The 57,671-nt window shown below is 67.5% G+C and carries 49 protein-coding genes (2 of these 49 running past the window's edge); 22 read left to right on the top strand and 27 right to left on the bottom strand.

Annotated features, from left to right (window positions below; translation table 11 throughout):
* On the top strand, positions 1-495 hold the 3' end of the coding sequence (locus SK571_RS37755) for an alpha/beta hydrolase family protein (RefSeq protein ID WP_319988908.1). The gene continues 2,166 nt to the left of window position 1, outside the view; the window shows 495 of its 2,661 coding nt (coding positions 2,167-2,661); its start codon lies beyond the left edge, outside the window; it ends in the stop codon at positions 493-495.
* Here SK571_RS37755 and SK571_RS46515 read toward each other — a convergent pair.
* From SK571_RS46515 to SK571_RS37775, 5 genes are all read right to left on the bottom strand, one after another.
* The gene (locus tag SK571_RS46515) at positions 419-1,111 is read right to left on the bottom strand and encodes a phosphotransferase (protein ID WP_406602092.1); all 693 of its coding nucleotides are present in this window, start codon (positions 1,109-1,111) and stop codon (positions 419-421) included. The genes SK571_RS37755 and SK571_RS46515 overlap by 77 nt on opposite strands.
* A gap of 217 nt (positions 1,112-1,328) precedes the next feature.
* Positions 1,329-2,180 (bottom strand): helix-turn-helix domain-containing protein, encoded by an 852-nt coding sequence (locus tag SK571_RS37760; protein ID WP_319988909.1) that lies wholly within the window; start codon positions 2,178-2,180, stop codon positions 1,329-1,331.
* 51 nt (positions 2,181-2,231) lie between these two features.
* On the bottom strand, positions 2,232-3,056 hold the full coding sequence (locus SK571_RS37765; protein ID WP_319988910.1) for a Scr1 family TA system antitoxin-like transcriptional regulator: 825 nt from the start codon (positions 3,054-3,056) through the stop codon (positions 2,232-2,234).
* Complete coding sequence (locus SK571_RS37770) at positions 3,053-3,286, bottom strand: hypothetical protein (RefSeq protein WP_319988911.1); 234 nt, start codon at positions 3,284-3,286, stop codon at positions 3,053-3,055. Before SK571_RS37770 ends, SK571_RS37765 begins: the two co-directional genes overlap by 4 nt.
* Before the next feature lie 112 nt (positions 3,287-3,398).
* Positions 3,399-4,604 carry a helix-turn-helix domain-containing protein gene (locus SK571_RS37775; protein WP_319988912.1) on the bottom strand — a complete coding sequence of 402 codons (1,206 nt, stop codon included), beginning with the start codon at positions 4,602-4,604 and terminating at the stop codon, positions 3,399-3,401.
* A 78-nt stretch (positions 4,605-4,682) separates the two neighbouring features.
* Here SK571_RS37775 and SK571_RS37780 point away from each other — a divergent pair, with 78 nt between their 5' ends.
* A complete protein-coding gene (locus SK571_RS37780) occupies positions 4,683-5,390 on the top strand; it encodes an HAD family hydrolase (protein WP_319988913.1) in 708 nt (235 codons plus the stop codon).
* 64 nt (positions 5,391-5,454) lie between these two features.
* On the opposite strand, the gene SK571_RS37785 is transcribed toward SK571_RS37780, so the two are convergent.
* Positions 5,455-6,513, bottom strand: coding sequence for a hypothetical protein (locus SK571_RS37785; protein ID WP_319988914.1), 1,059 nt, complete (start codon positions 6,511-6,513; stop codon positions 5,455-5,457).
* Positions 6,510-7,424: a hypothetical protein gene (locus tag SK571_RS37790; RefSeq protein WP_319988915.1), complete on the bottom strand. Its 915-nt coding sequence runs from the start codon at positions 7,422-7,424 to the stop codon at positions 6,510-6,512. Before SK571_RS37790 ends, SK571_RS37785 begins: the two co-directional genes overlap by 4 nt.
* Before the next feature lie 359 nt (positions 7,425-7,783).
* Between SK571_RS37790 and SK571_RS37795 the strand changes: the two genes are divergently transcribed.
* Positions 7,784-8,644: an AbiTii domain-containing protein gene (locus SK571_RS37795; RefSeq protein WP_319988916.1), complete on the top strand. Its 861-nt coding sequence runs from the start codon at positions 7,784-7,786 to the stop codon at positions 8,642-8,644.
* On the opposite strand, the gene SK571_RS37800 is transcribed toward SK571_RS37795, so the two are convergent.
* Positions 8,641-11,820 (bottom strand): tetratricopeptide repeat protein, encoded by a 3,180-nt coding sequence (locus SK571_RS37800; RefSeq protein ID WP_319988917.1) that lies wholly within the window; start codon positions 11,818-11,820, stop codon positions 8,641-8,643. The two genes, SK571_RS37795 and SK571_RS37800, sit on opposite strands and share 4 nt — an antisense overlap.
* A 1,092-nt stretch (positions 11,821-12,912) precedes the next feature.
* On the bottom strand, positions 12,913-13,509 hold the full coding sequence (locus tag SK571_RS37805) for a hypothetical protein (protein ID WP_319988918.1): 597 nt from the start codon (positions 13,507-13,509) through the stop codon (positions 12,913-12,915).
* 296 nt (positions 13,510-13,805) lie between these two features.
* Here SK571_RS37805 and SK571_RS37810 point away from each other — a divergent pair, with 296 nt between their 5' ends.
* Positions 13,806-14,042: a hypothetical protein gene (locus SK571_RS37810; protein ID WP_319988919.1), complete on the top strand. Its 237-nt coding sequence runs from the start codon at positions 13,806-13,808 to the stop codon at positions 14,040-14,042.
* Between the two features lie 168 nt (positions 14,043-14,210).
* On the opposite strand, the gene sodN is transcribed toward SK571_RS37810, so the two are convergent.
* Positions 14,211-14,618 (bottom strand): superoxide dismutase, Ni, encoded by a 408-nt coding sequence (sodN, locus tag SK571_RS37815; RefSeq protein ID WP_030476597.1) that lies wholly within the window; start codon positions 14,616-14,618, stop codon positions 14,211-14,213.
* 101 nt (positions 14,619-14,719) lie between these two features.
* Here sodN and SK571_RS37820 point away from each other — a divergent pair, with 101 nt between their 5' ends.
* Positions 14,720-14,995, top strand: coding sequence for a S24 family peptidase (locus tag SK571_RS37820; RefSeq protein WP_319988968.1), 276 nt, complete (start codon positions 14,720-14,722; stop codon positions 14,993-14,995).
* Here SK571_RS37820 and SK571_RS37825 read toward each other — a convergent pair.
* Positions 14,985-15,584, bottom strand: a complete 600-nt coding sequence (locus SK571_RS37825) for a dTDP-4-dehydrorhamnose 3,5-epimerase family protein (protein ID WP_319988920.1) — start codon at positions 15,582-15,584, stop codon at positions 14,985-14,987. The genes SK571_RS37820 and SK571_RS37825 overlap by 11 nt on opposite strands.
* Before the next feature lie 332 nt (positions 15,585-15,916).
* On the opposite strand from SK571_RS37825, the gene SK571_RS37830 reads away from it, so the two are divergent.
* Both SK571_RS37830 and SK571_RS37835 read left to right on the top strand, forming a co-directional pair.
* Complete coding sequence (locus SK571_RS37830) at positions 15,917-17,113, top strand: NAD(P)-dependent malic enzyme (protein WP_406602090.1); 1,197 nt, start codon at positions 15,917-15,919, stop codon at positions 17,111-17,113.
* 225 nt (positions 17,114-17,338) lie between these two features.
* The gene (locus tag SK571_RS37835; RefSeq protein ID WP_319988921.1) at positions 17,339-20,515 is read left to right on the top strand and encodes a bifunctional diguanylate cyclase/phosphodiesterase; all 3,177 of its coding nucleotides are present in this window, start codon (positions 17,339-17,341) and stop codon (positions 20,513-20,515) included.
* On the opposite strand, the gene SK571_RS37840 is transcribed toward SK571_RS37835, so the two are convergent.
* Complete coding sequence (locus SK571_RS37840) at positions 20,477-22,021, bottom strand: bis-aminopropyl spermidine synthase family protein (RefSeq protein WP_406602093.1); 1,545 nt, start codon at positions 22,019-22,021, stop codon at positions 20,477-20,479. The two genes, SK571_RS37835 and SK571_RS37840, sit on opposite strands and share 39 nt — an antisense overlap.
* Before the next feature lie 2 nt (positions 22,022-22,023).
* A complete protein-coding gene (locus tag SK571_RS37845) occupies positions 22,024-23,271 on the bottom strand; it encodes an RNA-guided endonuclease InsQ/TnpB family protein (RefSeq protein ID WP_319988923.1) in 1,248 nt (415 codons plus the stop codon).
* A gap of 219 nt (positions 23,272-23,490) precedes the next feature.
* Between SK571_RS37845 and SK571_RS37850 the strand changes: the two genes are divergently transcribed.
* The 4 genes from SK571_RS37850 to SK571_RS37865 are packed head-to-tail and all read left to right on the top strand — an operon-like array spanning position 23,491 to position 26,770.
* Positions 23,491-24,573, top strand: coding sequence for an ABC transporter ATP-binding protein (locus SK571_RS37850; RefSeq protein WP_319988924.1), 1,083 nt, complete (start codon positions 23,491-23,493; stop codon positions 24,571-24,573).
* Positions 24,570-25,208 carry an ABC transporter permease gene (locus tag SK571_RS37855; RefSeq protein ID WP_319988925.1) on the top strand — a complete coding sequence of 213 codons (639 nt, stop codon included), beginning with the start codon at positions 24,570-24,572 and terminating at the stop codon, positions 25,206-25,208. Before SK571_RS37850 ends, SK571_RS37855 begins: the two co-directional genes overlap by 4 nt.
* Positions 25,209-25,214: 6 nt before the next feature.
* Entirely contained in the window at positions 25,215-25,877 is a 663-nt protein-coding gene (locus SK571_RS37860; RefSeq protein WP_319988926.1) for an ABC transporter permease, read from the top strand.
* Positions 25,874-26,770: an ABC transporter substrate-binding protein gene (locus tag SK571_RS37865; RefSeq protein ID WP_319988927.1), complete on the top strand. Its 897-nt coding sequence runs from the start codon at positions 25,874-25,876 to the stop codon at positions 26,768-26,770. The genes SK571_RS37860 and SK571_RS37865 overlap by 4 nt, the downstream gene beginning before the upstream one ends.
* A 30-nt stretch (positions 26,771-26,800) precedes the next feature.
* Here SK571_RS37865 and SK571_RS37870 read toward each other — a convergent pair whose 3' ends face one another.
* From SK571_RS37870 to SK571_RS37885, 4 genes are read right to left on the bottom strand one after another with little or no spacing between them, the layout of a single operon-like run.
* Positions 26,801-27,775: a GNAT family N-acetyltransferase gene (locus SK571_RS37870; RefSeq protein ID WP_319988928.1), complete on the bottom strand. Its 975-nt coding sequence runs from the start codon at positions 27,773-27,775 to the stop codon at positions 26,801-26,803.
* Between the two features lie 5 nt (positions 27,776-27,780).
* The gene (locus SK571_RS37875; RefSeq protein WP_319988929.1) at positions 27,781-28,626 is read right to left on the bottom strand and encodes a haloalkane dehalogenase; all 846 of its coding nucleotides are present in this window, start codon (positions 28,624-28,626) and stop codon (positions 27,781-27,783) included.
* Positions 28,627-28,636: 10 nt separating this feature from the next.
* The gene (locus SK571_RS37880) at positions 28,637-29,059 is read right to left on the bottom strand and encodes a MarR family winged helix-turn-helix transcriptional regulator (protein ID WP_319988930.1); all 423 of its coding nucleotides are present in this window, start codon (positions 29,057-29,059) and stop codon (positions 28,637-28,639) included.
* A 36-nt stretch (positions 29,060-29,095) separates the two neighbouring features.
* Complete coding sequence (locus tag SK571_RS37885; RefSeq protein WP_319988931.1) at positions 29,096-29,881, bottom strand: IclR family transcriptional regulator; 786 nt, start codon at positions 29,879-29,881, stop codon at positions 29,096-29,098.
* A 113-nt stretch (positions 29,882-29,994) separates the two neighbouring features.
* On the opposite strand from SK571_RS37885, the gene SK571_RS37890 reads away from it, so the two are divergent.
* The 8 genes from SK571_RS37890 to SK571_RS37925 all read left to right on the top strand — a co-directional run bounded on the left by SK571_RS37890 (position 29,995) and on the right by SK571_RS37925 (position 39,621).
* Complete coding sequence (locus SK571_RS37890; protein ID WP_319988932.1) at positions 29,995-30,522, top strand: SigE family RNA polymerase sigma factor; 528 nt, start codon at positions 29,995-29,997, stop codon at positions 30,520-30,522.
* Positions 30,519-31,454, top strand: a complete 936-nt coding sequence (locus SK571_RS37895) for a hypothetical protein (RefSeq protein WP_319988933.1) — start codon at positions 30,519-30,521, stop codon at positions 31,452-31,454. The genes SK571_RS37890 and SK571_RS37895 overlap by 4 nt, the downstream gene beginning before the upstream one ends.
* 73 nt (positions 31,455-31,527) lie before the next feature.
* Entirely contained in the window at positions 31,528-33,033 is a 1,506-nt protein-coding gene (gene hutH, locus SK571_RS37900; protein ID WP_319988934.1) for a histidine ammonia-lyase, read from the top strand.
* Positions 33,033-34,673, top strand: a complete 1,641-nt coding sequence (hutU, locus tag SK571_RS37905; protein ID WP_319988935.1) for a urocanate hydratase — start codon at positions 33,033-33,035, stop codon at positions 34,671-34,673. The genes hutH and hutU overlap by 1 nt, the downstream gene beginning before the upstream one ends.
* Positions 34,674-34,756: 83 nt before the next feature.
* The gene (locus SK571_RS37910) at positions 34,757-35,926 is read left to right on the top strand and encodes an allantoate amidohydrolase (RefSeq protein ID WP_319988936.1); all 1,170 of its coding nucleotides are present in this window, start codon (positions 34,757-34,759) and stop codon (positions 35,924-35,926) included.
* Positions 35,927-36,268: 342 nt separating this feature from the next.
* The gene (locus SK571_RS37915) at positions 36,269-37,543 is read left to right on the top strand and encodes a formimidoylglutamate deiminase (RefSeq protein ID WP_319988937.1); all 1,275 of its coding nucleotides are present in this window, start codon (positions 36,269-36,271) and stop codon (positions 37,541-37,543) included.
* Positions 37,540-38,673 carry an imidazolonepropionase gene (gene hutI, locus SK571_RS37920; protein WP_319988938.1) on the top strand — a complete coding sequence of 378 codons (1,134 nt, stop codon included), beginning with the start codon at positions 37,540-37,542 and terminating at the stop codon, positions 38,671-38,673. The genes SK571_RS37915 and hutI overlap by 4 nt, the downstream gene beginning before the upstream one ends.
* A 66-nt stretch (positions 38,674-38,739) precedes the next feature.
* Positions 38,740-39,621 (top strand): hypothetical protein, encoded by an 882-nt coding sequence (locus SK571_RS37925; protein WP_319988939.1) that lies wholly within the window; start codon positions 38,740-38,742, stop codon positions 39,619-39,621.
* A gap of 128 nt (positions 39,622-39,749) precedes the next feature.
* Here SK571_RS37925 and SK571_RS37930 read toward each other — a convergent pair whose 3' ends face one another.
* Positions 39,750-40,922: a S8 family peptidase gene (locus tag SK571_RS37930; RefSeq protein WP_319988940.1), complete on the bottom strand. Its 1,173-nt coding sequence runs from the start codon at positions 40,920-40,922 to the stop codon at positions 39,750-39,752.
* Positions 40,923-41,099: 177 nt separating this feature from the next.
* Here SK571_RS37930 and SK571_RS37935 point away from each other — a divergent pair, with 177 nt between their 5' ends.
* The gene (locus tag SK571_RS37935; protein ID WP_319988941.1) at positions 41,100-41,984 is read left to right on the top strand and encodes a hypothetical protein; all 885 of its coding nucleotides are present in this window, start codon (positions 41,100-41,102) and stop codon (positions 41,982-41,984) included.
* A gap of 43 nt (positions 41,985-42,027) precedes the next feature.
* On the opposite strand, the gene SK571_RS37940 is transcribed toward SK571_RS37935, so the two are convergent.
* The gene (locus SK571_RS37940) at positions 42,028-43,200 is read right to left on the bottom strand and encodes a S8 family peptidase (RefSeq protein ID WP_319988942.1); all 1,173 of its coding nucleotides are present in this window, start codon (positions 43,198-43,200) and stop codon (positions 42,028-42,030) included.
* Positions 43,201-43,355: 155 nt separating this feature from the next.
* Here SK571_RS37940 and SK571_RS37945 point away from each other — a divergent pair, with 155 nt between their 5' ends.
* Positions 43,356-44,348 carry an aldo/keto reductase gene (locus SK571_RS37945; RefSeq protein ID WP_319988943.1) on the top strand — a complete coding sequence of 331 codons (993 nt, stop codon included), beginning with the start codon at positions 43,356-43,358 and terminating at the stop codon, positions 44,346-44,348.
* Position 44,349: 1 nt separating this feature from the next.
* Here the strand turns inward: SK571_RS37945 and SK571_RS37950 are convergent, their stop codons facing one another.
* The 8 genes from SK571_RS37950 to SK571_RS37985 all read right to left on the bottom strand — a co-directional run bounded on the left by SK571_RS37950 (position 44,350) and on the right by SK571_RS37985 (position 56,797).
* Positions 44,350-44,529 (bottom strand): DUF6104 family protein, encoded by a 180-nt coding sequence (locus tag SK571_RS37950; RefSeq protein WP_030471325.1) that lies wholly within the window; start codon positions 44,527-44,529, stop codon positions 44,350-44,352.
* Positions 44,530-44,610: 81 nt separating this feature from the next.
* On the bottom strand, positions 44,611-48,303 hold the full coding sequence (locus tag SK571_RS37955) for a multifunctional oxoglutarate decarboxylase/oxoglutarate dehydrogenase thiamine pyrophosphate-binding subunit/dihydrolipoyllysine-residue succinyltransferase subunit (protein ID WP_319988944.1): 3,693 nt from the start codon (positions 48,301-48,303) through the stop codon (positions 44,611-44,613).
* A gap of 307 nt (positions 48,304-48,610) precedes the next feature.
* Entirely contained in the window at positions 48,611-49,483 is an 873-nt protein-coding gene (locus SK571_RS37960) for a hypothetical protein (protein WP_319988945.1), read from the bottom strand.
* A gap of 1,064 nt (positions 49,484-50,547) precedes the next feature.
* Positions 50,548-54,288, bottom strand: a complete 3,741-nt coding sequence (locus SK571_RS37965; RefSeq protein WP_319988946.1) for an ABC transporter ATP-binding protein — start codon at positions 54,286-54,288, stop codon at positions 50,548-50,550.
* Between the two features lie 26 nt (positions 54,289-54,314).
* Positions 54,315-55,190, bottom strand: coding sequence for a hypothetical protein (locus SK571_RS37970; protein ID WP_319988947.1), 876 nt, complete (start codon positions 55,188-55,190; stop codon positions 54,315-54,317).
* On the bottom strand, positions 55,190-56,155 hold the full coding sequence (locus SK571_RS37975) for an ABC transporter ATP-binding protein (RefSeq protein ID WP_319988948.1): 966 nt from the start codon (positions 56,153-56,155) through the stop codon (positions 55,190-55,192). Before SK571_RS37975 ends, SK571_RS37970 begins: the two co-directional genes overlap by 1 nt.
* Positions 56,156-56,177: 22 nt before the next feature.
* On the bottom strand, positions 56,178-56,615 hold the full coding sequence (locus tag SK571_RS37980; protein ID WP_319988949.1) for a hypothetical protein: 438 nt from the start codon (positions 56,613-56,615) through the stop codon (positions 56,178-56,180).
* Positions 56,615-56,797 (bottom strand): hypothetical protein, encoded by a 183-nt coding sequence (locus tag SK571_RS37985; RefSeq protein ID WP_045312139.1) that lies wholly within the window; start codon positions 56,795-56,797, stop codon positions 56,615-56,617. Before SK571_RS37985 ends, SK571_RS37980 begins: the two co-directional genes overlap by 1 nt.
* Before the next feature lie 447 nt (positions 56,798-57,244).
* Here SK571_RS37985 and SK571_RS37990 point away from each other — a divergent pair, with 447 nt between their 5' ends.
* Positions 57,245-57,671 carry the 5' end (the start) of an MFS transporter gene (locus tag SK571_RS37990; RefSeq protein WP_319988950.1) on the top strand. It continues 1,022 nt past the right edge of the window, so 427 of the gene's 1,449 nt are visible here — the first part of the coding sequence; it begins with the start codon at positions 57,245-57,247; the stop codon falls past the right edge of the window.

Consider the following 57,671-nt stretch of genomic DNA (forward strand, 5'->3'; position numbering starts at 1 on the left):
GGCAGCGACGTCCGCCACCCCGTGTCGGTGCAGGCGATCTCGAACGCGGTCGTCGGCTCCGCGCTCGGCGGCCTGCTGGTGCGCAACGACGACCCCGCCCCGAAGGTGGCGGTCACCCCCGTCGCCGACAGCGTGGTGGAGGGCGGCGCCCTGAAGTGGAGGCTGACCCTCTCCGAGCCGGTCGACTCGCCGGTCTCGCTCGGCGGAGTGCCGGTGGCACCCGCCTCCGGCACCGAACTGTCCACAACGGACGTCGACCCCGAGTGGCTCCTGCTGAACTCGGGTGAGGCGGCGCTGCCTTCGCGGCCGTTGTCCGCCACTCAGCTCGGGTTCTACGCCTTCATCCCGACGGGCGCGACGTCGTTCGAGTTCGAGGTGCCGACCGTGGCCGACACCGAGACCGAGACCGAGGAGCAGGTCAGGCTGAAGTTCGAGGGCCTCTCGCCCACCGGCACGGACTTCGAGGTGATCGGCAAGGTGAGGGACGCGGCGTAACCGCGCCTGCCCGCAACGACGAACGGCGCCGCCCCCTGTCCGGGGAGCGGCGCCGTTCGGTGAAACCGCAGCGGGGCTCAGCCCTGCTTGGTCTCCCAGAAGATCTTGTCGATTTGTCCGGGAACATGCCCTGAGCTGCGCTAACGGGTCTCGGCGGGGACTTGGGCCGTCTCCGGGCCGTCACTGTGGAGCTGAGCGCGTTGATCTCCTCCCGGAGTTCGGCGACCCTGTTCAGCAGGAAGCGCTTGTCAGCATCTGGCACACCCGCGGATCCGATCCGAGGCTGGACGCGCGCGAGGATGTCTTGCTCCGGCAGCTCGAACGTCGTTGGGCGAGGTGTTTTGTGCAGCTTCAGCAGCAGGCGGCCCAAGGCGCCGACATCACCGCGACCCCCGTTGCGACCGTCGATGTAGCGCCAGAACGTCACGGGGTACCCAGAGACCGAGATCGGCTGATCGAGGTCGTACAGCCGCGCGGCGGGCAAGCCGCTCTCGTGGAGCCAGCTCGCAACCGCCACTTCCTTGACTGCGTCGTCCCAGTGATCGCGACTCCGGGCGATGCGCACAACGGCGGACGAATCCGGGAGATGGAACAAGGCGTTCTCGCCGAGCCGCATCAAGCGCGCATCGGTCGAGTCGATCCCCGTGTGGGCGGAAGCCGCCTTCAGCACAGCAGACACGAGACCAGAGCTGAAAGGCCCATCTGGGATGCCCGCTTCAAGCACGTTGTGCACCTTGCCCACGCTAGAGGTTCGGTTTTTGGCCTGCCAGCTCTTGTAGATGCCCGAAGAGGTCGAGGTTGAACCTCGGGCACCGCCAAACCCCAGCTCAGCGTTACGACATGTCTGGACGCTCACCCGACGCGGCCGCGATAGCAGCCACGTACTCCTCCGTGAGCAACTGGCTGAAGAGGTCTCTCGACTCGGAGTGACTCAAGGCCACGTGGTCCAGGCTCGCCAAGACCCTCCGGCATCGAGACGTGGCCGCATCGTTCTGTGCGAAAACTCTCGCGACATCGCAATCGACGACGGCCGTGGCAGGCATCTTCTCGTATTCGTAGAGCGTGAAGCCGGATGAGGAAGGCAGCTCCTTGCCCGCAGGAACGACGCGAAGTGCCCACGACATGCGCTTGAGCAGCTCCAGTTGATCCATCCGCGTGCGGTCGTCATCGAGCTGCGCTCTGACTGCCGTTTCGTTCACGTAGAACATGCACGTCGGCCGCCTGGGCGCTCGCAGAATGCAACAGCGCTCCTGTTGGGACTGGACGGCAGACCGGATCTGCTCCGGGGTCGCCCCGCACTGCTGGAGCGTGTGCTCCGTGTAGGCGTCAGTCCGAACCAGGTCCGGGATCATCGTCCCGCCATAGCCGGTGATGGTGGTTGCCGTGCGTTCCGCGAACAGGATCGTCGTGGAGTTCGTCGGCTGCTGGGCGAAGTACGGTTCGAAGGCCTGCCGGTAGTGGCCGATGAACTCGGTGATCCAACGTCGATCTTTGCCGCACGCAGTCAGGAACTGAGCGAGGTCGATGTCGGTCGGGTGTACCTTCCCGCGTTCGATGTTGGACACTTTGCTCGGGTCCCAGTCGAGTGACTTGGCGAACTCGGACCCTCTGGCGAACCGCTCCCGCAGGGTTCGGAGTTCGTCGCCGAGCTCGCGGCTCCGCGGCGTGGGTGATACCCGATCCATGCGCTCAGTTGCCTCCGTCTGTCATGGTGCTGGCCGTCTCGGCTATCACCTCTATGGACTGAATCGGACTGAGGGCGACTGTTGCAGTGCTCGGAAGCTCTGGCCGACCAGTTCGCACACAGCCGAGTCTTCGATGTACCGCGCATTGCCGTTGCCCTCCACATACACCGCGTCGCCGTGTTGTCGGTGTGGGAAAGAGAGGTGGATGTACGAGTTTTCTGGCAGAGGCTCGCTTTCGGTCACCTGGACCGTGAAGGACTCGATTTCTGAGAGCCGTATCAGCTGGAGGAGAGCGGCGTTCGTGATCGTCGGGTTGCCGACTACTCGGCGAATCGCATTCCTGCTGATCAAGGCCTTCACGGTAGGGCCGCGCCCTGCCGTTGCAGTCAGGCTGTCCGTCCAGCGAGCCTGCTGCGCTGCCGTGCGTTCCGGGCAGTCAGCCGGATAGGTAGGGCATCCCAGAGCAGTGGCAGAGATCCTGTATTCAGGGGTCTGGAGGAAGCGCGGGATCACGTCCACACCGAAAGCGCAGATCGTCACAGCCTCTAGGTAAGCGTCATCCACATCTCTGGCTGCGTTTAGCTCAACCGAACTGTGCGGCACGTTCGCGTTCCGGGTACGTCCGCTCGCGGCAGTCTCAGCGCGCTTGACCGTCTGCTTCCAGACATGGTTCGGAAGCTCGTAGATGCGCCCGAGAAGCATGATGTCCAGCGGGTCGAACGGCTTCAGAGCGTTCTCGGTCAGGCTGAGCGTCGCAGCCGAGAACCCCGCCCGCTTACAGGCGACAGAGAGACTCAAACCAGCGTCGTTCCGCCACCTTCGCAGCTCGCGGCCGATCGCTCTCTCGGCCATCGACGGATGGAAGATCGTCGTCACCGCGGCCCCAAGCTGTCAGTGGTCCCGTGGCCGCCTATCGCCTGCTCAGGTGGACCTCGCCTTTCGGCACGGTCGGACAAGGTTTCGCCGAGCGCGATAAGGATTCGGCCGAACTCACGCTCGCTTTCCGGCGGCAGGGTCTCCATGACGATGTCGAACGCGATGCCGGGCATCAGCTCCGAGACCTTGCGGAGTCCCGCGACCAGATCGACATCCTCGGGCGACAACACGGTGAGTACTCCTCGACGCGACAGCTGTAGGGCGCCTGACAGCAGCGACGCTAGATCGACTACTGATCAGTAACCCGAGCTGGCGGCTAGGCCTGGCTGGGAGCGCTGCTGCTCAGAGAGGTGCGCCAACACGCGTGGCGAGCCGCGCGGCTTCCGTCGCGACCGAACGCCGAGCCCGCTGTACGAGCGTTCCCAGCAGCTTGTGCGCAGCCGGCCGATGCCTCAGATCCTCGGGTGCTTCCCGTTCAGTGGCGGACAGCATGACCAACGCGCTGCCGTAGTCGCGGCGCTGTACCTGACCCTTGGCCTGGTCAAGGAGGAACGCCACACGACGTTCGATAGAGGGGGAGCGGTCGTGATCGATCCGTTCGGCCAGCCGCAGCCCTTCCGCAGCCGAGCCAGTTTCGACCTCAACGCTGACTGCGTGCATCGCTACGTTCGTTGGACCGAAAACCGTCCACAACGTGTTGCGTTCGCCTGTCTGCTGCGCCAACGGCTCAACTGCCTGCACGCGCTCCCGTGCCCGCCGGACGTCTCCTCGACGTGCGGCCGCAATGGAGCCGACGAGCAGGAGCGCACCGCGGAGCGCGACGGCGTCGAGGTCGTGATCCGTCCAGGCCGTCAGGGCCTCAGCCGCCTGCATCGCGACGTCTTCGGCGCCCTCAGCTTCGCCATCGGCAAGCAAGACCTGAGCCAGGTTCCATTGGGCCATCGCCAACCGCAGCGGGTCGTCTGCGTTCTCGCCGGCACGGATCGCACGATCGGCTGCGAGCAGCGAGACGTCCACCCTGCCCAGCCTCTTGGCAACGCTGCGCAGCAACGCGTATAGATCGGCGGCGCAGCACTGAACCTCTCGCTGATCAACCGCTGAGCTGTTGGCGCGGTCACGCAACGCTTGCTCGGCCTTGATCACGAGTGCCGGAAGCTCCGGGGCGAGTTGGCTGTATCGGGTGGCCGACGTCTGCCAGGTCTGCCAGGCGTCTAAAACGTTGCGGCGCAACGCCTTTACGTCGATGGCTATTGCATCGGACTCCGCAGGCCTGGTGAACGCTCGATACAACGCGTCGCCCGCTGGCTCCCGTCTGGTCGACGTCTTCCGCTTCGAAGTGGAGCTCAACAACTCGTCAGCCGACACGTTCAGCACCTCGGCCAGTTGCTTCAGCACCGTGACCGTGGGGAGCTTGAGCCCGCGTTCAATCTGATAGAGGTAGTCGGGCGTAATGCCCGCCAGTCCTGCGATCACGGTCTTCGGCAGGCGCGACGCGAGACAGCGCAGACGCACTCGGTCGCCGATCATGGCTGCGAGCTGATCGTCCATCCCCACCCCTGCGAAGCGTTGACCTGCACTGACGCTACACCCCAGCGCGAGACCCCAACCGAGTGACAGACTCGAAGCATGATCGCGCCGAACGAGCTGCGACGGCTCGTGCTCTGGGACATCGACCACACGTTGCTTCAGTCTCGCGGCATGGGCCGGGAGATGTACGAGCGAGCGATCCCGAGAGCGTTCGGCCAACCCTTTCAGCAGCTTGCAGACGTGAGCGGTAGGACAGAGGTGGACATCATCGTGGAGACCTTGAAGTTGCACGGGATCGAACCGACCGACGCGGCAACACGCAAGCTCGTGGACGCACTCGTCGACAGCTATGAGGCTGGCCGCGATGAGTTCGCGTTGCGAGCCCGCGTGTTGTCAGGTGCGCGGGAAGCTCTGGCGGCTTTGGAGTCTGAACCGACCGTCCACCAAGGGGTGTTGACCGGGAACCTCCGGGCCGTCGCGCGCATCAAGCTGGTTGCGCTCGGGCTGGAACAGTTTCTCGACCTGGAGACGAGTTCGTACGGAGACGACCACTCGGACCGAGCGGAGCTTGTGACAATCGCCAGGGAACGCGCAGCCCAGCAACTCGACACGCAGTTCGGTCCAAGCGACACGGTGCTCATCGGTGACACACCACGAGACGTGGCCGCCGCTCTGACCGCAGGGGTCCAGATCATCGCCGTGGCGAGTGGGCAAAGCGATGTTGAGGAGCTGCGAGCCGCTGGAGCGATCAATGTGCTCGAAAATCTATCGGACACAGTCCGACTTCAACAGCTGGTCAAATCCTAGGGCGTACAGCTTTCTTCCAAGCGTCGTGACTTGCTGCCCGCTATAGGCTTCGCAGCTAGCCGGACTAGTTCGCCCCGCCTTGAAGCGCTGAGAAGTTGCCGTTGAGTGCGTCCTGAAGCTCGGGATCGTCGAGCCGTAGCGCACCGTCGAAGGTGTGCTGGAGGTTCGCGACGAGCCTAGCCACGGAGTTGCCGCAACAGCCCTGGGTCAGGTAAATGCGCAGCCAGTCGCTACCGATGTCAAGCCTTACCCTGCTGCCGATATGAAGATCTACCGCGTCTACTGTCGCGTAACCATCGTGAATCTCAGGGATTCCCCAGAGCCTGTATGGGTGCCTTGATGAGAACAGCTCTGCAAGGAACCCCGACAGATCCTCAATCTGACGACTAAAGCGCACGCCTATAGGGCCGCCAGTGAGACTTCCTCCGCCGTCGCTGTAGGCGCTATAGCCAATTGACTTCGACTCGCAAAGTAGGACAAACGCCTTGTACCGTTCAACTACGGCGCGAACGAACTGTAGATGGAACTCAAAGCTATTGCCTGTGGCGGCAAAACGGCCCATTCTACTGACGCCCTCTTCGAGGATCCCAAAATCTGGGTCCACCACAGTGTTCTGGACACTGTCGAAGGAGACCGCAGATCGGTACTGCTCGTCTTGGGAAATGTAGTCCAGCAGGCGGTCGGCGCCGTCTCCGTACAGCTGCACCTTTAGGTTGCGGGCGGGCGAACCTGGCCCAAGAAGATTCTGGCCATTGAAGGATGTGCGCACCCGCTTTGGGATGGCGTTCGGCCACATGTTTCGAAGATGGTTCGAAGGTAGCCAGATCCAGTCAAGCTCTCGATACCGCTCGACCTGCTTCTTCAGGAAGCTGTTCGCGGTGCGCATCGAGATGCCGGTATGGACGCTCCAAAAGCGTTCGTCCAGCTGATCTACCCAGACGATGCCATCTGGCAGATGGAGGCGGTACAGATAGGCGTCTGCCGTCTTCTCAAGAGCGTCCTTGCCGACCATGTGAGCAAGGAAGTCTTCCGGCTCTTCCGTGTGGGCCTCGATGATGAACGTCTTCGTGGGCGAGCTAGGGCTGGGATCCAACTCGCGCGACATGTCAGCTCTGGTGATCACAGCTCCTCCTCCCCGGTCTCGCCACTGTCATCATCCACCTGGTCGAGCACCGTCAACAGGTCGAGTTGGTTGGGGTCCACCTTCTGGACGGCCCTGCGGCGGTTTCTGTCACGGGCCAGTGCTTGGTACGCCTGTGTGCGACCGCGAGGGTCGTTGTCTTCAGGTGTCTTGAGCAGGAGCACCGTACCTGGATCGTTCGATGCTGTCCGCCTGATCTCGAACGTTGAAGGATCTTCGCGAGCTACTTCCTCCGCAGCTTGCCGGACCTTCTTGATGATCGTGTTCTTGGTAGTGAGCGGGTACCACGCGAGGTAAGGGACGACGTCCTCCGCGAGATGCGGTACGCCGACTCGGTCCTTCCGGCGTGCCAGAGCAGCGACGAGTTCGGCCTTGACCGGGCTTGTGTACGCCTCGACGGGAGACTCGTGATCAAGTTCGATCAGACGTGGCAAAGGTCCGTTCAGTGTCACGCGTGTCCGGGGGAACATGCTCAGCAGAAGTGGTGACGCGACGTCGGGAAGATCGAACCCGATCGTGTGACCGCCAACTGCGATGACCGGGAAGAAGAGCTTCTCAGCGTCCAGGCCCTGGCGGATGCGATGAAGATGCTCCTCTAGGCAGGCGTAGACGGGCTGCACCGTCGGTTCGATCCGATGGCGCATCGTCACGTTGCTGGCGGTCACCAGTGCCCTGGGATCCAAGACCGCATACCGCTGAGCTTGGGACACCTCAATGTTGCTACCCGACTTGCTCTCAACAGGGACTAGCAACGCGCTGTCAGGATGATGTAGGAGAGCGTCGACGACGACGTTTCCCTTGGGCGTCCTTACGGGGATCTCTAGACCTTCGAGGACGAAGCCGGCCTCATGGAGGGCTGCGTGGTTGATGTCGTGAGGCTTGAGCAGCCCCAAGACACCGTTCAGCGGACGCAACCGAGGTTCCAAAACCAATGCTCCAAGTCTCTCCGTGATCAGAACCACGGTACTTGGCAGAGATGGACTCGTGCGCATCTGACCATCTGTGTGCGTCGGAGCGGCACCGGCGTTCAAAGTTTCTTTCCTTCATCAAGGCGGCCCCCTGCGGGGGCCGCTGGTCGCTCGTGCCTGCATCCGTCGCGGAGTTCAGCCCCGAAAGGTGTTGTTCGGCGCCTCCAAGCGGGCCTGGCGGCCCGCGTCGGCGCCGACGCGGCAACCGGGGCTGTCCGCGACGGACGAGATCACGACCAGCGGCCCCCGCAGGCGACCGCAACACGCGAACTCGATGCAGGGTCTTGCCGCTGCTGATGCTGGAGACTGCACGGATGTCGACGAAGCCGGACGGGCTCCTAGTCAAGATTCAGGCGGGCGTCCTGGATGAGCAGACGTCCCTCTCATCGTTGCTGCAAATGTGCATCGTCCTCGGAGGTCACACGGGGTCTGACAAGTTGCGTGCGTGGGCCCGCGAGGAGATCAACGGCTACGCCTCAGTGGACGGGATGCCGGAGTATTGGAAGGTCTCGGCAGCCCTATACATCAAGGTCGTGAGCAGGTTCAACGAGTTCGATCAGATGATCCCGCCCGCTCAGATGCCTCTTAAGGTCCGGCAAGCTGGCTGTGGCAGCGCAGCGCCTGTAGCCGCTGGCGTCGGCGAGCTCGAAGCGTTCGTACAAGGTGGCGACGAGAAGATCTCGATCATCGACACCGACAATCAGTCGCGCCTCGTGGCCGAGTTCAATGCAGAGGCCGAAGCTCAAGGTGCCCTGCACCGTGCGCAGCGAGTCACAGTGGTCTATTGGATCGTTCCAGCTGTTGTCATCAAGGGACTGCTGGTGCGTGTTCGAACGACGCTTGCGGAGCTGGTTGCTGACCTGGTGAACGCGCTTCCGGCCGGCCAGGCGTTGCCAGACAAAGCCAGCACAGACCGTGCAATCCATTTGGCGATCGAAGGCAGCGGCAACTTTGTTACGGTGGTTGGGAGCCAGCGTTCGGAGGGGAACTCGACGGTAACGACCACCGCTCCGCAGCCACCGCCTCTCGCAGAAAACTGGTGGAAGCGTCTGCGAAAGCGCGGATGGATCGTTGCGTTGTCGACGTTCGTCGCTGCCGCTGTCGGAGTGTTCGCATGGCTGGGATGGAAGCCCTGGGAGGGCTAATCGGCGGGACCGGTTGATCTGCCTGCTGGGCGAGCGCCTAAGCGCTGTCGGACTGCGTTGGCTTCATCGCCACGGTCAAGCCCATCAAGCACCGTCACTACGGTCCGATAGGCTGCGGCCAGGTGTTCATTGAAGATCTGTGGCCATTTCGCGGCAAGTCGGCTGTAGATGTCGATCGCCTCGTTCACCGCCAGCAGTGCCTCGGATAGCGCTGTTGATGAGGGCTCTGATTTATTGATCTGACTCTGAGCCAACGCTAAGCAGGATAATGCGAGGTTAGGCATGTGGGCGGCGGGATCTGCCGCGGCAAGCGGGCGGTACAAGTCGACAGCTTCACGGGCCGGTTCTAAAGCAGCCTCTTTCTCGCCGGTCGCAGCCAAATGCACTCCGAGGTTGATTAGACTCGAGGCAAGGTCGGGCAGGTAAGCTGCAGGATATAGCTCGGCGAGTGCTCGACGGATGGTGACAGCCTCCTGAGTCGCGTTCAAAGCGTCCTGGTGCTTACCGGCTCCCGTCAATCGAGTACCCAAGTTATTCAGGCTGCCGGCGAGGTTGGGCATGTGGGCGGCGGGATCTGCCGCGGCAAGCGGGCGGTACAAGTCGACAGCTTCACGGGCGGGTTCCAAGGCGCCCTGTCTGTCACCTGCTTCGGCCAGCCGGTTGCTGAGGTTGGTCAGGCTCCCGGCGAGCTTGGGGAGGTGTCCGCTCGGGTCTGCCTCGACGAGTTGCCGGTACAGCGCGACTGCTTCCTGGCTGGGTTTCAAGGCAGCCTGTTTCTCGCCAGCGCCGGCCAAGTGGTTGCTGAGGTTGTTCAGGCTCATGGCAAGGTTGGGCATGTTGGCGGCGGGGTCTGCCTCGACGAGTTGCCGGTACAGCGCGACTGCTTCCTGGCTGGGTTTCAAGGCAGCCTGTTTCTCGCCAGCGCCGGCCAAGTGGTTGCCGAGGTTGTTCAGGCTCATCGCAAGGTTGGGCATGTGGGCGATGGGGTCTGCCTCGACGAGTTGCCGGTACAGCAGAACGGCTTCGCGAGCAGGCTCCAACGCGGCCTGCCTCTCACCTGCTTCGGCCAACCGGCTACCGAGGTTGTTCAGGCTCATCGCAAGGTTGGGCACGTAGGCGATGGGGTCTGCCTCGACGAGTTGCCGGTACAGCAGAACGGCTTCGCGAGCAGGCTCCAACGCGGCCTGCCTCTCACCTGCTTCGGCCAACCGGCTACCGAGGTTGTTCAAGCTCAACGCAAGGTCGGGCAGGTACGCCGCGTGATCGACCGCAGCGAGCTGCCGATGCAACACCACGGCTGCCCGGCTGGGTTCCAAGGCGGCCTGTCTGTCACCTGCTTCGGCCAGCCGGTTGCCGAGGTTGCTTAGGCTTGTGGCGAGGTCGTGCAGATGGGCGACGGGGTCCATCTCGGCGAGTTTGTGACGGATAGTGACGGCTTCCTGAGTGGGATTCAAGGCAGCCAAGGTATGACCCGCCTCGCTCAACCGGCTGCCGAGGTTGTGCAAGCTTGCTCCGAGGCTAGGCAAGTGGGCGGTGGGGTCTGCCTCGGCCAGCCGGCGGTACAAGAGGACGGCCTCGCTAGCGGGCTCTAGAGCGGCCTGTTTGTGACCCGCCAAACCTAAGTGGTTACCGAAGTTAGTCAGGCTCAACGCAAGGTTGGACAGGAAGGCGGGGTCCTCCTCAGCGAGCTTGCGGTACGAGAGGACGGCTTCACGAGCGGGCCCTAATGCGGCTTGTTTGTGACCTGCCGAACTCAATTGGTTGCCGAGGTTAATCAGGCTTCCGGCGAGATCGGGCAAGTGCTCGCCGGAGTCCGTCTCAGCGAGCTGCCGGTACAAGAAGACAGCTTCTCGGCTGGGTTCCAAGGCGGCCTGTTTCTCACCAGCTGCAGCCATTTGGCTGCCGAGATTGGTCAGACTCATGGCAAGGTCAGGCATATAAATGGCGCGATCGACTGCTGTGAGCTGGCGGTACAACACAACGGCCTTACGAGTGTGCTCCAACGCCGCTTGTCTCTCACCCGTCGCCGCCAACCGAATACCGAGGTTGTTCAACAGACCGGCCTGCTCGCTCTTAGCTGCATGACGAGGAAGCGTGTCTAGCAGATGTTGGGTTAGGTGCAGCATTGGCCGAAGCAGATCCGTGCGATACGAGTGCAGCTCGTTCATAACGGTCATGCACACATGACGCGGGGCATGTCGGATCAAGGTCTCAATCAGGGGATCGCTGGCGTGACTAGCCAACGCAGGCTGCTCAAGTAGAACAGACCACATGACCTGCCTGGCGTGCTCATGCCGATCGGCTGTGGCGGCTAGCACGATGAGGCATCGACGCACCGAGGCCGGATCTGGCACAGATGCTTGCGGATGCGGCGTCAGCACCTGGGCCAGCATGGTTGCAGCGCGGGGCTGTTCGACGAGGTAGCCAGCGATGAAATCCTCACCAAACCGGTCAGGGCGAAGGGGAGTCAGCGCGGGTTGCTGAATCGTCGGTTGACGACCGGCCACGGTTGGCCCTTCTGGGTAAAGCCGGTCATGCCAGGCCAGCACAGCGCGGGCAGTCAGCCCCGACGCTACTTGAGCATGGCTGAGCAACGCGTACGCACTATCGGCGTTGCTCAGCGGCCCGAACAAGGTCGCCAGGAAGACACTGGCGGTTGCTTGTGCGCGCGTGATACCGGAGTCCGGGTCGGGCGCGTGTCCAGGCCAAAACCGTCCCTCATGCCGCAGCAAGTAGCTTGAGAGTTCGTTCAACCCTGGGCGGCGCTCATGGTCGCGCGCAGCACATACCGCAGCCAATGCGCTCATGTGCAGAATTAGCGGAGATCCATAGTCTGGATCAGACAGATCCGGCGGAACCAACTCCTCGACGTCAAGCTCCAGCCGGGTTTGGAATGCCATCGTCGCATCGTTGAAGGCCTCAAGCCGCTCTGCGGCGGTGGTGGTCAGATCCTTCAGCTCAATGGGAACCCACAGTTCGGTAGGTGCCCGATCCAACTGCGCCTCCAGGTGAGACCACAGATCTATCCGCGATCGCGCTAGCAACAGCACGCGAACCACCCTGCCGGGGAAGTCGACCGGCAAACTCGTGAGAAGGCGCACCAGAGCGTCAGCATCCCACCGCTCGGCGTAGTCGATAGCCACCAGCACACAACTGAGCTCCTCGGCGCCGTCCACTGTGGCTGGTGTAGGGGCGGGGGATGGCGTCGTGGGTTCGGCTAACAGAGCGCGTGGTGCGGTGGCCCGGTGTATCGCGTGAGCCACCGCCCAGCCAGCGAGGTAAGCCTGACCAGCAAATGCATTCACGAGTCGGGTTTTGCCCAAGCCACCCGGTCCGTGCACGAGCAGGACCGACATCGGCACGCCGGGCTCATCTCGCCATTCCAGCAGCTGTTCCTGTACTGCCGCCCTAGGCCGATATGGCACTACCTCCTCGCGCGCATCCAGCAGATAGCTTGGTGTACGTCGGCGCCGAGGGACCCAGGTGTCACGGACAGCTGGCTCCAGCCATTGGAGCTGATAGTCCGGCCGGTCTAGCGCTAAGGCGACGCTGCCGCTGACTGAGCCGATCTGGATGTTGGGCCCGTTGATCCACGAGTTGGTCACCGAATGGTCAGGGTGTCCCATCGTCACTCCGGCTGATTTCCACGTTCCCACCAGCCGAACCGATCTGGATGTTGGGCCCGTTGATCCACGAGTTGGTCACGGACTGTCCCGGCGGCGGGGTATCCGAACCCGTTGTCGCACCCTGCGACCGGAGCATCCACCACGAGACTCCGGCGGCAGCGAGGGTCAAACCAACGACGCTGATCCACGCCCATGGATTCGTCTTCCACTCGGTGGCCAGATTGATCACCACCGCCAAGGCCGACATGACAACCGCAACCGCGATCGTTGGCGCAACCACCCGCACAACCACCGAACGCCCAGCCACAACCCCTCCTACGCTCCGATGCTCTACGGCCACATAGGCTGCAGTCGTACCCGCACTACCTCATCGCGTCGTAACCGTCTCGTATAACGCTGCTGAGCGTGCGGTCATCGCTGGCACCCATGTGGTCCCACAACCTCGCTGATTACGGAAAGTGGAAAGGTGTGGAACACCGACAGGTTCTTGGCATCGAGACCGCTCGTTCGCGCAGGTCAACCACACGGCAGCGTTCAATCGACACCTCCGCGCGATCGAACTGCGTGACCGGACTCAGTCCGCATAGGTTCGTCTCTTGCGTCTGAACACGGGGCACGACACGCGAGCTCCAGTCTGTTGCCTTACCGGTCCCAGTCACGAGGTTGGTACTCCCGGCGTCGGGAGTACCAACGAACACGCTTTGAGCGCTTGCCGCGGGACGGTGAGACTTCCCATCGTCGACCAGCGTTGTCGATCAAGAGTGCCCACTTGACCCGGCAGTCAAGGCCGCGGAACCACTCGGGTTGCACGGCTGAATCGGGAGCCAGATGCGCGAAGTTGAAGTCCTGGGACCACGTCTTGGTATCACCGGGTGGGATGCGCATCCGCTCGATGAAGATCTTCAAGACATCTGTTCCAGGCTCGAAAGACCACACCGGCAGATCGGGATAAGACTGCTCATGATCGGTGACCATCCACCTGTTGTGCAGTTCGTAGGCAACCTGGATCACGTCGACTGGTAGGTCAGTCGAGTTCCGGATGAAGAAGTTGACCTTGCAATTCTCAACCCTGTCTTGGTCGGTTGGTGCCTTGCGCTCCCACTCGGTGGTGGCCCAGATGCCGATGCGATCGACCTGGGCGCGTTCTCGTTCGTTGCGGTCACGTATGAAGACCGAGAACGCGACGAGGAGGGAACCCGCTCCGAGCCATGCCGGAACGTTGCCCCAGTCCACTGACATGGGCCGGACCGTAACAGCGTCGCCAGCCTGAATCTTGGCGCTGAGTGGTACGAGCGCGCGTGTCGAGACTTGCTACGTGGTGAGGGCGCTCGGCTGCCGCGCCCATGGACAGCTCAACGCCTTGACGGCGTCGACCAGCCCACAGGCTTGCCCTCGAAGCATGCCGGCTCAGTGAGTTGGAGGCGGCTGCAACGGGTCCTGGTCGAGCTTGAGGCGCTTGAGGAGTTCGACCGCGTTCGATTGCGCATTGGTTCCTCGGGCAGCTTCGAGTAGCCGACCAAGGACAGGAGCGCGTAGTGGTTGAGGTGGAACAGGTGTCGCATCAGATCCGAGGCTGCCGGACCGTCCACCCGCACGCATTCACCGCTCGGCAGGCGATCGTCAACGAGAGCGGGTTGGCCGTCTACCTCACGGACGTTGAACCGCGTCGAGGTGTTGGCCAGCTTGCGCAGCAGACCAACCTGAGCGTCGTACTGCTCTGCCTGCTGCCACGTCATCCGCACCCGGACATGATCGCACAGGTGTTCGAATGAAGGTCAAGCTTCATTCAAGCGCGAATTGTTTCGGCGGCTCGATAAGGCCGTCCAATGTGGACTGACTTGGGCCGTCTGGGGGCCGTCGAACAACCCTCAAGGACGACAAACGACGCTGACCAACGAACAAGGTTCTCGCTGGTCAGCGTCGTTGTCGGGGTTTTGACCTCAGCCTTGCTTGGTCTCCCAGAAGATCTTGTCGATCTGCGCGATCAGGTCGAGCAGGGCCTGGCCAGAAGCCGGGTCCATGGACCCCTTCGTGCCGCTCGCGCCCGCGGCCTTGGTGGCGCGGTTGAACAGGTCGTGCAGCTCGGGGTACTTCTCGAAGTGCGGCGGCTTGAAGTAGTCCGTCCACAGCACCCACAGGTGGTGCTTGACGAGCTCGCTGCGCTGCTCCTTGATCAGGACAGCGCGCTCCCGGAACTCCGGGTCCTCGTTGGCCTGGTACTTCTCCTGGACCGCCTTGACCGACTCGGCCTCGATGCGGGCCTGCGCCGGGTCGTAGACACCGCACGGCAGGTCGCAGTGCGCGGTGGCTTCGACGCGCGGGCGGAGAATGCGCGACACGAGTCGCATCGTTCCTCCCAGAGTGAAAACAGTGGATGCTCCGACAGGTAGGAACCCTACTCCGGCTGATCGAAGGGTGATCGTTGAGACCGCGCCTCTCCACCGTGCTCGTGCGGGGTCCGTCGATGGCCCCTGCCCTGCGCAACGACGACATCGTGCTGGTCAAGTGGGGTGCGAGGCCCAAGCCGGGGCAGATCGTGCTGGTCAAATGGGCCAGCAGACCCGATCAGCTGTCGGTGAAACGCGCCTCCCACGAAGTGGACGGGGGGTGGCACGTGGTGGGAGACAACCCCTTCGCGAGCACCGACTCCGAACACCTCGGACCTGCGGAGGTGCTCGGAGTCGTCAAAGCTCGACTATGGCCGAGGCCCGGTTTCAGGCTTTGAGGGACGCGTACAGGGCCAGGCAGTCCTCGTAGCGCGGCAGCACGCCGGCTTCGTAGGCCTCGGAGAGCGTGGGGGCCGAGGTGTCCTTCTCCGACAGCTGGAACTCGAGCTCGCGCGGCCACGGCAGGTCGAGCGCCGGGTCGAGCGGCGTCAGGCCGTGTTCGCCGGACGGGGTGTAGACGGTGGAGCAGAGGTAGTTCATCGTCGTGTCGTCTTCGAGGGCGATCATCGCGTGGCCGAGGCCCTCGGCGAGGTAGACCGCGTTGCACTTCTCGGAGTTCACCAGCACGGCGTCCCACTGGCCGAACGTGGGCGAGCCGACGCGGATGTCCACGATCACGTCGATGAACGAGCCGCGCGGGCAGAAGACGTACTTCGCCTGGGACGGCGGCACGTCCGCGTAGTGGATGCCGCGGATCGTCCCCGCACGGGAGACGCTGTGGTTGGTCTGGGCGACCCGGAACGGGTGCCCGACCGCCTCCACGAAGGCGGCCTCCTGGTACGGCGAGACGAACACACCGCGGTCGTCGGGAAATGTCCGAGGGGTGAACTCGAAAGCGCCGTCAATTTTCAGCGAACTCGCCTGCATGCCGTCACTCTAAGGCGTCAATCTTTCTTGACCGATCGGGTGCTTCCTGCCTGCAGAAACTGACCGGTCGGTGCAGAAAACCGGACGGACGTCTTGCTACATGCCCTCTGACCTGCGGAAAAAGTGTGATCCCCACCGCAGACAGCAACGCGCGACCCTGCCACACTTCCGTCACCCGCATCACTCGGGCGCTTCTCCGACGCAACTCGTCGGAGGGCATCGACCGAGTTTCCAGGCCCCGTGTACCCGGCGTGACAACGCTGGGCCGGTGCGCCGTCTGGTGATGAGCCCATGTTGGGCCACTACGCCGCCCGCACCGCAGGAGGGACGCCGTGACAGCAGTGAACGAAGCCCGCACCGAGAACTCCGATCCGACGCAGCTGACGGACGAGGAGATCTTCAACGCGCACCTGGGCGGGAAGCTCGAGGTCGGCGCGACCGCCTCGCTGGCTGACCCGAAGGCGCTGTCCATCGCGTACACACCTGGTGTCGCACGAGTGAGCAAGGCCATCGCGGAGGACCCCTCGCTCGCCGCGAAGTACACGTGGGCGCACCGCCTGGTCGCCGTCGTCAGCGACGGCACCGCGGTGCTCGGTCTCGGCGACATCGGCCCGAGCGCGTCGCTGCCCGTCATGGAGGGCAAGTCCGCGCTGTTCAAGACGTTCGGCGGCCTCGACTCCATCCCGCTCGTGCTCAACACGACGGACGTGGACGAGATCGTCGAGACGCTCGTGCGGCTGCGCCCGTCGTTCGGCGCGGTCAACCTGGAGGACGTCTCCGCCCCGCGCTGCTTCGAGCTGGAGCGGAAGCTGATCGAGGCGCTCGACTGCCCGGTCATGCACGACGACCAGCACGGCACGGCCGTCGTGTCGCTGGCAGCGCTGAACGGCGCGAACACCGTCCTCGGCAAGAACATCGGTGACCAGCGGGTGGTCATCTCCGGTGCGGGCGCCGCGGGCATCGCGATCGCCAAGATCCTCATAGCCGCCGGCGCCGGCGACATCACGCTGCTCGACTCGCGCGGCATCGTCCGCACGGGCCGGGCCGGTCTCAACCCGGTCAAGGAGGAGATCGCGAAGGTCACGAACTCCAGCAACCTCGACGGTGGCATCGACGTGGCGCTGCGGGGCGCGGACGTCTTCATCGGCGTCTCGTCGTCCAAGGTGTCCGAGGACCTGATCGCGAGCATGGCGAGCGGCTCGATCGTCTTCGCGCTGTCGAACCCCGACCCCGAGGTGCACCCGGAGGTCGCCGCCCGGCACGCCGCGATCGTGGCCACCGGCCGCAGCGACTTCCCGAACCAGATCAACAACGTGCTCGCGTTCCCCGGCATTTTCCGCGGGGCTCTCGACGCGGGTGCGCGACGGATCACGGAAGGCATGAAACTCGCCGCCGCGGATGCCATTCTCGCGGTCGCGAAGGATGATTTGGGCCCAGACCGAATTGTGCCCTCGGCATTGGACCCGCGCGTCGGACCCGAGGTCGCGGCGGCTGTGGCCGTGGCCGCGAAGGCCGACGGAGTCGCCTGATCCAGCCCGTTCATTTGCCACCTTTTTGCATCTGCACGAGTACCGGAACCACGAACGTGGCTTTTCGTTAACCCGTGCAGGGGTGGGCGATGACGCTCTGAAGCGCTACCGTCCCTCTCCTCGGGTGTTCACCCGAGGAGAGGGTTCGTGTTTGCCGCCGTTCGGGTGCCGTTGTCGTGCCCACCCGAATTGCCGCGGGCGGTGGATGCGGGAGAGGGTGGGCCGGTGCCCAAGTGGGTGGGACGCGCGACGGTGGTGAACGGCCGTGCACGGACGGCTGTCCCGGAGAACGGGAAACCTCCGATCACGTTGGACGGGTTGACCCTGCCCGACGCGCCGTCGTTGCTCGTCGACGCCAAGGGTGTCGTCATGCAGGCGAACCCCGCAGCTGTGGAGCTCGCGGTCGCGCAGGGTGCCGACGACCTCGTCGGGCACCCGCTCGGTGACCTGCTCCTCGGCAACTCCGCCGACCTGAGGCTGCTGCGCGCGGACGGCACCGAACTGCCGGTGCGCGTCGCCCGGCACGCCGTTCCCGGCACGGGCCTGCAGGCCGTCCTGCTGATCGACGTCTCCGACCTCGCCTCCGCCGCGGACGCGCTGCGCGACGAACAGCGCCGGCTCCGCAAGGTGCAGAAGGTCGCGAACCTGGGCTCGTGGGAGTTCGACCCCCGGACCGGCCTGACCGTCTGGTCGGACACGCACTACGAGCTCCTCGGCCTCGAACGCGGCGCCGTCGTGCCGGGCGCGCAGGCCGTTCTCGACGTCGTGCACCCGGACGACCACCAGATGGTCGAGACGTACTGGCACGGTCGCGAGATCACCGGCGACCCGATCGACATCGAGTACCGGATCGTCCGCCCGGACGGCCAGCTGCGGTGGATCCGCGGTGTCGCCGAGGCGAGGCTGGACGACGTCGGCGGCCTGGACAAGATCACCGGCTACATCCGGGACATCACCGAGACCAAGCGCGCGGCCACCGACCTCGCCCAGGAACGGGCGCGGCTGCTGGAGGCGCAGCGCATCGCCCGCATCGGCAGCTGGGCCTACGAGACCGGCACGCGTGCCGTGCACCGCAGCGAAGTGCTGCTGGAGATGTACGCCGAGCTCGGCATGACGCCGGACGACGACCTGCTCAGCGGCGTGCACCCGGACGACCGGGAGGCCGTCAAGGCGCTTCGCCACTCGTTGCTGCACGCGAGCGACGGGGAACCGGTCGAGGTCGAGGTCCGCAGCGAGGTCGGCGAGCGCGTCTACATGTGCCGCGCCCGCGCGGAGATCGCGCCGTCGGGCCGCGTCGAGCGCTACCACGGCACGATCCAGGACGTCACCGAAGCGCGTGCGCTGGAACGCCAGATGCGCGAGGACCGCCGGAGACTGGCCGACGCGCAGCAGGCCGCCCGCCTCGGCATGTGGGAGTGGAACCCGGTCAGCGGCGAGGTCGTGTGGTCGGACATGCTGCGCGACCTCTACGACATCCCCGCCGAGGTCGACGGCAACTACCAGTACTACCTCGACCTGGTGCACCCCGAGGACCGGGGCTGGGTCGACGACCTGTGGCGCCAGCTCGCGGTCGACGAGATCGCGGTGCAGTGCGAACACCGCGTGATCCGCCGCGACGGATCGACGCGCATCTTCCGCTGCCACGGCATGATCGTCCACGACCCGCGCGGCAAGCAGCTCGCCGTCGGCACCGCTCAGGACGTAACCGAGCAGCGCGCCGCCGAAGCGCGCATGAAGCGTTCCTCGCAGCGCTTCACCGACCTCGTGTCCGTGACACCGGTGGGCATCGGCCTGTTCGACGAGGGCGAGCGCCTGGTCGACGCCAACGACGCGTTGTGCGACCTGCTCGGCATGGAACTGGAACAGCTGCGCGGCATGACCGCCGAGCAGCTCACCCATCCCGAGGACACCTCGCCCGGCCTGCAGTGGGCCGCCGAGCGCACGCAGAAGATCCCGCAGCGCATCCTCGTCCGCCCGGACGGCGAGAAGGTCTACTGCGAACTGCACATCGCGCTGTCCGTGCAGGACGACGGCCGCCGCTTCTGGCTGATCGTGTTCCTGGACATCACCGAACGCCGCCGCGCCGCCGAGGCGTTGCGCCACCAGGCCACCCACGACGAGCTGACCGGCCTGCCGAACCGCGCGCTGGTGAAGGAGATCCTCGGCAAGCTGCTGGAGGGCCCCGGCCGGTCCAAGGTCGCCGTCCTCTTCTGCGACATCGACAACTTCAAGCGCGTCAACGACTCCCTCGGCCACGACGCGGGCGACGAGCTCCTGGTCGCCCTGGCGCGACGCCTGGAAGGCGGCCTGCCGGACGGCTGCACCGCCGCCCGGCTGTCCGGCGACGAGTACGTGATCATCGCCGAGGACCTCGACGCCGTGGGCGGCGTCGACGCCCTGGCGACACGGGTCGCGTCACTGCTGAGGACCGCGGTCCCGGTGCACGGCCAGCTGGTCAGGGTCTCGGCCTCGATCGGCGCGGCCGTGCCGAACGGCTCGCGCGCCAACGGTGCCGACCTGCTCAGGTTCGCCGACGCCGCGATGTTCGAGGCGAAGCGCGCCGGCGCCGGACGGGTCTCGCTGGCCTCGGCCGCGTTGATCGCGTCCGCGGACCGCCAGGTGCACCTCGAAGGCCAGCTGCGCGAGGCCCTGCAGAACGACGGACTGGCGCTGCACTACCAGCCCGTCGTGGGCGTCGACGGCGCCGTCCTGACCGCCGAGGCACTGGTGCGCTGGCCGCACCCCGATCGCGGACTGCTGCCGCCGGACGTGTTCCTGCCGGTCGCCGAGCAGGGCGACCTGATGCGCGAACTCGACCGCTGGGTGCTGCGGACGGCGTTGAAGGAGGCCGCGACCTGGCCCGCGCCCGACGGCCGCCCGGTGTCGGTCGCCGTGAACCTCGCCGGCCTGGTGCCGGGCGATCCGGAGTTCGTCGACATCGTGTCGACCGCGATCATGGAGTCCGGCGTCCCGTGGGAACGCGTGGTGCTGGAACTGGTCGAGACCGCGTTCGTCGACCTGCCGTCCCGGGTCCGCCAGTCGATGGACGAACTGGTGAAGCGCGGCGTGCAGTTCGCCGTCGACGACTTCGGCACCGGCTACTCGTCGCTGGCCCGCCTGAAGGACCTGCCTGCCCAGATCATCAAGGTGGACCGGCGCTTCGTTTCGGGTGTGGGCAACGACTCCTCGGACTTCGCCGTCGCCCGCGCCGTGGTGGACATGGCCCGCGCGATGGGACGCAAGTGCGTCGCGGAGGGCGTGGAGACCGCTACCCAGTTCCACGTCCTGCGCGGTGTCGGCGTGGACGCGTACCAGGGCTGGTTGTTCTCGCGTCCGGTGCCGCCCAAGGAGTTCCGCGCGGTGCTAGCTCTCGGGCCGCTCCACATACCCCGCGCTGGCTGAGATCTCCGGCAGCAGTGCCGCGATCCGGTGCCTGGGCAGGTCGACCAACCGCAGTTCGAGGTCGTCCTGCCGCACCGGGGCGTTGTCGATGATCTCCGCGGCCTGCCTCTTGGTCAGCACGCCCTGCGACGCGGTGATCAACGCCTCGCGCCAGCTGTTGCGCAGCTTGCCGTGCGCCTTCATCAGGACCTCGCGGACCGCGCGCTCACCCAGTGACAGCGTGCCGGTCAGCACCTGATCGGCGACGACGATCGTCGTCCTGGCATCCGGGTTGTTGCGCAGGAACTTCAACTTGAACCGGGTCGCCACCAGCTCCTGCAGCTCCGTCTGCCCGGCCTCCGACGACACCGCCGGGTGGTTGTTCGGCACCAGGCAGGCCAGCCGCGCGGGCGACGAGGCGAGGAGCGTGCGCAGCAACCACGGGCCGGGGTCCGCGGACAGGTCGACGGCCAGGGAGGCCGCACCCTTGCCGACGGGCTCGGCCCAGCCGGCCGGACGGGGCTTCGGCGGCGGGGAGGACTCCGGGCGGGGAGCGAGATCCGACAACGCGGACAGAGCTTCCGGCGACGGGCCGGACGACTCCACGGACTGCGCGCCGTGCGTGTAGATCCGCGTGCCACCGGACACCGCGCGGCGTCCCGTGGGACGGCACACGTAGAGGTCGGCGGCCGAGCCGATGGCCTGCGCGCCGTCGAAGCGGTGGAACGCGGGCAGGATCGCCTCGAACACCAGGCCGAGCTTCTGCAGTTCCTGCTGCACCTTCAGGCCGAGGGCCGGCGTGCGGTCCGAGAAGCCGTACGCGAGCAGCAGGCGCCCCGAAGCGATGTCCTCCAACGCCTCGATGCCGCGGCCGGCGAACAGGCCCATGCCCTCCGGCGAGTAGGGCGGGTCGCTGAAGACGAGGTCGAAGGACTCGAGAACCGAGGCGGGCAAGCCGAAACGCATGTCGCAGTGCAACGTTCGGATGTCGAGCCTGCGCGCGGCGGCCCGCGAGTCGATGAACTCCAGCAGGCGCTCGTCCAGGTCCACCACAGTGATCGACACGTGCGGGTTGACCGCGGCGACGGCCAGCGAGGTCAGGTCGTGGTCGCCCAGGCACAGCAGGCGCCTGCCCGTCAGGTCGTACGCCGAGTCCAGCCACACCGCGCGGTTCAGCGCCGTCTCGGCCGTCGCCTGCACGTGGTCCAACGAGGACAACGGCGGCGGGACGTCGGCGATGTCCACGAGGATCTGGCGCAACACGTCCGTGTGGTCGCGGACACCCGAGACGCCGAAGGCGGACCGGTACGAGGCCACCAGACCGGGAGCGATGCGGTAACGATCGCCTGAAGATTCGGCGTCCTCACCGAGGGCCTTGAGCAGGTCCTGCACGGTGCGGCGGGGCACAGCGGGCAGGCGCACGAGTTCGGCCAGCGGGTGCCAGTCCTCACTGAGCAGGGACAACACCTCGCGGAGCTTGCGGGCGTGCACGCCGCGCTCTGCTACCAACTGCCGAACCTGATCGATCGTCACAAGCGGTAAACCATACGGGCCTTGACGTGCTCCGCTGCCCGAAGGCCTGGGGAGCTTCCTGCTTCCTCGCCCTGGGCCTCTCCATGGAGAGGGCTTACCTGGGCTCCACAGGCATTTCGCTTCTCCGCCCGCCCGGCGGTGAGGATGTTGAGCGCCGCATTGCGGTCACGATCGTGCGCCGCCCCGCATCCAGGGCAGGTCCACGATCTGATTCCCAGCGGCATCGCGTCCATGAGGTGACCGCAGCTTGAACAGGTCTTCGAGCTGGGCAGCCAACGGGACACAGCCCGCACTGTTCGGCCATACCGCTCGGCCTTTTCGTGCAGGAGCCGGATGAACTGTGCCCATCCGGCGTCGGAGATGGCCCTGGCCAGGCGGCGGTTCGCGACCATGCCCACGATGTTCAGGTCCTCCACGTAGACCGCTTGGTTCTCGCGGATCAGGATGAGGGCCTGTTTGTGGTGATGGTCCCGCCGGGTGCGGGCGATCTTGGCGTGTTGCGCTGCCAGCTTTCGTCGCGTCTTCTCTCGATTGGCGCTGCCTTTGACTCGGCGGTGCTTCTCACGTTCAAGCCGGGCCAGCCTGCACAGCTTGCCTGCCAGGTGTCTGGGGTTGGCGATGGTCAGGCACTGCCCGTCCGTGTCGGCGACGACGGCCAGACGGGAGATCCCGAGGTCGACTCCGGCTTCCCCGTCGATCTGCGGTAGCGGTGTCGGATCGACGTCCACGACGAACGAGGCGTAGTAGTGGCCGTCCGGTTCGAGGATGATCGTGAGCGAGCTCGGATCGGAGGGCAAAGGCCGAGACCAGCGCACGCGCACATCGCCGATCTTGGCCAGGTAGAGCTGGCCTCCAGCGCGTAGAACGAACCCGTTGCGTGTTAGCCGGAACGTCTGCCGGGAGTCCTTGCGGGACTTCAGCCTCGGCCGTCCCATTCGGCGGCCTCTGCGCCGCTTCGTCAGAGAATCGAAGAAGTTTCGGTACGCCTGATCCGCGTCGCGTACCGATTGCACCAATGCCACCGACGCCACCTCGCGCAACCACACGCGATTCACGGTTGCCTTCGCCTCAGTGATCACACGGCGCTGCACGTCAGTCGGGGTGAGCTTCTCGCCGGCCAGGTGCGCGGCTTCCCGGCAGCGGATCGCGTCGTTGAAGACCACTCGTGCGCACCCGAACGTACGTGCCAGCATGCCGCGCTGAACCTCGGTCGGTTCGATCCGGTAGCGATACCGCGCCAGCACGTCTGTCACCTTAGCCGTGAGAGTCTCGGCAGTTCGCTACGGTCTGCATCGGCTCCAGCACTCGTTGTTGATCTTTCCCCTGGCTGCGCCGGATGAAACGCTCGGGCCGTCACATAGTGGAACGCTGTGCCGGGGTACGCCGAACGAGTTAAGGTCTTTGGGATCTACATCCAGGGCGGCCCAATCGGGGTGGTCGTCACGACCGGAGGGATCCGAAGGGTGATCGAGTTCCGGGCCGTAACCAAGCGGTTCGAGGACGGGACCATCGCTGTCGACGAGCTCGACCTCACGGTCGAGGCGGGCACCATCACGGTGTTCGTCGGTCCTTCCGGCTGTGGCAAGACGACGTCCCTGCGCATGGTCAACCGCATGATCGACCCCACGTCGGGCACGATCCTGGTGGACGGCAAGGACGTCCTGACCGTCGACCCGCCCACCCTCAGGCGCGGCATCGGCTACGTGATCCAGCAGGCGGGCCTCTTCCCTCACCGCACGGTGCTGGACAACGTCGCGACCGTGCCTCTTCTGTCCGGTTGGGACAAACGCAAGGCGCGCACGCGTGCGGCCGAACTGCTGGAGATCGTCGGGCTGGACCCGGCGTTCGGCAAGCGCTACCCGGCCCAGCTCTCCGGAGGCCAGCAGCAACGCGTGGGTGTCGCCCGCGCGCTCGCGGCCGATCCGCCGGTGCTGTTGATGGACGAGCCGTTCAGCGCCGTCGACCCGGTGGTCCGCGAGGACCTGCAGAACGAACTCCTTCGCCTGCAAGCGGAACTGGACAAGACGATCGTGTTCGTCACGCACGACATCGACGAGGCGCTCAAGCTCGGCGAGCGCGTCGCGGTGTTCCAGACGGGCGGGCACCTCGCTCAGTACGCGAAGCCGACCGAGCTGCTGGCCGCGCCCGCCAACGACTTCGTGGCCTCGTTCGTCGGACGCGACCGCGGCTACCGCACCCTCACGTTCCTGCACGCGGACGTGCCCGTGCATCCCGTCGCGACCGCCAAGCTCGGTGAGCGCGTCACCGTAACCGACTGGACGCTCGTCGTCGACGAGGAGAACCGGCCGAAGGGCTGGCTGTCCGGTGTGGACGGTGAGGTCGAGGTCGCCGAGAAGGACCTGATCTCCGGCGGCTCGCTCTACGACGGCACGACGTTGCGCGGTGCGCTCGACGCGGCGCTCAGTTCGCCGTCCGCGCTCGGCGTGGTCGTCGACGGTGCCGGTGCGGTCACGGGCGTGGTCCACGCCGGCGACGTGATCAAGGCGCTCGCGAAGGCCCGCGCGGCGGGTGAGGTCCCGAAGTGACCTGGATTTTCGAGAACTGGGAAAGGTTCTGGGAAGTCACCGAGGTGCACCTCCGGCTCTCCGTCGTGCCGGTGCTGGTCGGTTTCGTGCTCTCCATCCCCCTCGGGTGGTGGGCGAGCCGGTCGCAGACGGCGCGCGCGATCCTCTTCCCGTTCGCCAACGTCCTGTTCACGATCCCGTCCATCGCGCTCATCGTGATCACGCCGGTGCTGCTCGGCGTGAAGATCCTCGACGAGATCAACGTCATCGTGCCGCTGGTGGTCTACACGGTCGCGCTGATGGTGCGCGCGGTCGCGGACGCGCTGGCCGCGGTGCCGGGCAACGTCGTCGCCGCGGCGAACGCGATGGGGTTCCGTCCTCTGCGGCGCTTCCTCACCGTCGACTTCCCGCTGGCCCTGCCGGTCACGATCGCGGGCCTGCGGGTCGCGACCGTGTCGAACATCAGCATGGTCAGCGTGGGCGCGCTCGTCGGGCTCGGCGGCTACGGCCAGCTCTTCACCGAGGGCTACCAGACCGACAACACCAACAAGGTCCTCGCGGGCCTGATCGGCACGGTCGTGCTGGCGGTGCTCGCGGACGGACTGCTGTTGCTGATCGGACGGCTGCTCACGCCGTGGGCACGGGCGGGGAGGTGAGCTGAGATGGGCTGGCTCTTCGATCCCGCGCACTGGTCCGGCTCGACCGGGATTCCGGTGCGGTTGCTGGAGCACTTCGGCTACACGCTGCTGACCCTGGTGATCGCGGCGCTGATCGCGGTCCCGCTCGGCGCGTTCGTCGGGCACACCGGCAAGGGCGGGTTCGTGATCGTCGGACTCTCCAACGCGCTGAGGGCGCTGCCGACCACGGCGGTGCTGATCCTCGTCGTGCTGTGGGCGGGCCTGGGTGACTTCCCGGTGTACGTCGCGCTGGTGCTGCTGGCGATCCCGCCGATCATGGCGGGCACGTACGCGGGCGTCCGCGCGGTCGACCCGGTGACGGTCGACGCCGCGAGGGGCGTCGGGATGCGCGAGTCGGGCGTGCTGCTCCAGGTGGAGATCCCGAACGCGCTTCCGCTGATCTTCGGCGGTTTCCGCGGCGCCGCGTTGCAGGTGGTCGCGACCGCCACCATCGCCGCCTACACCGGCGCCGGTGGACTCGGCAGGTTCGTCTTCGACGGCCTCGCCCTGCAGGATTTCGGACAGATGCTCGCCGGCGCGGTGCTCGTGGCACTGCTCGCCGTTCTCGTCGACCTGGGGTTCGCCGGCCTGCAACGGCTGACGGTCTCGCCAGGATTGCGTCCAGTGGGAACCGGAGGAAACAGATGAAGCGCATCGCCACGGCTGTCGCTGCCGTGATGCTTCTGTCGGCGTGCGGTGGTGACCCGCTGACGGGCGGCGCCAACAACCCGGCCCCGACGGACACCATCGTCGTGGGTTCGGGCAACTTCCCGGAGTCGCGCCTGCTCGCGGAGATCTACGCGGAAGCGTTGGCCGCCAAGGGCGTCAAGGTGTCCAAGAAGCTGAACATCGGTAACCGGGAGCTGTACTACAAGGGCGTGCAGGACGGCTCGATCGACCTGATCCCGGAGTACTCCGGTGTACTTCTCAAGTACATCAACAAGGAAGCGCAGGAAGTCGGCTCCGACGAGGTGTACGCGGCGCTGAAGAAGGCGCTGCCGCAGAACCTCATCGTGCTCGACAAGTCGTCCGCGGAGGACAAGGACGCCGTTGTCGTCACGAAGCAGATCGCGGCCCAGTACAGCCTCAAGTCGATCGACGACCTCGTGCCGTACTGCAAGGACATGGTCTTCGGCGGCCCGACGGAGTTCCAGAGCCGCGCGGACGGCCTGCCGGGCCTGAAGGCCAAGTACGCCTGTGAGTTCAAGGAGTTCAAGGCCCTCGACGTCGGCGGCCCGCTGACCGTCGCCGGCCTGAAGGACAACACGGTGCAGGCGGCCGACCTGTTCACGACGGACGCGGCCATCAAGGCCAACGAGTTCGTGGTGCTGGAAGACCCGAAGAACGTCTTCGCCGCGCAGAACGTGTTGCCGCTCATCAACGAGAAGAAGGCGTCGCAGCAGGTCCGCGACACCCTCAACGCCATCTCGAAGAAGCTCGACACGAAGGTCCTGCTGGAGCTGAACCAGAAGCTCTCGGCGCCGGACAAGCCGGAGCCGGAGAAGGTCGCCAAGGAGTGGCTCGCCTCCGCGGGCATCTGATCGCGTTCTGACGACCGCCGGCCCGCAGGCTTACACCTGCAGGTCGGCGGTTTTCGCTTGTACGCCCATGTAGATGAACGTGTCTTCGTAGCCCAGCGAGTGGTTCACGCGGAGCATGTGCTCGTTCTCGCTGCTGACGCGCGTGTAGATGGTCTTGACGCCGTGCAGGTTGTGCAGCATGTGCGCCTTGATCAGCCTGCCGAGTCCTCGGCCGCGATGGCCCGGCAGCACGACGGTGCTCAGCTGCTCGGCCACCGCGGGCACGGTCAGGTCCAGCTCGACGACCGTGACGCCGGCCGCCGCGCCCTCGTGCAGCAGCAGGACGATCCAGCGGTCCGCGACGGTGACGGCCTCGTCCTTCCGGACGCTCTCGATGGTGTTGCCCGCCAGATCGAGCATCGTCTCGCCCTGCGGTGCGTCGCTGATCCCGTTGAGCGCCAGGACGTACGCCTCGACGAACTCCTCCGGCGCCACGTTCTTCCACGAGACCAGCTCGTAGCCTGCCGGAAGCTCACCGGCCTCCGGCAGGTCGATCAGGTCGAGTCGTTGCCGGGTCATGGAGGAGATGACCCGGAATCCGTGCGCGGCGGCGAACGGCTCCGCCGGGCTGTCCTTGAACACGCTCCACGACTCGATGACGGTGCGCCCGCTCAACAGGGAGCGCATGGCGCGAAGCAACGCTGTACCGATGCCACGGCGGCGGTACGCGGGAAGCACGACAACGTTGGCATTGGCGAGGTCCGCGTGCGCCTCTGCCTCGGAGATCCGCACCTCGGCGTAGCCGACGATCTTTCCTTCTTCTCGCGCCACGACGAAGCGCGCAGGTTCGAATCCGATGTCGTCGCGGTGCTCCCACAGGGCGACGACGGACTCGTAGAGCGGCCGTTCCTTGCCGGGCGAGCCCTCAACCGACCAGGTCGCCACGACCTCGTGGAGGCCGCGCCGGTCCTCCTCGGACGCGGAGGAGAAATCCAGTTCCTCGATCTGTTCGGTTATAGCCCCCATGCACGCTATGCAACCAGACCGTTGCTCTCCGTCCAAGCCCTGATGGCGGCCGCGATCTCCTTCGGCCGGTCCTCCTGCGCGTGGTGCCCGGCCTCACCGGCCGCCACCACCTCCAGTGCCGCGATGTTCTCGGAGCACCATGCGGCCAGCTCAGGGGTGATGAGCAGCGTCGGCGCGTTCTCGAAGGTCAGCAACAACTTCGGTACCTCCGAGGTCGCGAGCCACCTGCCGTAGGCCTCCTTGCGCGGCACCAGGGCAGGCGGGTCACCGTCGACCGGCAGTTGCTGCGCCCACGCCAGCACCGGGCGCCGGCTCTCCCGGTCGGGGAACGGTGCCAGGTACGCGGCCATGTCCTCGTCCGAGACCGGTGTGCGCACGCCGCCGGTGAACGCCTGACGAATGACGGTGTCCTGGTCCAGCACCAGTTCCTCGGCCAGGCCGGGGGTCCGCAGCCTGCGCATCCGCTCCTGCGCGGCGGGCTGCAGGTCGGCGGACCTCAGGGGCTTCACCATCGTCTCGAAGAACGCGATGCCGGCCACGCGCGAGGGATGCCGGGCGGCCCAGTCGAACGCGAGCGCGCCGCCCCAGTCGTGGCCGACCAGGACCACCTGGTCCAGTTCGAGGGCGTCGAACCACGCGTCGAGGTACCGGGAGTGGTCGTCGAACGAGTAGCCGATGGCCGGCTTGCCCGATCTGCCCATGCCGATGAGATCGGGGGCGAGCCCGCCCAGTTCGGGCAGGACGTTGCGCCAGGTGTGCGACGAGGCGGGATTGCCGTGCAGGAACACGAACGGCGCGGAGCCGTGTTCTTCGTGGTGCATGGTCGAGTCGAGGACGGGAACGACGGGCATCGAAGGCTCCTCAGTCGAGGGGAACGGCGAGCAGTGCGAGCAGTTCGCCGGAGAAGGCGGAGGTGCGGTCGCCCAGCGGCGCGAGCAGCCGATCCAGCAACGAGCGGACCAGTGCCACGGCGGGCTCGACCGTCTCAAGGCCCTGAGGGGTCAGGGACAGCCGCACGGTCCGTGTGTCGACGGCGTCCCGTGTGCGCGAGATGAATCCCGATGCTTCCAACGAACGCGCCAGCTTCGAGACGTACAGCGCTTCCAGGCCCGTGTGATCGGCCAGTTCGCGTTGGGAGGGCCGGTCCAGCGCCAACAGCGATGACAGGACGACGTACTGCGCGTGCGTCAGCCCAAGGGGGTCCAACGCACGGTCAACGGCCGTCCGCCACTTCATCGCCAGACGCCACACGAGGTGTCCAGGCGTCGGTTCAGCACTGCTCATGGCAGATACGGTACATGGCTACTATGTACATGGCTACTATCCGGAGGCCGCGTGACCGCCGATCCGGAGCGTCAGTTCCTCGGCCGCCTTGTGCACCTCTTTGGCCAGGTCGGGCCACGTCTGGCCGCACGGTGTGTCGCAGACGTGCCGGAACGTCAGCGTGATGGCCGCGATCGGCCGCTCGCCGTGGTCGAACACCGGCGCCGCCACCGAGGCGAACCCGGCCGTCACGAACCCGTCCTCGACCGACCAGCCCTGCCGCCGTTCCAGCGTCAGCAGCCGCCGCAACGCGGGCAGGTTGTGCGGGCCGCGTCCGGTGCGGTCGACGAACGAGGCCACCGACGGCAGCAGCGCCCTGACCTGCGCCGGAGGCAGGTGCGCCAGCATCGCGCGGCCCGAGGCCGTCAGGTGGGCGGGCAGCCGGACGCCGACGTCGGACACGATCGACTGCGGCTGCCGGGGCTGCTCGCGCACGAGGTACAGGGCCTCGGCGCCGTGCAGGACGCCCAGATGCGCGACCTTCTCCATCCGATCGGCGAGCTTGCGCAGCAACGGGCGGGCCAGGCGCTCCAGCGGATCGTGCCGCAGGTAGGCGGAGCCGAGTTCGAACGCCGCGACGCCCAGGCCGTAGCGCTTCTCCTCGGGGAAGTGCGTCGCGAAGCCGGCCTCGGTCAGCTCCGACAGCAGGTGGTAGGTCGTGGACCTGGGCAGATTGAGCTCGCGCGCCACCGACGCCGCGGAGACGGGTCCCGGTCTGCCCGCCAGCAGCCGGAGGACTGCCAACCCTCGCCGCAGCGCGGGAACGTCACTGCTGCTGCCCACGTCAGTGATTTTCCCATGTGATGCACCCCACGCCGTTACGACATCAGGGCACACTCAACAGAACACGCCCGGGGAGCGTTGGAGGGGCGTGACGGTTTTGAAGGGGGTCGGGATTGACACCGAGTTTCGATGACTTCGTGGCAGCACAGGTGACCCCGTTGCTGCGCTATGCCACCGTGCTCACGTGCGACCCGCACCTGGCCCAGGACGTGGTCCAGGAAGTGCTGCTGCGCGCGCAGCAGAAGTGGGACCGCATCGGATCAGTCGACCTCCCTCACGCCTACGTCAAGCGCATGGTGACCAACGAGTACCTCTCGTGGCGCAGACGCAGGGCCGCCAAGGACGTCGCTCTCTGCATGACGACGCTCGAGTCCGTCACCCCGCCCGTCGGCGACAAGACGCACCACTACGACGAGCGGGAAGCAATGTTGCAGCGGATCGCGAAGCTGCCCCGCAAACAGCGGGCCGCCGTCGTGCTCCGCTACTACGAGAACTACGAGGACTCGGAGATCGCACAGATGCTCGGTTGTGCCGAGGGAACCGTGCGCAGCCACATCTCGCGTGCGCTGGCCACACTCCGCCTGGACCACACGCCGGAACCCGCTGGAGTCGGGTTGCGGCTCGGGGAGGGCCTGTCGTGAACGACACCGAACAGCTCATCAAGGAGGCACTCGGTCAACTGGCCGAGCGCACCCCGCATCCGGGCCCGACGCTGAACGCCCTGCGGCGCAAGCGGAAGAGGCAGCGGAACAACATCTTCCTGATCGCCACGGCCGGCATGGCCGCGGTCGTCGTCCTGATCTTCGCGGGCGTCATCGCCAGCGACAGGTACACGCCGCCGAACCCGAACGACGCCGCTGCCGCGCTCGTGCCGGACAACGCGACCGGGGCGCTCAAGTACCAGCCGCACTGGCTGCCGACGGGCTTCACCGAGACCCTCCGTGCCGCGCACGACGGCAAGACCACGCGTGTCTGGGTGCCGTCGGACGCCCCTGCGGACGCCCCGCAGATCGACGGACCGAACATCCAGCTCTCGAGCGGTCAGGGCTACGGGGGCCGTGCAGATGGATGGCAGAACACGACCGTGCGCGGGCTCAATGCCCGTGTGCAGGTGAACGGCAGCACGGCGATCGTCGAGTGGAAGGCGCAGGAGACGCTGGTCGTCCAAGTCCAGGACGTGGGCGACTCGAGGGACACGGCACTGCGCGTCGCCGACTCCGTGCGTGCGGACTCGAACGCGACCTTCCAGGCGCCGTTCAAGCTGAAGGACAGGCAGGCGGACGTGTTCAGCGGGTCGAGTCCTGGTGACTGGCGCGCCAAGATCTCCGCCGAGCCGATCGAGGTGACGGTGACCTCGCGCGCACCGTTCGCCTTCGGCACGCAGACCTCTCCGGTGGCGGTGCGCGGCAAGACCGGGACCGTCGACGGCTCGACCGTGTGGGTGCAGGAGGGCGATCTTTGGATCAGGGCGACGAGCCTTGAACCCGGGAAGTCGGTGGACGAGCTGGTCGCGGCGGTCAACGACGTCGAACTCGCCTCGAACGTCGACACCGGCTGGATCCGCAAGAAGTAGTCCGTCTGGCATCTCAGACACGATCGGGCGCTCCGGGGTCGCTGACTCGGCCCCGGAGCGCTGTGATGTCTCCATGCGACAACCGGTGGAGCTGGGTCCGAAGCCTCTGACCCTCGAGGACGTTCATGCCGTCGCCCGCGACGGCGCCCCGGTGGAGATCACCGCGGCGGCCCGCGAGGCGGTCACCACCGCCCGTGGCCACATCGACCAGCTCGCCACGGCCGAACGCCCCACCTACGGCGTCTCGACCGGGTTCGGCGCGCTCGCCGTCCGGCACATCCCGCCGGACCGCCGTGCCCAGCTGCAGCGGTCGCTGATCCGCTCGCACGCCGCCGGTTCCGGTCCCGAGGTCGAACGCGAGGTCGTGCGGGCGCTGATGTTGCTGCGCCTGCGCACGCTCTCGACCGGCCACACCGGCGTCCGCTTGTCCACTGTGGACGCGATGGCCGGGATGCTGAACGCGGGCATCACCCCGATCGTGCACGAGTACGGCTCGCTGGGCTGCTCGGGCGACCTCGCGCCGTTGTCGGCGAGTGCGCTCGCGCTGATGGGCGAGGGCATGGTCCGCAACTCCCGCGACGAGCTCGTGCCCGCGGCCGAAGCCCTCGCCGAAGCCGGCATCGAACCCGTGCAGCTGGCCGAGAAGGAAGGCCTCGCGCTGATCAACGGCACGGACGGCATGCTCGGCATGCTGTCGCTGGCGATCGCCGACTTCACGAGGCTGCTCGACATCGCCGACCTCACGGCCGCGATGAGCGTCGAGGCCCTGCTGGGCACCGACCGGGTCTTCGAGCCGGAGCTGCACGCGCTGCGCCCGCACCCCGGCCAGAACCTGTCGGCCGCCAGGATGCTCGCGTTCCTCAAGAACTCCGAGATCGTCGCCTCCCACCGCGGCCCGGACTGCACCCGCGTGCAGGACGCGTACTCGCTGCGCTGCTCCCCGCAGGTGCACGGCGCGGCGCGCGACACCGTGGCGTACGCGGCGACGGTGGCCGACCGCGAGCTGGCGTCCGTGATCGACAACCCGGTCGTGCTGGCCGACGGCCGCGTCGAGTCCAACGGCAACTTCCACGGTGCCCCGGTCGCCTACGTGCTGGACTTCCTGGCCATCCCGCTCGCGGACGTGGCCTCGATCGCCGAGCGCCGCACCGACCGCATGCTCGACGTCTCCCGCTCGCACGGCCTGCCGCCGTTCCTCGCCGACGACCCCGGCGTCGACTCCGGCCACATGATCGCCCAGTACACCCAGGCGGCGATCGTGTCCGAGCTCAAGCGCCTGGCCGTGCCGGCGTCCGTCGACTCGATCCCGTCCTCCGCGATGCAGGAGGACCACGTGTCGATGGGCTGGTCCGCCGCCCGCAAGCTGCGCAAGGCCGTCGACGGGCTCACCACCGTGCTGGCCGTCGAACTGCTCACCGCCGCGCGGGCGCTCGACCTGCGCGCGCCCCTCAAGCCCGCCCCCGCGACGGCCGCCGCCGTGGCGAAGTTGCGCGAGACGGTCCCCGGCCCCGGCCCCGACCGCCACCTCGCCCCCGAGATCGCCGCCGCCGAGGCCCTGATCCGAAGTGGAGCCCTGTAATGGCTGTTCGCGCTGACCGCGGCACCGAACTGACCGCGAAGAACTGGTCGACCGAGGCCGCTCTGCGGATGTTCCACAACAACCTCGACCCGGACGTCGCCGAACGCCCGGAGGACCTCGTCGTCTACGGCGGCACCGGCAAGGCCGCGCGCGACTGGCCGTCGTTCGACGCGATCACCCGCGAGCTCAAGAACCTCGAAGCCGACGAGACGTTGCTCGTGCAGTCCGGACGCCCGGTCGGCGTCATGCGCACGAACGAGTGGGCACCGCGCGTGCTCATCGCGAACTCGAACCTCGTGCCGGACTGGGCGAACTGGCCCGAGTTCCGCCGCCTGGAGGCCGAGGGCCTCACGATGTACGGGCAGATGACCGCCGGTTCGTGGATCTACATCGGCACCCAGGGCATCCTGCAGGGCACGTTCGAGACGTTCGCCGCCGTCGCCACCAAGCGCTTCAACGGCACGCTGCGCGGCACGCTCACGGTCACCGCGGGCCTGGGTGGCATGGGTGGCGCGCAGCCGCTGGCCGTGACGATGAACGAGGGCGTCGCGCTGTGCATCGAGGTCGACCCGCACCGCGCCCAGCGTCGCCTGGAGACCCGCTACCTCGACGAGATCGCGGACGACCTGGACTCGGCGATCGAGCGCGTGCTGGCCGCCAAGGCCGCCGGTGAGGCCGTGTCCGTCGGTGTCGTGGGCAACGCGGCGGAAATCCTGCCGGAGCTGCTGCGCCGCGAGGTCGCCGTCGACATCGTCACGGACCAGACCTCGGCGCACGACCCGTTGGCGTACCTGCCCGTCGGTGTCCCGCTGGAGGAGTGGCAGGACTACGCCGCCGCGAAGCCCGAGGAGTTCACCGACCGCGCCCGCAAGTCGATGGCCGAGCACGTCGAGGCCATGGTCGGGTTCATGGACCGCGGCGCCGAGGTGTTCGACTACGGCAACTCGATCCGGGGTGAGGCGCAGCTCGGCGGCTACGACCGCGCGTTCGCGTTCCCCGGTTTCGTGCCCGCCTACATCCGGCCGCTGTTCTGCGAGGGCAAGGGCCCGTTCCGCTGGGCCGCGCTGTCCGGCGACCCCGAGGACATCGCCAAGACCGACAAGGCGATCCTGGAGCTGTTCCCGGAGAACGAGCAGCTCCACCGGTGGATCAAGATGGCCGGCGAGCGCGTCGAGTTCCAGGGCCTGCCCGCCCGCATCTGCTGGCTCGGCTACGGCGAACGGCACCTCGCGGGCCTCAAGTTCAACGAGATGGTGGCGTCCGGCGAGCTGTCCGCGCCGATCGTCATCGGCCGCGACCACCTCGACTGCGGCTCGGTGGCCTCCCCCTACCGCGAGACCGAGGCGATGGCCGACGGCTCTGACGCGATCGCGGACTGGCCGCTGCTCAACGCCCTGGTCAACACGGCCTCCGGCGCCACCTGGGTGTCGATCCACCACGGCGGCGGCGTCGGCATCGGCCGTTCGATCCACGCCGGCCAGGTCACGGTCGCGGACGGCACCGAGCTCGCCGCGCAGAAGATCGAGCGCGTGCTGACCAACGACCCCGGCATGGGCGTCATCCGGCACGTCGACGCCGGGTACGACGAGGCGAAGTCGGTGGCTTCGGACAAGGGCGTCCGCATCCCGATGGAGGGCTGAGAATTGTCAGACCTCGCTGGGACAATTGAAATTGGGGGACCCCCTGGAGGGGACCCCTGCGTAAGCCTGCCGATGGAGGCGTGATGCTCGACCAGATCGCGGACGTCGGGCGTGACACCAAGCGTGGCGGCTACTCCCGGCACGGCTACGACAAGCCGGAGCTGGAGCTGCGGCACTGGTTCGTCGAGCAGGCCGTCAAGCGCGGCCTGAACGTCGAGACCGACCAGAACGGCAACCTCTGGGCGTGGTGGGGCGAGCGCGGCGACAACGCGCTCGTCACCGGCAGCCACCTGGACTCGGTGCCCGGTGGCGGCGCGTTCGACGGTCCGCTCGGGGTGACCAGCTCCCTGCAGGCCGTGGACCTCCTGCAGGCCAAGGGGTTCAAGCCCGCGCGGCCGTTCGCGATCACCGTCTTCGCCGAGGAGGAAGGCGGCCGGTTCGGTGTCGCGTGCCTCGGTTCGCGGCTGCTGACCGGCGCCATCTCCCCGGAGAAGGCGTTGGCGCTCAAGGACCCGGACGGCATCACGCTGGCCGAGGCCATGAAGGCGGCCGGGTACGACCCGGACCTCGTCGGTCGTGACGAACGCGCGTTGAGGCGCATCGGCCAGTTCGTCGAGCTGCACGTCGAACAGGGCCGCGGCCTGACCGTTCCGGTCGGTGTCGCGAGCAGCATCCTCGCGCACGGCCGGTGGCGCTTCACGTTCTCCGGCGAGGGGAACCACGCCGGAGCGACGTTGATCGAAGACCGCCGCGACCCGATGCTCCCGGCCTCACAACTCGTCCTCGCCGCTAGGAAGGCGGCCAGGGGTGGCGGGCGTGCCACCGTGGGAAGGCTCGTCCCCAACCCCGGTGGCACGAACGTCGTCGCGTCCACAGTGGACGTCTGGCTGGACGCCCGGGACAGCGACGACGCGCGCACCCGTGCGATGGTCGCGGAGATCTCCGAGGCGGCTCACCAGGCCGCCGAGGAAGAGGGCTGTGAGGTCACCATCACCGAGGAGTCGTACGGCGACACGGTGCACTTCGACTCCGCGCTGCGCGACGACATCGCCGGGGCGCTCGGTGACGTTCCGGCGTTGCCGACCGGTGCGGGCCACGACGCGGGCATCCTCGCCGCGCACGTGCCCACCGCGATGCTCTTCGTGCGCAACCCCACCGGCGTGAGCCACGCGCCGGAGGAGTTCGCCGAGCAGGCCGACGTCGATCGTGGCGTCAAGGCTCTAGCCGCCACGATCGAACACCTCGGCTCTTGACTTCTCTCCCAGGTGAATCAGGGAGATTCTTCCCTCGCGGGTCGAGTTTTCTGCTTCGCAGCCCGTTGCCGCCTGGGTTACCAGCAAGGGACGGTGTACCGCCCACGGTCTTACACAAGCTCCACAGACCTGACATCCCACCAGCCCGGCGGTAGACCCTGCCGACTTGGTTATCGCCGACCGGGCGCCACAACTCTACAAGCCGCTCCACCAACCGCCCGACCTAGGGGTCAGAGCACGATCTTTCGCCCTGGGGCGAAACCTCGTCCTTGTCCTGCCCCGCAGGGGTCCCATTTCCTTTCCTCCCCGGCCTGAAGGCCGGGGTGTCCACGGAGGAATCAGATGAACTTCTGGTGCGAGCGAGCCTGGTTGCCCGCCGGGCTCGCCGAGCGCGTCCTGATCAGGGTCGAGAACGGCGTGATCTCCAACGTGTCCACAGTGGACACCATTCCGCTCGGTGTGCGCCGTCTGCACGGCATCGTGGTGCCGGGCTTCGCGAACGCGCACTCGCACGCGTTCCACCGCGCGCTCAGGGGCCGGACGCACGACGGTGGCGGCACGTTCTGGACGTGGCGCGAGGGCATGTACGCGCTGGCGTCGAAGCTGACCCCGCAGTCGTACTACCGCCTGGCCCGCGCGGTCTACGGCGAGATGGCGCTCGCCGGGGTGTCCGCCGTGGGCGAGTTCCACTACGTCCACGACGGGTCGAACGAGTTCGGGTACGCCCTGCGCGAGGCGGCGAAGGACGCCGGCATCCGCCTGACCCTCCTCGACACCTGCTACCTCGCGGGCGGCATCGACCAGCCCGTGAACGAGGTGCAGCGGCGCTTCTCCGACGGCACCGCTGAGGCGTGGGCGTCCAGGGTCGCGGAACTCCGATCCGACGACGTGATGCGCGTCGGTGCCGCGATCCACTCGGTCCGCGCCGTCCCGCGGGCCGAGCTCTCCGTGGTGGCGCAGGCGTTCCCGGACGCCCCGCTGCACGTCCACCTCTCCGAGCAGCCCGCTGAGAACGAGGCCTGCCTCGCCGCGTACGGCCTCACGCCGACCGGACTCCTGCACGAAGCCGGTGCGCTTTCACCTCGGACAACGGCCGTGCACGCCACGCACCTGACGCCCGAGGACATCGCGCTGCTGGGCGGCTCCGGCACGGGCGCGTGCTTCTGCCCGACGACCGAGGCGGACCTGGCCGACGGCATCGGGCCGGCTCGCGAACTGGCCGACGCCGGCAGTCCCCTCTCGCTGGGCAGCGACCAGCACGCGGTGATCGACCCGCTGCTGGAAACCCGCGCCCTGGAACACAACGAGCGGCTCCGCACCGGTCAGCGCGGCCGGTTCTCGCCGGCCGAACTGCTCGGCGCGGCCACCCGTCACTCGGCGCTCGGCTGGGACGGCGGGCGGATCGAGCCGGGTGCGCCGTGCGACCTCGTGGCGGTCAGCTGCTCGACGCCGCGCACCGCGGGTTCGTTGCCGCAGCAGGTTCTCCTGTCGGCGACGGCGTCCGATGTGGACACCGTGGTCGTCGGCGGCAGGGTGGTCGCCGCAGGGGGAGTGCACGAGACCCTGGGTGACGTCGGCAGGCTGCTGGCGGACGCGATCGAGGAGCTGTGGGCATGAGCGTGCTGATCACCGGCATCGGTGAGCTGACCACGAACAGCGAGGTCACCGGTGACGCGCTGGTGATCGACGGCGCGGAGATCGCCTGGGTCGGCAACGCGGACAAGGCCCCCGCCGCCGACGAACGGGTCGACGTCGAGGGCCGCGCGGTGCTGCCCGGCTGGGTCGACAGCCACACCCACCTGGTGTTCGCGGGCGACCGGACCGCCGAGTTCGGCGCGCGCATGGCCGGCAAGCCCTACACCGCGGGCGGCATCGCCGTGACCGTCAACGCGACCCGTGCCGCGACCGACGAGGAACTGGCCGCGGTCGTGCGCAAGCACGTCGCCGAAGCCCTTAGCCAAGGAACGACGTTCATCGAGACGAAGACCGGTTACGGCCTGAACGTGGCCGACGAGGTGCGGTCGGCCCGCATCGCCGCCGGGCAGGCCGACGAGGTCACGTTCCTGGGTGCCCACCTCGTGCCGCCGGGCGAGGACGCGGACACGTACGTCGACCTGGTCCGCGGCGAGATGCTCGACGCCGTCGCGCCCCTGGTGCGCTGGGCGGACGTGTTCTGCGAGAAGGGCGCGTTCGACCACGACCAGTCGAAGGCCGTGCTCCAGGCGGCCGCGGCGAAGGGCCTCGGCCTGCGCGTCCACGGCAACCAGCTCGGCGAGGGTCCCGGCGTGCGGCTGGCCGTGGAACTCGGCGCCGCCTCCGTCGACCATTGCACGTACCTGTCCTCAGCGGACATCGACGCGCTGGCGTCGTCCGACACCGTCGCCACGCTGCTCCCGGCGTGCGACCTCTCGACCCGCCAGTCGCTGCCGCCCGCCCGCGCCCTGCTCGACGCCGGTGCGACAGTGGCGCTCGCCAGCAACTGCAACCCCGGCTCGTCGTACACCTCGTCGATGGCGTTCTGCGTGACGACAGCGGTCCTGCAGATGCGGATGAGCGTCGAGGAAGCGGTCTGGGCGGCGACGGCGGGCGGCGCGCAGGCGTTGCGGCGCACCGATGTCGGTGTCATCAGGCCTGGTGCGCGGGCGGACCTCCACGTGCTGGACGCACCCTCGATCACGCATCTGGCCTACCGTCCGGGCGTCCCGTTGACGCACTCGGTGTGGCGTCGGGGGGAACGCGCCAATTGAGACAGGCGTCTCATCACCCTTCGTGTGGGCCTACTGGCGGAAGGTGCGGGGCCGTACGGTGTCCCCGTGGTGGATTTCGCGGAGGCCTTGACGAAAGCCGTCGACAACAGCGGCCTCAGCCTCGAACGCATCCAGCACCACCTGGCCGCCAGGGGCATGCAGGTCAGCATCTCGACGCTCAGCTACTGGCGCCGCGGCCGCAGCCGTCCGGAGCGCCCGGAGTCGCTGAAGGTCGTCGCCGCCCTGGAGGAGCTGCTCGACCTCGGTGAGGGCTTCCTGACCGACCGGCTGGGTGACAAGCGGCCGCGCGGGCGCTGGGTGGACCAGTCGCTGTCCCTGGAGGACATGTGGGACTCGCGGGCCACCGACCTCGGCGAGGTCATGTCGCGGATCGACCGGCTGCAGCCGACGGCGACGACGTATCTGAGCGTGCAGGACCGGCAGGTGATCGGGCCGGACCGCCGTGAGGTCTCGAACCACTGCACCGGCGTCATCCAGGCGCTGGAGGACGGCGTCGACAGGTTCCTCGCGATCCAGCTGGCCGACGCCACGGACCTCGGCGTGCCGTCCATCGAGGCGGGGCCGCCGTGCCGGCTCGGCAGGGTGCGCAGCGAGGACTCCACCGGGTTCCTCGTCGCGGAGATCCTCTTCGACCGGATGCTCAGAGCGGGCGAGACGGCACTCGTCGACTACACGGTCCGGATGAGACCCGGCGCGGACAGCGAGGTCTGCGACCGGCGGTTTCTGCGGCCGGTGAACGACTACACGTTGCAGATCGACTTCCACCCGGACGCGGTGCCGGCGCGATGTTTCCAGTTCGCGCGGCCTTCGTTGCACGAACCGGAAACCGCTCTGAACGACCTGTGGATCGGGACGACGGCGTCGACGCACATCCACGTGCGGAACTCGAAGCCCGGAATCTACGGAGTGCGGTGGGAGTGGGAGTAGCCGCTACTCCCACTCCCACCGCAAGCGCCCCCAGTCGAGACGATGCGCTCGGCCGCCGCATTCGGCCTGCTCATCAAGGGCGCCCAGGATGGCCGTCACCGCTGCAGGTAGGCGGCGACAGCGAGTTCCTAGACCTTCAGCAACAGGTTCGGTGAACCCGTCCTGATGTCGGTCAGCTTGTTCGGCGTGGCCGCGCCGACCAGGGCGTTGCGCACCTGGGCGGGCGTCGCGGACGGGTTCGCGCTCAGGTAGAGCGCGGCCGCTCCGGCGACGTGCGGGGAGGCCATCGACGTGCCGCCCATGGACCGCGTGCCGGTGTCGGTGCTGTGCGAGGCGCTCACGATGTCGCTACCGGGTGCCCAGATGTCGAGGCACGTGCCGTAGTTGGACGAGCCTGCCGTCCAGATCGAACGCCTGTCGGCTCGGTCCGACGCACCGACGGTGATCGCCTCCGGCGTGCGGGCCGGGGTGAAGTTGCACGCGTCCTGGCCGCTGTTGCCGCCCGCCAGCACGTAGGTGAAGCCCGCGCCGATCGAGCGCCTGACGGCGTTCTCCAGCGAGGCGTTCGTGCCGCTGCCACCGAGGCTCATGTTGACGACGCCGGGCTTCTTGCCGTTGGCCGTCACCCAGTCGATGCCGCGGATGATGCCGTCCCACGCGCCGCTGCCGTTGCAGTCGAGGACGCGGACGCCGACGAGCCTGGCTTTCTTCGCGACGCCGTAGGTCTTGCCCGCGACCGTGCCGGCGACGTGCGTGCCGTGGCCCTGGCAGTCCTGCGCGACGGCATCGTTGTCGATGAAGTCGTAACCGTCGGAAGCACGGCCCTCGAATTCGGAATGCGTTTTCCTGATTCCGGTGTCGAGAACGTACGCCGTCACGTTCGACGCGGTGTTCGGGTAGGTGTAGGACTGGTTGAGCGGCAGGTTCGCCTGATCGATCCGGTCGAGACCCCAGACCGGGTTCGACTGCGTCCCCTGGATCGTGGCGAACGTGTTCCGCTCGACGAATTGCACGTCCGGGTCGGCCGCGAGCCTCCGCGCCTGACGATCGGACATTCCGGTGACCGAGAACCCGTTCAGCGCGGCGCTGTAGGTGTGCTTGACGTTGCCCTGGTAGCGGGACGCCAACGCGCTGGTAGGGGTGCGCGCGCCGTCCTTCAGCACCACGATGTAGCTGCCCTCGACCGCCTGTGTGCCCGCACCGGGCAGCACTGCTCCTTCAGCGATCGCGGTGGGCGTCCACATCGCTGTGGAAGCGATGCCCAATGCCGCCGCGATGGCGACATGACGCCGAAGTGCCATGGGTTCCTCCTGGCAGGGAATGAACTGGGGAACACCAAGAAACTAACGCGAGTTGTGCTCTGGATAACAGGTTCGAAACTTCAGATCTCAATACTGTCAAAACTGTGGCGGTCCTCGGTTTTGTGCACTCGCAGTGCTGGACGAGCCAGTTCTGATCACTGCCCGTAGCATTCCTCCATGCGGGATTTCGCTGAGGCGCTGGCGAAGGCGGTGGAGGCGAGCGGGCTCAGTCTGGAGCGGATCCAGCGCCACCTCGAGTTGCGCGGCGTGCAGGTGAGCCTGTCGACGCTGAGCTACTGGCGCCGCGGCCGCAGCCGCCCGGAGCGGCCGGAGTCGTTGCACGCCGTCGCGGTCCTCGAAGAGGTGCTGCGGCTGGCGCCGGGGGACCTGACCGGGCAACTCGGGGACAAACGGCCGCGCGGCCGCTGGATCGAACGGGCCGCGGCGCTGGAGGGGATCTGGCAGGAGGCCGCCATCGACCTCGGCCGCGCCATCGCCAGGGTCGACCGCCTCACGGCGGCGCCGGCGAAGTACCTCGTCGTGCGGGACCTGACGGTGATCGGTCCCGATCGCAGGGAGGTCGAGATGCGGACCAGTTCGGTGATCGAGGCGTTCGAGGACGGCGTCGACCGGATCCTCGTCGCGAAGACCGCCGACGAGACCGACCGCTCTCCCGGCGACATCGTCGCGCAGAAGTCGTGCCGGGTCGGCCGGGTGCGCCGGGACTCCGAACACAAGCTGATCGTCGCCGAGGTCATCCTCGACCGGGTGCTGCGGGCGGGGGACACCGCGCTCGTGGACGTCCGGATGATCTCCGACCCCGGTGCGGACAGCGTCTCGGCGGACCGCACGTTCGTCCGCGCGCTGCGCGAGTACGTGCTGGAGGTCGAGTTCCACCCCGACGCGGTGCCCGTGCGGTGTCACGGCTTCAGCCGGTCCGAGCCGGGCGCACCCGATGTCGACACCGGAGAGCTGTGGATCGGCACCACGGCCTCCACCCATCTCGTCGTGCGCGAAGCCCAGGCGGGTTACGTCTACGGCATCAAGTGGGAGTGGGAGTAGCGGCCCTCGCTCGCTACTCCCACGACTGTGCATCGAGGCTCTTCTAGTTCCCGATGCGCAGCAGCCTGTCGGGCGATCCGACGCGGAGGTCGCGCAGGTTCGCCGTCGTCGTCGCGCCGTTCACGAGTGCGTCGCGCACCTGCTGGTTCGTCGCGTTCGGGTTCGCGCTCAGGAAGAGCGCCGCCGCACCGGCCACGCTCGGCGCCGCCATGGACGTACCGCTGTCGAGTCGGGTGGCGAAGTCGTTCGCGCTCGAGGTGGAACGGACGTCCGTGCCCGGTGCCCAGATGTCGACGCAACGGCCCCAGTTCGACTCCTTCGCCCACTGCGGCCAGAGCGACCGGTTGTCGTTGCGGTCGGTGGCGCCGACCGTGATCGCCTCAGGCAGCCGGGCCGGGGTGTAACCGCAGGCGTCGCGGCCGTCGTTGCCCGCCGCGAGCACGTAGGTGAACCCGGCCGCGATCGACCGCCTGATGGCGTTCTCCATGAGGTCGTTCTGGCCCGGTCCGCCCAGACTCATGTTGACCACCGCGGGACGCCGACCGTTGAGGGTGACCCACTCGATGCCGGAGACCACGCTGTCCTGGTCGGACATGTTGTTGCACCCGAGCACCCGCACGCTGACGACCTGCGCCCGCTTGGCGACACCGGACGTCCGGCCCGCGATCGTGCCGGCGACATGGGTGCCGTGGCCGGCGCAGTCGCTCGCGTTCGCGTCGTCATCGATGAAGTCGAAACCGTGCGACGCGCGACCTTCGAATTCGTTGTGCGTGATTCGCACGCCGCTGTCGAGAACGTAAGCGCGAACACCTGCCGCCGCATTGTCCGGATACGTGTACTGGGCGTTGAGAGGCAGGGCTCGCTGGTCGATCCGGTCCAGGTTCCACGGCGCGTTCCACTGGGTGGTCTGCCCGGAGAGGATCAGGTTGCGCTGGACGTAGGAGACCTTCGGGTCCGCGGCGAGCCGCCTGGCCTGCTGCTCGGACATGTCCCGCACGGAGAAGCCGTTGAGCACGGCCTTGTACGTGCGCTTGAGCTTGCCGCGGTACTTGCTCAGCAGGCTCTGCGGAGACGCGCTGACGCCGTCCCTGAGGACGACGATGTAACTGCCGGGAACAGCCTCACCCTCACCCCGCAGTGCTTGCTGCGCATTTGCGGTGGGGGTGCAGAGAACGGTCGCGAACAATGCCGCAACCATGCACGTGTTGATTCTCATCGCATCCTCCAGGCAGGCTTGATGCGATGAAACGTAACTTCACGAGTGGGTGAAATGACAGTGGAGAAAATTTGGTCGCCAACACTGTCAAGACTGTGGCGAGCTGGAGCAGCTCCACGTGGCACAATGCCGCGCCGCGAGGCAGGCTGGAAGTCATGGAGTACACCAACCTCGGTCGCAGCGGCCTGTCCGTCTCCCGCCTGTGCCTCGGCACGATGAACTTCGGTCCCGAGACGTCCGAGGCCGACAGTCACGCGATCATGGATCGCGCCCACGAGCACGGCCTGAACTTCTTCGACACGGCCAACGTCTACGGCTGGAAGAAGGGCGAGGGCGTCACCGAGAACATCATCGGCAACTGGTTCGCGAAGGGCGGCACCCGCCGCGAGCGGACCGTCATCGCCACCAAGCTCTACGGCAGCATGGGCGACTGGCCGAACGAGACCAAGCTGTCGGCGCTGAACATCCGCCGTGCCGCGGACGCGTCGCTCAAGCGCCTGCAGACCGACTACATCGACCTGTACCAGATGCACCACGTCGACCGGGACACGCCGTGGGACGAGATCTGGGAAGCCTTCTCCGTGCTGCGCCAGCAGGGCAAGGTCATCTACTTCGGCTCGTCCAACTTCGCCGGCTGGCACATTGCCCAGGCCCAGGAAGCGGCCCGCACGCGCGGGTTCCTCGGGCTGGTGTCCGAGCAGTCGATCTACAACCTGATGACCCGCTGGGTCGAACTGGAGGTCCTGCCGGCGGCCAAGCACTACGGCCTCGGCGTGATCCCCTGGTCGCCGCTGCACGGCGGCCTTCTGGGCGGTGTGCTGCGCAAGCAGCGCGAGGGCGGCACGTCCCGCAGCGCGTCCGGGCGGTCCGCGGACGCGCTGGAGAAGTACCGCGACACGATCGACGCCTACGAGAAGCTGTGCGCGGAGATCGGCGAGGACCCGGCCAACGTCGGTCTTGCCTGGCTGCTGCACCAGGACGGCGTGACCGCGCCGATCATCGGGCCGCGCACGGCCGAGCAGCTCGACAACTCGTTGCGTGCCGCGGAGTTGAAGCTCGACGCGGACGTGCTGGCGAAGCTCGACGAGCTGTTCCCGGCACCGGCTCCGAACGGGTCGAAGCCGGCCCCGGAGGCCTACGCCTGGTAGCTCAGTCCTCGAAGTCGTCGTCGTCGCGCGCCAGGAAGGTGGCGAAGCGCTCGATCGGCGTCTCGAAGTCGGGGTTGGCGTCGACGAACTCCCGCAGCTTGTCGGCGAGCCACGCGAAGGTGACCTCCTCCTCGCCGCGCCGCTTCTCGAGCTCCTCGATGCCGCGATCGGTGTGGTACATGGCGGAAACTCCTGTGAGGTCTGTAGAAAACGAGCCGCCGGACCCCAAGGGATCCGGCGGCTCGTTCGCGTCGTGCGGGGTTTACTCGAACGCGCGGGTGATGATCTCGCGCTGCTCGACCTCGTGCACCTTGCTCGAACCGGCCGACGGGGCGGCCATCGGGCGGCGCGACACGCGGCGGACGGTGCCCAGGTGCTCGGGCAGCAGTTCCGGCAGGGCCAGACCGTAGAACGGCCAGGCACCCTGGTTCGCCGGCTCCTCCTGCACCCAGCGGACGTCCTTCGCGTTCGGGTAGCGCTCCAGGGTCTCGGTCAGCTTGCGGGCCGGGACCGGGTAGAGCTGCTCGACGCGCACGATCGCCACGTCGCCGCCGCCGCGCTTCTCACGCTCGGCGTGCAGCTCGTAGGAGATCTTGCCGCTGCACAGCAGGACCTTCGTGACCGCGTTCGGGTCCTTGATGGTCGGGTCGTCCATCACCGAGTGGAAGCGGTCGTTGATGAACTCGTCCGTGCCGCTGACCGCTGCCTTGAGACGCAGCATCGACTTCGGCGTGAACACCACGAGCGGGCGGTCGACGCCGTCGAGGGCGTGGCGGCGCAGCAGGTGGAAGTAGTTCGCCGGGGTCGACGGCACCGCGACGGTCATGGAGCCCTCGGCGCACAGCTGCAGCCAGCGCTCGATGCGGCCCGACGTGTGGTCGGGGCCCTGGCCCTCGTGGCCGTGCGGCAGCAGGATCACGACGTCGGAACGCTGACCCCACTTGGCCTCACCGGACGAGATGAACTCGTCGATGATCGGCTGCGCGCCGTTGACGAAGTCACCGAACTGCGCCTCCCACAGGACCAGTGCCTGCGGGTTCGCGACCGAGTAGCCGTACTCGAAGCCGAGCGCGGCGAACTCCGACAGCACCGAGTCGTAGACCATGAACTTGCCCTGGTCCGGCGACAGGTTCTGCAGCGGCGTGTAGTCCTCGCCCGTCTTGCGGTCGATCAGGGTCGCGTGGCGCTGCACGAACGTGCCGCGGCGCGAGTCCTGGCCGGCCAGGCGGATGTTGCGGCCCTCGATCGCGAGCGAACCGAAGGCGAGCAGCTCGGCGAACGCCCAGTCGATGCCGCCCTCGCGCGCCATCTTGGCGCGGCGGTCGAGCACCGGCTTGACGCGCGCGTGCGGCGTGAAGCCCTCCGGCAGGTTCACGTGGGCGTCCGCGATGTGCTCCAGCACCTCGCGGGAGATGCCCGTGGGCAGCTTCGCCGGGATCTGCTGCTCGGCCTCCACCGACGGGCTGACCGTCACCGGGTGCTTCTCGAGCTCGCGGACCTCGTTGAAGACGTGCTCCAGCTGGCTGGAGAAGTCCTGCAGCGCCTTCTCGGCCTCTTCGACCGTGATGTCGCCGCGGCCGATCAGGGACTCGGTGTAGGTCTTGCGCACCGAGCGCTTCTGGTCGATCACGTCGTACATCGCCGGCTGCGTCATCGAGGGGTCGTCGCCCTCGTTGTGGCCGCGGCGGCGGTAGCAGACCATGTCGATCACGACGTCCTTGTGGAACGCCTGGCGGTACTCGACGGCCAGCTTCGCGACCCAGTAGCAGGCCTCGGGGTCGTCGCCGTTCACGTGGAAGACCGGCGAGCCGATCATCTTCGCGACGTCGGTCGAGTACTTCGAGGACCGCGAGTGCTCCGGTGCCGTGGTGAAGCCGACCTGGTTGTTCACGACGATGTGGACGGTGCCACCGGTGCGGTAGCCGCGCACGAGCGCCAGGTTCAGCGTCTCGGCGACGACACCCTGACCCGCGAACGCCGCGTCACCGTGCATGGCGACCGGCAGGACGGGGAAGAAGTCGCCGCCCTTGTCGATCATGTCCTGCTTGGCGCGCACGATGCCTTCGAGGACCGGGTCGACGGCCTCGAGGTGCGACGGGTTCGCCGTCAGCGACACCTTGGTCTCGCCGTCGCCGAACATGCGGAAGTACTTGCCCTCGGCACCGAGGTGGTACTTCACGTCGCCGGAGCCGTGTGCCTGACCGGGGTCGAGGTTGCCCTCGAACTCGCGGAAGATCTGCGAGATCGGCTTGCCGACGATGTTCGCGAGGACGTTCAGGCGGCCGCGGTGCGGCATGCCGATGACGACCTCGTCGAGCTCGTGCTCGGCGGCCTTGTCGAGCACCGCGTCGAGCAGCGGGATGACGGTCTCGCCACCCTCCAGCGAGAAGCGCTTCTGGCCGACGTACTTCGTCTGCAGGAACGTCTCGAAGGCCTCAGCGGCGTTCAGCTTGCTGAGGATGTACTTCTGCACGGTGGCCGGAGGCTTCTCGTGAGGAACCTCGACGCGCTCCTGGATCCAGCGGCGCTCCTCGGGCTCGAGGATGTGCATGTACTCGACGCCGACGGTGCGGCAGTACGAGTTGCGCAGCACGCCCAGGATGTCGCGGAGCTTCATCCGCTCCTTGCCGGCGAAGCCGCCGACCGGGAACTCGCGGTCCAGGTCCCACAGCGTCAGGCCGTGGCTGAGCACGTCCAGGTCGGCGTGGGAGCGCTGGCGGTAGTTCAGCGGATCCGTGTCGGCCATCAGGTGACCGCGCGTGCGGAACGCGTCGATCAGCTCGATGACGCGCGCGGTCTTGTCGACAGCGCCCTCGGGGATGTCGGCGACCCAGCGGATCGGCTCGTAGGGCAGGCGCAGCGACGCGAAGATCTCGTCGTAGAAGCCGTCCTCACCGAGCAGCAGCTGGTGGATGCGCTTGAGGAACTCGCCCGACTCCGCACCCTGGATGATGCGGTGGTCGTACGTGCTGGTCAGCGTGATGATCTTGCTGACGCCCATGTCGGTGAGCGCCTGCTCGCTGGTGCCCTGGAAGTGCGCGGGGTACTCCATGGCGCCGACGCCGATGATCGCGCCCTGACCTGCCTGTAGCCGCGGCACCGAGTGGTTCGTGCCGATCGTGCCGGGGTTGGTCAGCGAGATCGTGGTGCCGGAGAAGTCGTCCGCGGTCAGCGAACCGGACCGAGCCTTGCGGATCAGGTCCTCGTAGGCCTGCCAGAACTGCGTGAACGTCATGTTCTCGCAGCCCTTGACCGACGCGACGACCAGCGTGCGGCTGCCGTCCTTGCCGGGCAGGTCGATCGCCAGACCGAAGTTCACGTGCTCCGGCGTGACGACGAACGGCTTGCCGTCGACCTCGGCGTAGTGCCGGTTCATGTTCGGGTAGGCCTGCAGCGCCCGGACCACCGCGTAGCCGATGACGTGCGTGAAGGAGACCTTCCCGCCGCGCGTCCGCTTCAGGTGGTTGTTGATGACGATGCGGTTGTCGGCCAGCAGCTTCGCGGGCACGGCACGCACGCTGGTCGCGGTCGGAACGGTGAGCGAGAGCTCCATGTTCTTCGCGATAGCGGCGGAGGCACCACGCAACTGCTTTTGCTCGGGCTGCGCGCTCGGCTTGACCGGGGCGGCCTTCGCGGCCTGCTGCGGCGCGGGCTTGCCGGTCTGCGGCAGCGAGGCCGCGGACTTCGGCGGCGCGGCAGCCGGCTTGGGTGCGGCGGCGGGCGCGGGCTTGCCGTTGTCGGCGGCCGGAGGCGTCACGGTCGCGGTCGTGGTGGCCGTGGAGCCACCCGCGCTGGCCGTGGCGGCACTACCGTTGCCTCCCGCACGCTTGTAGTCGGCAAAGAAGTCGTGCCATGCCGGGTCTACGGATGACGGGTCCGCGAGGAACTGATCGTACATCTCCTCGACGAGCCATTCGTTCGGCCCGAACTGTGACGCAGGACTGCTGCTGGACACGGCTGGCGCTCGCCTCTATCCATCTCGCTCTTGGTGTTGACTCATGCGGTAGTCAGGTTAGTCCCCCTGGCCCGGGCCTTCACACGCTGGAGGCACATGGCAAGGAGTGCTCTGTCACAGGATCGATCAGGACGGCCCCGTCGTCACCCGCAGTTGAGCAGTTCTTGATGTGCGTCTCACATCGTCGCCTCCCTTCGAGCAATGCTCACCGAGCCGTCGGACGGGCATACGCACCGGGAGCACTGATCAGTTCACGATAGGTACATCGCGGTCGCCCTGCGGATTGATCTTGTTCGGCCCGTTCTGCTCAGGCCAGTGAACGCCTGACCGAAGCCGCCATCGCGCCGACGAACCTGGTTCTGGTGTCGTCCGGCGTCCGGTCCAGGGACAGGTACGGGTTCAGGTCCTCCAACTCGACCAGCAGCAGGTCGCCCTGCCGGGTGCGGCAGGCGTCGACGCGCTGGATGCCGTGGTCCAGGTCGTTCCAGTCGACGAACCGCTGCGCGAACTCCAGATCCTCCCGGCTGGGGAGGTACGAGCGGAGCTCCCAGCGCTTCGCCGGGTCCGGTGCGTTCAGGGCGTACTGGAAGTCGTGGTCCACGAAGTAGAACGAGACCTCGTACCGGAAGTCGATTCTCGGTTGGACGAGGACGTCGGCTTCGTCGCGGGCCTTGTTCTCCAGGTTGCTCTGGAGATCTTTTTCGGAGACGAACTCCAGGCCGTGGGAGTCGGCGCCGGCTTTGGGCTTCACGACGTACTCGGGTGCCTGGGGGAGGCGGTCGAGGTGGTCCGCCGTGCCGATCGTGGGGATGACCGGGAATCCCGCTTCGGTCAGGTCGATCAGGTACTGCTTGCCGGCCATGTCGCCCTTGCCGGTGAGCGGGTTGTAGACGCGCTGGTTCGTGGCCTTCGCCTGCTCGCGGAAGCGGTGGTAGGCCGGGGCGTAGTCGATGACCGGGCCGCTGTTGCGGATCACGACCGTGTCGTGGGCCGCCATCAGGGCGGTGGCGTCCTCCGGGTGGCAGATGGCCAGGTCGAAGTGGTGTCTCAGGTGCGAGGTCAGGTAGATGTCCTCGTCGCAGTAGCGGCGGCCTTTGGCCGGGTAGGCCAGGTTGGAGACGTAGAGGATCGAGGGGCGGGCGCGGGCGGAGGGCATGGCGGAGGGCATGGCGGAGGGCATGGCGGGGGCTCCTTTGACCGGGTCGGTCTTGGAGTTGGTTTCTACGGGATGGGGGCGGGTGGGGACGAGGGTTCGTGGTGGGGGCCACGGGCTTGGGCTTGCGGGGTGGCTTGTGTGGGCTTGCCGAGGGGCATCGGCGGGGTGGCTTGTGTGGGCTTTCGCAGGCGCGCCGGGTGGGTCGGCTTGCGAATGGCTTGCCCAGGCGCAGCCCGCGGTCGGCTTGCGATGGCTTATTCAGGCGCAGCGCGGATCGGCTTGCGATGGCTTATTCAGGCACAGCGCGGATCGGCTTGCGACGGCTTGCTCAGGCGCAGCGCGCGGGTCGGCTTGCGACGGCTTGCTCAGGCGCAGCGCGTGGGTCGGCTTGCGGGCGTTGGGTCGCGTTCCAGCGGGGCGGTCACCTGCCGTGCGAGCTGTCGCGTTGCGTCGGCGGGCGGTTGGCACTGCGCGGGTCGGCTTGCGTTGGTCTGCCGCGTTCCAGCGGGGTGGTCACCAATGCGCTCAGGTCACCTTGCGAGGGTGGCACCTCAGGCAGGACCGAGCCGGTGCCGGTCATCGCCGCTTCGCGACGATAGCGATTGGGGCTTGACCTTGAGCCTCTGGCGGGATGCTTAAACGGCCGGAAAAGGCCGGGCTGAAAAGCGCCCGGCCGTGCCCATGAGGGGAGCATCCCGCCCACTCAAGGTCAAGCCCCAATCGCAGTGCGGTGGTTGCGTCACCACCGCTTCACCAGCACAAAGAGGTTCACACGCCTCGGCTTCGCCATCGCCGCTGGCGACAGGTGGCTCGGCTTCGCCGTTGCCCTTCGCGTGTGGAGGGACGCCTCGGCTTCGCCATTGCCGCTGGCGGACGGGTGGCTTGGCTTCGCTGTCGCCCTTCGCGTGTGGAGGGACGCCTCGGCTTCGCCATTGCCGCTGGCGGACGGGTGGCTTGGCTTCGCCGTTGCCCTTCGCGTGTGGAGGGACGCCTCGGCTTCGCCATTGCGTGGCGGCGCAGGGGGCTGCTGCGCCATTGCCGTGGTGGCAGGGCGGTGATGCTTGCCGTTGCGCCTTGTGGGCGGGTGGTTACGCGGCTTCTGGGGTGCCGCCGTGGCGCCACAGGCGGGCGTAGGTGCCGCCTGCCTTGAGGAGGTCGGCGTGGGTGCCCTGTTCGATTATCCGGCCGTTGGCCAGGACGACTATTCGGTCGGCCCTTGCCGCGGTGGCTAAGCGGTGGGCCACCACGAAGGTGGTTCTGGCGCCTGCGAGGTGGTCGCTGGCTGCCAGCACCGCCGACTCCGTGGCCGGGTCCAGGGCTGCTGTCGCCTCGTCCAGGAGCAAGAGGTCCGGGTTGACCAGTTCTGCTCTGGCCAGGGCTACGAGTTGGCGTTGGCCTGCGGAGAGGTGGTTGCCTCGTTCGCCCACCGGTTGGTGGAAGCCGTTCTGGAGGGTGGCGACCATCGGGAGGGCGCCCACGGCTTCGGTTGCCTGTTGGATTTCTTGTTCTGTCGCTGTGGGGCGGCCGTAGGCGACGTTGGTGGCCAGGTCGCCGCCGAAGAGGTGGGCCTCCTGGGGGACCACGCCGAGGCGTTGGCGGTAGGCGGAGAGGTCGTAGGTGCGGACGTCCACGCCGTCCACCAGGACTGTGCCCTCGGTGGCGTCGTAGAAGCGGGCTATGAGTTTGACGAGGGTCGATTTGCCTGCGCCGGTTTCGCCTACGAGGGCGACGGTCTCGCCTGGCTTGACGTGGAGCGTGACGTTGTCCAGGGCCGGGGATTCGGCTCCCGCGTAGGTGAAGGAGACGTTGCGGAGTTCCACCTCGCCCTGCAGGCGGGGTGGGACCTCGACCGGGGTCGCCGGTGGTTCGACCGTGCTCGGGGTGCGGAGCAGGTCGCCGATCCTGCGGAGGCCCACCCTCGCCTGCTGGTAGCCGTCGAAGACGCCGGAGAGCTGCTGGATCGGGCTGAAGAACAGGCCCAGGTAGAGCAGGAAGGCGAGCAGGACGCCCGGCGTCATGGTGCCTGCCGCCACCCGGTGGGCGCCCACGGCCAGGACCACCGCCTGGGCCACGCCGGAGAGCATCGCCACGAACGGGAAGTAGGTGGCGATGTAGCGCTGGGCTCGCAGGCGGGTGCGGCGGTAGGCGTCGCTGCGTTCGGCGAAGGCCTCGGCTGAGCGGCGTTCCCTCGTGTAGGCCTGGGAGACGCGCAGGCCCGAGACGTTCTCCTGGAGGTCGGCGTTCACCGCGCTGACCCGTTCGCGGGCTTCCGCGTAGGCGGTGGAGGAGAGGCGTTGGAAGAGCACGGTGGCGGCGGCCAGGACCGGGAGCACCGAGAGGGCGATCAGGGCCAGTGAGGTGTCGGTGACGACCAGGGCCGCGGTGATGCCGACCACGGTGACCAGGCTGATCACGGCGGTGACGAGGCCGGTCTGCAGGAACGTCGAGAGGGCGTCGACGTCCGTCGTCATCCTCGTCATGATGCGGCCGGCCATCTCGCGCTCGTAGTAGTCGAGGCCGAGGCGTTGCAGGTGGGCGTAGCTGCGGACCCGCAGCAGGTAGAGCAGGCGCTCGCCCAGGCGGGCGGCGAAGACCGTGCTGCCCGCCGTGGTGAACCAGCCGACCACGACCAGGCCGACGCCCAGCACCACGGCCTGCCACAGCGCCGACTCGGCGCCGCCCACGACGCCGCCGTCGATGCCGAGGCGCACGAGCGAGGGCAGGCCCATGCCGACCAGCGCGTCCAGCACCACCAACGCCGCCACACCGCCCAGGGCCCAGCGGACCGGGCGCAGGAGGCGGGCGAGGCGGAAGGCCGGGTCGGGGGCGCGCGGGTCTTCGCCGTGCAGGACCGGGACCTCGGTGGCCGGGGGCAGCGAACGGACCTGGGCCAGCAGTTCGGGAGTGGGCGGGCCGCCGGCCAGCGCCGCCATGCCGCTGCCCGCACCACCTCCTCCAGCGCCGCCACGCCGCCCGGCCGCGGCGGGGGCGGAGGTCTTCGCCTCGGCGATCAGGCGCTCGTCGAGCTCCTCTTGCGACAGCTTCGGCCACAGTTCGCCGGTCGTGACCGGCGCGGCGGACTCGATCGCCTCACCCGGCCCCGCCAGCAGGTCGCGGTAGAGGGCGCAGCGCTCGGTCAGCTCGGCGTGCGTGCCGATGTCGATGACGCGGCCCGCGTCCAGGACGGCGATCCGGTCGGCCAGGGAGAGCGTCGAACGCCGGTGCGCCACCAGCAGAGTCGTGCGGTCGGCCGTGACCGAGGCGAGCGTCGCGTGGATCGCCGCCTCCGTCGCGTTGTCCACCGCGGACGTCGCGTCGTCCAGCACGAGGATGCGCGGATCGGAGAGCAGGGCGCGGGCCAGGGCGACGCGCTGGCGCTGGCCACCGGACAGGGTGAGGCCGCGTTCGCCGACCACCGTGTCGTAGCCGAGCGGCAGGGCCTCGATGAAGTCGTGGGCCTCGGCGGCCTTCGCGGCGCGCTCGACCTCCTCGCGCGAGGCGTCGGGGCTGCCGTACGCGATGTTCGAGAACACCGTGTCGGAGAAGAGGAAAGCCTCCTCGAACACCACGCCCACCGCGCCGCGCAACGACTCCAGCTTCTGCGTGCGCACGTCCGCGCCGCCGACCCGGACCGAACCGCTGTGCACGTCGTAGAAGCGCGGCAGCAGCAACGACACCGTCGACTTGCCCGACCCCGCGGTGCCCACCAGTGCCAGTGTTTCGCCAGGCTCGACCGAGATCGAGAAGTCCTTCAGGACGGGCTCGCTGCGGGCATAACCGAAGGAGACGCCGGAGAACGAGACGCCGAGCGGGCCGGAAGGCACCTCGCCGGGACCGTCCGTCACGTCCGGCTGCGAGTCGATCAGTTCGTAGACCCGCTCCACGCCGGCCCTGGCCAGCTGGGCGGACACCATCAGGCTCGACAGCAGCCGCGTCGGGCCGACGAGGTTCGCGACGTACGTCGTGAAGGCCAGGAACGTGCCCAGCGTGACCTGGCCGTGCAACGCCAGCCAGCCGCCCAGGCCCAGCACCGCGACCTGGCCGAGCAACGGCAGCGCCGTCACGGTGGCGAGCGGCTTCGACGACAGCCGGGCAGCGCGCATCCGTTCGGCGAACAGGAACTTGGCGTGCTTCTCCAGCCGGGCGACCTCGCGCGCCTCCTGGCCGAAGCCCTTCACCACGCGGACACCGGTGACGGTCTCCTCGACGTGCTGCGCCAGATCCGCAGCCCGCTGCTGTGCCGACCACGTGGCGGGGAACAGCGTCAGCCGGGTGCGGCCGGCCAGCCACGCCACCAGCGGCAGCACGATCACCGCGATGATCGTCAGCGGGATCGACAGGTAGATCATCGCCGCCAGCGCGGCCAGGGCGAACACCACCGTGCCCACGGCCAGCGGTGCCATCATCAGCAGCGACTGCACCAGCTGCAGGTCGGTGATCGAGCGCGACACGATCTGCCCGGTGCGCAGCTCGTCCTGCTTCGCGCCGTCGAGCCGCTGCACCGCCGAGAACACGCCGAGCCGCAGGTCGTGCTGCACGCCCAGCGCCAGCCGCCCGCCCAGGTAGCGCCGCAGGAACGCCGACCCGAACGTCAGCACCTCCAGCACGACCAGCGCCACCATCAACGGCCAGAGCCGATCGGTGCGGCCGCCCGTCGAGTCGTCGATCGCCGTCTTGAGCAGCAACGGCCCCGCCGCCTGCAGACCTACGCCGACGACCGCGGCGAGGACCGACAGCACCACCAGGCGGGGGTGCTGCCAGCACGCTGCGGTCAGTCGGCGGATCCAGCCCTTCGTCACGGAACCCACACTACGGTCGGGGTCCGACATAAAAGTGTGACGTCAGGAACCGCAGGTCAGGTGATGTCCTTCTGGGTCATCCGGGCCCAGCCGCCACCGAACGCGGCGGCGACCCAGGCGAGGAAGATCAGCCCGGACAGCCACCACGCCTGCGCGCCACCCGCGCCCGCGACGACCCGCAGCCAGTAGACGCCCTCCTCCGGTACGACCCCCGCGTCGGCCAGGAACAGGTCGACCGCGACCGAACCGGTCAGCCCGTCCACCGACCCGTTCGGCAGGAACCCGACGGCCGTCTCCGGCACGCCCGAGAGCCGCAGGCCGAACTGCAGCGCGTTCTCGATCACCAGGAAGTACATGATCAGCAGCACGATCACGCCGGCGGAGTTCGGGATCAGCGCACCCAGGCCGACGCCGAACATGGTCATCAGGATCGAGGACAGCACGCAGACAAGGGCCAGCATCGCCCAGCCGCCCGCGTCGGGCATCTGGCCCGAGTTGCTGGTGAGGACGATGCCGAGCGCGACGAACCCGATGATCGCGAGCCCGTAGATCGCGCCCCAGAGCGCGTAGACCATCAGCTTGGCCGCCATCGCGTGCACCCGCGACGGCGCGGTGAGGAACGTCGTCGTGATGGTGCGCGTGCCGACCTCGTTGGCGATCGCCATCGCCCCGAAGATCAACGGGAACATCGTGGCGAGGTTGATCGTCCGCCCGATGCCGAGCAGGGAGAACTTCCACTGGTCCGGCGTCACACCGAGGGCGTCGGAGAGCTGCTCCGCCTCGGAGGACGAGAAGACCTCCACGATCGACTGGCCGAGCAGGCCGGACAGCAGGCCACCGCCCAGCGCGATCAGCACGGTCGGGATGAGCAGCGCCCACCACAGCGTGGTCGTGGTGGTCTTGCGGAGCTCCGCCTGTACGAGGTCGCCCATCAGGCCCACCCACCCTGCTGCTGCTGCTGCTGCTGCTGGTACGGGGCCGGCGCGTGTCCCGCGAACTGGCCGCTGGTGAGCCGGAAGAAGATCTGTTCCAGGTCCGCCTGCTCCTCCTGGATGCCGTAGACCGACACGCCCGCGCGCAACGCGGTGTCCGCGACGTGCTTGGCGTCCACTCCGGACACGGCGAGACGTCCGTCCGGCAGCTGCTCGAGCGCTTGGACACCGGCTTCCCGCAACGCCGTCGCGAGGGCGCCGATGTCCGACGGCTGCACGAAGACGCGGCGTTGTTGTTGCTGGCGAAGGTGTTCCAGCGGCCCGTAGTACATCGTCTGCCCGCGCGACACGATCACGACCTGGTCGACGGTCTGCTCGACCTCGGCCAGCAGGTGGCTCGAGATCAGCACGGTGCGGCCCATGCGCGCGAACGACTGCAGGAAGTTCCGCAGCCACGCGATGCCTTCGGGGTCCAGGCCGTTCGCCGGTTCGTCGAGGACCAGCACCTGCGGGTCACCGAGCAGCGCGGTGGCGACGGCCATCCGCTGCTTCATGCCCAGCGAGAACCCGCCGACGTTGCGGTCGGCGGCGGTGCTCAGGCCGACCAGGCCGAGGACCTGGTCCGCCTGAGCGTCCGGCACACCGAGCGCCGCCGCGTACACGCGCAGGTGGTTGCGCGCCGTCCTGTTCGGGTGGAACCCCTGCGCCTCCAGGACCGCACCCACCACACGGCCGGGCTGACCGAGCTGGTGGAACGGTCTTCCGTTGATCGTCGCCGTACCGCTCGTCGGCTTCACCAGTCCCAGCAGCATTCGCAGGGTCGTCGTCTTGCCCGCGCCGTTCGGGCCCAGGAAGCCCGTCACGCTGCCGGGTGACACGGTGAAGCTCAGGTTCTGCACCGCGGTCACGGAACCGAACTGCTTGGTCAGGTTCTGGACCGCGATGAGGCCGCTGCCGTCATGCATGCGGCCCATCCTGCCTGAAACGTCAGTCCGGCAAGGCGTGCTTGGGACGAGACACGACGGGCGCGCGGTGTACCACCGGTGGTTCGGCCGCCATGACCGGCAGCTCGGTGGTCATCTCGGCCGGTGTCTCCTCCGGCAGTTCGATAACACCTGATCGAGTGAAAGGGCTGCGCAACGGGCGGCGCCGCTGGCGATGGGGCAGGCCCTCGCCGATCAGGTGCTGGTGCGCCATGTTCCAGATCTGGCACGGCCATCGGCGGCGGCGCAGCCAGCCGGGACAGGCCTTGCAGCGGCCGTCCTCGTCGGGCTGGTGCACCGTCAGCAACAGCCGCCAGCCGTCCGCGAGGCGGTGGATCTCCGCGCGGGCCAACGGAACCAGCGCTTCGGCTTCTCCGTGCTCCGCGACTTTGTCCAGCAGTGCCAGGCGTTGCAGCACCGCGTCGCGCAGGGTCTCGTCCATCACATCTTCGCCGTGGCCTGGTCGAGCAACGAGCCCAGTCGACGCGTCTGGGTGGCGGACATCACAGCGGTCTCGCCCGGCGGCGTGACCAGCAGGACCCGGTCGTTCTCCACCAGAACGGTCATCGATCTGTCCCGCCCGAACGGGTCGTGGCAGTGGATCCATCCCTGTGGTTCAGCCATGGAATCTCCCTTCGAGGGACACCCGACTCCGTCTTCATCGGCCGAACGCCCTGCTCGCCGCACCGCGATCCCGGTAATTCACTCGTTTGCTGGAAGGGCCGGACACGGGCAGTGGTCCACTCGGGGAAACTTTTGGGTCGCGTTTCGGTGGGGGTGCTGGGCGCCGCGCACCAGAGCCCGCTATATTTGGTCACGGCGGCCCCGCTCCCAGTGACCCCCAGGCTGGTTGAGCGCGGCCGCCCTTTACGTGGCGGGCTCCGGCGCTCATTGGTCTTCGACCAATTTCGCCGGAGCCCGCAGTGTTTGTCGGGGGGACGCCCCCGAACCCCCGGGTCCTTCCTTTCCTCCTGCCGCTGCTCGGCGACGTGCACGCCCTGCGCGAAATCCACTTGCGCCCTCCGCTCTCGTACGCTGTAAGTTCCTCGTACACCGTAAGGGGGAGGAACGATGACTTCGACGACCGAGAAGGCCGTGGTGCACCCGCATCCGCAACGCTGGGCCGTGCTCGGCGTGCTGTGCCTGTCCGTGATGGTCGTTGTGCTGGACAACACCGTGCTGAACGTGGCGATCCCGTCGATCTCGACGGGCTTGGACGCGAGCACCGCGGACATCCAGTGGATGATCAACGCCTACTCGCTGGCGCTGGCCGGCCTGCTGCTCACGACCGGTTCGCTCAGCGACAGGTTCGGCCGCAGGCGCGCACTCCTGGCCGGTCTCGTGCTGTTCGGCACGGGCAGCGCGGTCGCGGCGTACGCGAGCTCGTCCGAGGCGCTGATCGCGGCCCGCGGCTTCATGGGCATCGGTGCCGCGGTGCTGATGCCGGGCACGCTGGCCGTGCTGATGCAGTTGTTCGACGACGAGGAACGCCCGAAGG

This window comes from Lentzea kristufekii (assembly GCF_033949925.1).
In the GTDB taxonomy this organism is placed as follows: domain Bacteria; phylum Actinomycetota; class Actinomycetes; order Mycobacteriales; family Pseudonocardiaceae; genus Lentzea; species Lentzea kristufekii.

What these genes read in the sequence shown, in the direction of transcription:
- SK571_RS37980 (WP_319988949.1), bottom strand. Translation starts at nt 56,615, where the DNA reads ATGGACGAGACCCTGCGCGACGCGGTGCTGCAACGCCTGGCACTGCTG.
- SK571_RS37865 (WP_319988927.1), top strand. Translation starts at nt 25,874, where the DNA reads ATGAAGCGCATCGCCACGGCTGTCGCTGCCGTGATGCTTCTGTCGGCG.
- SK571_RS37775 (WP_319988912.1), bottom strand. Translation starts at nt 4,604, where the DNA reads ATGGACGATCAGCTCGCAGCCATGATCGGCGACCGAGTGCGTCTGCGC.
- SK571_RS37935 (WP_319988941.1), top strand. Translation starts at nt 41,100, where the DNA reads ATGCGGGATTTCGCTGAGGCGCTGGCGAAGGCGGTGGAGGCGAGCGGG.
- SK571_RS37945 (WP_319988943.1), top strand. Translation starts at nt 43,356, where the DNA reads ATGGAGTACACCAACCTCGGTCGCAGCGGCCTGTCCGTCTCCCGCCTG.
- SK571_RS37965 (WP_319988946.1), bottom strand. Translation starts at nt 54,288, where the DNA reads ATGTCGGACCCCGACCGTAGTGTGGGTTCCGTGACGAAGGGCTGGATC.
- SK571_RS46515 (WP_406602092.1), bottom strand. Translation starts at nt 1,111, where the DNA reads ATGCGGCTCGGCGAGAACGCCTTGTTCCATCTCCCGGATTCGTCCGCC.
- hutI (WP_319988938.1), top strand. Translation starts at nt 37,540, where the DNA reads ATGAGCGTGCTGATCACCGGCATCGGTGAGCTGACCACGAACAGCGAG.
- SK571_RS37780 (WP_319988913.1), top strand. Translation starts at nt 4,683, where the DNA reads ATGATCGCGCCGAACGAGCTGCGACGGCTCGTGCTCTGGGACATCGAC.
- SK571_RS37940 (WP_319988942.1), bottom strand. Translation starts at nt 43,200, where the DNA reads ATGAGAATCAACACGTGCATGGTTGCGGCATTGTTCGCGACCGTTCTC.
- SK571_RS37970 (WP_319988947.1), bottom strand. Translation starts at nt 55,190, where the DNA reads ATGGGCGACCTCGTACAGGCGGAGCTCCGCAAGACCACCACGACCACG.
- SK571_RS37930 (WP_319988940.1), bottom strand. Translation starts at nt 40,922, where the DNA reads ATGGCACTTCGGCGTCATGTCGCCATCGCGGCGGCATTGGGCATCGCT.
- hutH (WP_319988934.1), top strand. Translation starts at nt 31,528, where the DNA reads ATGCGACAACCGGTGGAGCTGGGTCCGAAGCCTCTGACCCTCGAGGAC.
- SK571_RS37825 (WP_319988920.1), bottom strand. Translation starts at nt 15,584, where the DNA reads ATGCAGGCGAGTTCGCTGAAAATTGACGGCGCTTTCGAGTTCACCCCT.
- SK571_RS37950 (WP_030471325.1), bottom strand. Translation starts at nt 44,529, where the DNA reads ATGTACCACACCGATCGCGGCATCGAGGAGCTCGAGAAGCGGCGCGGC.
- SK571_RS37760 (WP_319988909.1), bottom strand. Translation starts at nt 2,180, where the DNA reads ATGGATCGGGTATCACCCACGCCGCGGAGCCGCGAGCTCGGCGACGAA.
- sodN (WP_030476597.1), bottom strand. Translation starts at nt 14,618, where the DNA reads ATGCGACTCGTGTCGCGCATTCTCCGCCCGCGCGTCGAAGCCACCGCG.
- SK571_RS37960 (WP_319988945.1), bottom strand. Translation starts at nt 49,483, where the DNA reads ATGCCCTCCGCCATGCCCTCCGCCATGCCCTCCGCCCGCGCCCGCCCC.
- SK571_RS37860 (WP_319988926.1), top strand. Translation starts at nt 25,215, where the DNA reads ATGGGCTGGCTCTTCGATCCCGCGCACTGGTCCGGCTCGACCGGGATT.
- SK571_RS37875 (WP_319988929.1), bottom strand. Translation starts at nt 28,626, where the DNA reads ATGCCCGTCGTTCCCGTCCTCGACTCGACCATGCACCACGAAGAACAC.
- SK571_RS37975 (WP_319988948.1), bottom strand. Translation starts at nt 56,155, where the DNA reads ATGCATGACGGCAGCGGCCTCATCGCGGTCCAGAACCTGACCAAGCAG.
- SK571_RS37870 (WP_319988928.1), bottom strand. Translation starts at nt 27,775, where the DNA reads ATGGGGGCTATAACCGAACAGATCGAGGAACTGGATTTCTCCTCCGCG.
- hutU (WP_319988935.1), top strand. Translation starts at nt 33,033, where the DNA reads ATGGCTGTTCGCGCTGACCGCGGCACCGAACTGACCGCGAAGAACTGG.
- SK571_RS37915 (WP_319988937.1), top strand. Translation starts at nt 36,269, where the DNA reads ATGAACTTCTGGTGCGAGCGAGCCTGGTTGCCCGCCGGGCTCGCCGAG.
- SK571_RS37910 (WP_319988936.1), top strand. Translation starts at nt 34,757, where the DNA reads ATGCTCGACCAGATCGCGGACGTCGGGCGTGACACCAAGCGTGGCGGC.
- SK571_RS37805 (WP_319988918.1), bottom strand. Translation starts at nt 13,509, where the DNA reads ATGTCAGTGGACTGGGGCAACGTTCCGGCATGGCTCGGAGCGGGTTCC.
- SK571_RS37985 (WP_045312139.1), bottom strand. Translation starts at nt 56,797, where the DNA reads ATGGCTGAACCACAGGGATGGATCCACTGCCACGACCCGTTCGGGCGG.
- SK571_RS37880 (WP_319988930.1), bottom strand. Translation starts at nt 29,059, where the DNA reads ATGAGCAGTGCTGAACCGACGCCTGGACACCTCGTGTGGCGTCTGGCG.